This window comes from Saccharothrix sp. NRRL B-16348 (genome assembly GCF_001280085.1).
Taxonomy (GTDB): domain Bacteria; phylum Actinomycetota; class Actinomycetes; order Mycobacteriales; family Pseudonocardiaceae; genus Actinosynnema.
The window spans coordinates 1-57,671 of record NZ_LGED01000243.1; the positions used below are offsets into that span (position 1 = coordinate 1).

Sequence of the window (57,671 nt, forward strand, 5' to 3'; positions counted from 1 at the left end):
GAAGCCGGGCAGGCTTGGCGGACGCTCTTCCCGCCAGGCCTGCCCGGCTTTGGCCTGCCTGGGGTGCCCGTAAGGGCCCCATGTCAAATCGAGCCGAACCGCACCACCGCGCCCTACAAACCGCCCTACAACCCCAAAAAATTATCCCGCACGTACTCGACATGCCCGAGGTAATACCCCTCGTGCCCCTCTTCCCTCTGCCGCCAGAACTCGGGCCTCTCCCGAATCATCGCGACCATGTCCTCCAACCTCGCCAACACCCGCAACCCCAACCCCTCCACCGGCAACCCATACGCCTCACAAAACAACTCCGCCCGCCGCCGCTGATCCTCCACCGTCCCGAACTCCGGCGAAAACGGCACCAAGCAATACGCCGTATACGCCACATCCCACCACCGCGGCCCCGGCCGCGCCCCGTCAAAATCAAACACCCCAACCGGCATCCCATCCCGGAACACCATGTTGTACGGCGCGAGGTCGTTGTGACAGATCACCTCAACCGGCGCGATCGCCGGAAACTGCCACCCCTCCAACAACACCCCACCGCCCAGCAACCCCTCACCGTCCACCAACCCCACCAACCCCACCGACCCGTCGTGCAACCGCCGCACCATCCGAGCGACCGCCACCAGCACCTCGTCCGAACGCAACCAACCAGGCAACGGCGGGTGGCCGACCTCACCCTCCAGGTACGACAACACCTCCCGCCCACGCTCGTCCACCCCGTGCACGGCCGGCGAAATGCCAAGCGGCGCAAGGTGTTCCAGCAGCCGGTGCACGTTGGGCGTCCACGGACCGGTCGGCCGTCGTACCGTCGCCCCGACCCGCACGACCTCGTTGAGCCCGCCTCCGGTGAGCGCTTCTTCCGTCACGCATGACATCCTTCACCTGCGCGGATCCGCCAGACGAGAGGTTTTCCCCCAGTGGCCGAGAGCAGCAACCGCCCTGTGCTGGTAGTCGACTTCGGCGCGCAGTACGCGCAGCTGATCGCCCGGCGAGTCCGGGAGGCGCAGGTCTACTCGGAAGTCGTCCCGCACACCACACCCGTGGCGGAGCTGCTCGAACGCGACCCGGCCGCCATCGTGCTGTCCGGCGGTCCGTCGAGCGTGTACGAGCCCGGCGCGCCGCAGGTCGACCCGAAGCTGTTCGACATGAACGTCCCCGTGTTCGGCATCTGCTACGGCTTCCAGGCCATGGCGGGCGCCCTCGGCGGCACGGTCGAGCACACCGGCACCCGCGAGTACGGCCGCACCGAACTCGGCGTGCAGCAAGCCGGCGGCCTGCTGCACGAGGAGCTGCCCGCCAACCACCCGGTGTGGATGAGCCACGGCGACTGCGTCACCAAGGCACCCGAGGGCTTCACGGTCACCGCGACCAGCGAGGGCGCCCCGGTGGCCGCGTTCGAGGACACCGAGCGTCGTTTCGCGGGCGTCCAGTACCACCCGGAGGTCGGCCACTCGCCGCACGGCCAGGAGGTGCTGCGCCGGTTCCTGCACGAGATCGCGGGCATCCGGCCGCAGTGGACGACGTCCTCGATCGTGGACGAGCAGGTGGCGCTGATCCGCGCGCAGGTCGGCGACGGCAAGGCCATCTGCGGCCTGTCCGGCGGCGTCGACTCCGCCGTGGCCGCCGCTCTCGTCCAGCGTGCCATCGGTGACCGCCTGACCTGCGTCTTCGTCGACCACGGTCTGCTGCGCGCGGGTGAGCGCGCCCAGGTCGAGCGCGACTTCGTGGCCGCGACCGGCGTCAACCTGGTCACCGTCGACGCCCGCGAGCGGTTCCTCGACGCGCTCAAGGGCGTCACCGACCCCGAGCAGAAGCGCAAGATCATCGGGCGCGAGTTCATCCGGGTGTTCGAGCAGGCCGAGCGCGACCTCAAGGCCGAGGGCGACTACCAGTTCCTCGTCCAGGGCACGCTCTACCCGGACGTGGTCGAGTCCGGCGGCGGCTCGGGCGCGGCCAACATCAAGAGCCACCACAACGTCGGCGGGCTCCCCGAGGACCTCCAGTTCACCCTGGTCGAGCCGCTCCGCGCGCTCTTCAAGGACGAGGTCCGCCGCGTCGGCACCGAACTGGGGCTGCCGGAGACGATCGTGCAGCGCCAGCCGTTCCCCGGTCCCGGCCTCGGCATCCGGATCATCGGCGAGGTCAACCAGGAGCGCCTGGACATCCTGCGCAAGGCCGACGCGATCGCCCGCGAGGAGCTGACCAGCGCCGGCCTGGACCGCCAGATCTGGCAGTGCCCGGTCGTCCTCCTGGCCGACGTGCGCAGCGTGGGGGTGCAGGGCGACGGCCGCACGTACGGCCACCCGGTGGTCTTGCGGCCGGTGTCCAGCGAGGACGCCATGACCGCCGACTGGACGCGCCTGCCGTACGACGTGCTGGAGCGCATCTCGACCCGCATCACCAACGAGGTGAGCGAGGTCAACCGGGTGGTCCTGGACGTGACGAGCAAGCCGCCGGGCACGATCGAGTGGGAGTAAGAGCCGCACAACGAAGAAGGCCCGTCCTCCCCAGGACGGGCCTTCTCCCTTTCCACTTCCCCTACCCCGAACCCCCGCTCCCCCCTCCCCCCCCGAACCCCAGCTACCTGCGGCGTCGGGCAGATCCCGCCAGCAACCCCAGCCCGATCACCATCGCCCCTCCGGCCAACGCCCACCTCAGGTCGAGGAAGTCCGGCCACGCCGCACCGTCGGAGAGCATGTAGGCGGCTGCGACCAGGGCCGCGACCCCGAACACCAGCCCCACCACGTCGACCCCGCGCTTCTCGATCGAATCCTGGTCAGCCACGACTCACCTCCACCGCTCCGAGATCGCTGCGCACGTCGAGCACGATCTTCAATCCACCGGGCCCGTCGGCTCCGTAATCCGTGACCTGCTCGTGCCTGCCCTCACCGTCGGACTCCCGGTCGAGGCAGCGCACCGAGCCCAGGTCGGTCCGGCAGTCCACGGTCACGTCCGCGTTCGCGGGGACCATGACCTTGATGCTGCCCAACCCGACCTCGACGCCCGTGTCCACCGTCCGGGACTCGTCGTTCGGCAACCCGGTCAGGTCGAGCTCGACCTCGCCGACGCTCGCCGTGTACTGGTCCCGGACGTCCTCGAACGTCGTCGGCCTGGCCCTCGTGCTGCCCATCTGCTTCGCGTCGACGTCGAAGTCCACCGACGTCAACAGCACCCCCACCACCGACAGCGGCACGACGAGCCACATCAGCCCACGTCCACCGCCACCGCGCAGCGCGCCGAGCACCATGCCCCCGCCCAGCACCGCGACCAGCAGGCCGATGATGTGCTGCGCGTGGAACCAGTCGGAGTACGCCGACGTCACCAGCGACCCGGCCAGCACGACCAGCGCCGCGCCGAACGTCGCCACACCCACCCGCGACCTGCGCCGACGTGCCACCACCGGTGCGGGCGTGGCGCCGACCGGTTCCGGCGCGCCCCCCGGCTCGGGCAGGTCCCACGCGAACGGGGCCGCGCCCAGCGGGTCCCACGCCGGTGGCGTCACCTGCCCGGTCGTGTGCTCGTCCGTCGACACCTTGCCCCCCACGCCTTCACCGACCCCGACACCGACACCCACGCCGTCACCCACGCCGAAGGCCACCGCCGGCTCCGGCCGGTTGAGCTGCCCGCGACCGCGGTGCAGCAGGTAGATGGCACCCACGGACAGCAGCACGCCGCCGACCATGGTGAAGCCGCCGTCCACGAAGAACCCGGTCGCCGGGATCACCGCGAGCCCGAGCAGCACCGTCAACGCCGTCGGCGTCGAGCTGCGCCCACGCCCGATCAGCGACTCCGCGGCCGACACCTCGTCGTCGTCCTGCGCCAGCCACAACCAGCCGAGCAGGTAGATGAGCACTCCGGCGCCGTTGCACAACGCCATGGCCACGAACGCCACCCGGACGATCACCGGGTCGATCTGGTACCGCTTGGCGATACCGGCGGCGACACCGGCGATCTTGCGACCGTCGTGAGGCCGCCTGGGCCGCGTGGCCCAGAAGTCCTTCAGCGTCTCTTCGACGCTGGCTGCGCTGATGCTCCCGCTCACAACGACAAGCTTGCTCAACACGAGCCGTCCGCACATCGGGGGGCCACCCTGAACCGCGCATCGGGTGGAACCCTGATGACCGGCCAGGACCCGCGTGTGACCATCAACGGGTGAGTGTGGAGACGAAGGCCGTCGAGCCGGTGCGCCGCAGGCGGACCGGCCGGGTGGTCGCGGGCGTGGCCGGTGGTGTCGCCGACCACCTCGGCATCGAGGTGTTCTGGGTGCGGGCGGCGTTCGCCGCGCTGACCGCGCTCAACGGCGTCGGCGTGATCGCGTACGGCCTGCTGTGGCTGTTCGTGCCGCAACGCGCGGCCGGCGAGCCGGAGGAGTCCTCGAACCCGAGGGAACGCCAGCAGGCGCTCGGCCTGGTCGCCCTCGGCATCGCCGCGGCCGTGCTCGCGGGCCTGTTCTCCGGCCCGGTCAGCGGCTGGATCGCCGGGCCGCTCGCGGTGGCCCTGGTGGGCGCGGCCGTGGTCTGGCGCGAGGCGGACGAGGCGCAGCGCCGCCGCTGGCGGGCCGGCGCGAAGTCCGGGATCTTCGGCGGCACGGGCCGCAGCACGATCGTGCGCGTCCTCGCCGGTGTGGCGCTCGTCGCGATCGGCATCGGCGTCCTGCTCGTCAACAGCTACGGCATCGACCAGCTCCGCTTCGCGCTGCTCGCCGTGGTCGCGACCCTCGGTGGTGTGGCGGTGCTCACCGTGCCGCTGTGGATCAAGCTGATCAACGACCTGGGCGAGGAGCGGCGGGTCCGCATCCGCACCGAGGAGCGCGCCGAGATCGCCGCCCACCTGCACGACTCCGTGCTCCAGACCCTCGCCCTGATCCAGAAGCAGGCCGAGCAGCCGCGTGAGGTCAAGCGCCTGGCGCGCGGCCAGGAGCGGCAGCTGCGGGAGTGGCTGTACGGGCGGGTCGTGGAGGAGAACAGCCAGCCGACCACCATGTCCGCCGCGATCGGCAAGGCCGCGGGCGAGGTCGAGGACAGCTTCGCGCTGGCCGTGCAGCAGGTCGTGGTCGGCGACTGCGAGCTGGACCCGAACCTCTACGCGCTCGTCCAGGCCGCCCGCGAGGCGATGGTCAACGCGGCCAAGCACGCGGGCGTCGGCGAGATCAGCGTGTACGGCGAAGTGGAACCGGAACGGGTGACGGTGTTCGTCCGCGACCGGGGCAAGGGCTTCGACCCGCAGACCGTGCCGGAGGACCGGCATGGCCTCGCGGACTCGATTGGGGGGAGGATGGACCGGCACGGCGGCGAAGTCCGGATCCGCACCCGGCTGGGTGAGGGCACGGAGGTGCAGCTGATGATGCCGAGGAAAACCGCAGACAAGCGAGAGACGGGGGCCAGGACATGACCGTTCGGGTGTTCCTGGTGGACGACCACGCGTTGTTCCGCGCCGGGGTGCGGGCCGAGCTGGACTCGATCACCGACGAGATCGAGGTCGTCGGCGAGGCCGGTTCGGTCGGCGAGGCGGTCGCGGGCATCGGGCACCACCGCCCGGACGTGGTGCTGCTCGACGTGCACATGCCGGACGGCGGTGGCGCCGAGGTGCTGCGACAGGTCCGCACGGCGCTGCCGGAGGTGGTGTTCCTGGCGCTGTCGGTGTCCGACGCGGCCGAGGACGTCATCGCGGTCATCCGCGCCGGTGCGCGCGGGTACGTGACGAAGACCATCTCCAGCCAGGAGCTGGTGCGCGCGGTCGTGCGGGTATCGGAGGGCGACGCGGTGTTCAGCCCGCGGCTGGCCGGGTTCGTGCTGGACGCGTTCGCCGACCGCCCCGGCGCGGCGCCGATCAGCGACCCCGAACTGGACCTGCTGACCCCGCGCGAACGGGACGTGCTGCGGCTGCTGGCGCGCGGGTACGCGTACAAGGAGATCGCGTCGGAGCTGTTCATCTCGGTGAAGACGGTCGAGACGCACGTGTCGAGCGTGCTGCGCAAGACGCAGCTGTCGAACCGGTACGAGCTGTCGCGCTGGGCTTCCGACCGCAGGTTGGTCTGAACACCGGCGCTGAACATCGGCGCTGGACACCGGCTCGACCGGGAGCTACTCCAGCTCCTGGGACGAGAAGATCTGCAGCCTGCCCTGGTCGGGCCACACGCCGAGTTCGTAGCGCCCGTACGACGCCGCGCCGCCGTGCGTGAAGTTCACGTGCACCCGCACGGCGTACCTGGCGGAGCTCACCTCGACGACCTGGATGCTCTCGACCCACACGTCGTCGTACTGGCCCCAGAACGCCTGGTACTCCTCGAACGGCCGCTGGAACGGCACGGCCAGGTTCGCGTAGGCCGTCGCCGTGTCCTCGGGCAGCGCCTCGTAGTGCCTGCGCACCAGTTCCGCCGCGTCCTCCGCCGTGAGGCCCAGTGTCGTCGTGGTCGTCGGGGTGGCGTCCCCGAACGACCAGGGCTGGAGCGCGGCCACCCCGACCGCCCCCGCGGTGAGCAGCAGCACGACCGCCGCCACCACGGGCGCCAGCCACCGCTTCCGCGGCTTGCCCGCCGGCGCGTCACCCGACTCGGTGTCGACCTGCGCACCCGACTCGCTCCGGGCCTCGACCCGCGGACCGGGCGCAGCCCGTTCGGGGCCTGCCGTCGTCGGTTCGGCCTTCCCTGATCGTGCCGTCGTGTGTTCGGCCGTCCGGTGCCGCGCCGCCTCGGGTTGTGCCTTCGCCGGCTCGGCCGTCCCCGGTTCAGCCGGCCCTGGTTCGATCGGCAGGGATTCGACCGGCAGGGGTCCGGTCAGCAACTCGACCGCCTCCGCCGCCGTGGGCCGCTCAGCCGGGTCGGCGGCGAGCAACCTCGTCAGCACCCCCGTCAACGGCCCGGAACGCGTCGGTGGCTCGATCAGCCCTGCCGCGGCCCGGTACAGCAGCCCGAAGCTGTTGTCGCTCACCCCGTGCGGCGACTGCCCCTCGGTCGCCGCGTACAGCGTCGCGCCCAGCGAGAACACGTCCGACGCCTGGTCCGGCTGCTCACCCCTCGCCACCTCGGGCGCGAGGTAGGCCGGGGTGCCGGTGATCATGCCGCTGTCGGTCAGCGTGCCGTCCCCCACAGCACGTGAGATGCCGAAATCGGTGAGCTTGACCGTGCCGCCGTGTCCGATGAGCACGTTCGACGGCTTGACGTCCCGGTGCACGATGCCCGCCGCGTGCGCCGCGGCCAGCGCGGCGGCCACCCGACCGCCGATCCTGGCCGCCTCGTCCGGGCTCAGCCTGCCCCGCTCGGCCAGCAGCCCGGCCAGGCTGCGCGAGGGCAGGTACTCCATGACCAGCCAAGGCCGGCCGTCCTCCACCACCACGTCGAACACGGAGATCGCGTCGGGGTGCTGCAGCCGGGCCGCGTTGCGCGCCTCGCGCATCGCCCTCGCCCTGGCCACCTCGCCCTCGTCGGCCGTCAGGTCGGGCCACCGGAGCTGCTTGACCGCCACCTCGCGGTCCAGCAACTCGTCCCGCGCCCGCCAGACGACGCCCATGGCGCCGCTGCCGACCCGCTCGGCCAGCGCGTACCGCCCGCCGACCGTCCCCGTCGCTGTCCCCCCGGCCTCCGCCACGCCAGCAGGTTAGGCGATGACGTGGCCCGCGATGGTGTCAGTTGGTCGAGACCAGCTTGGCCAGTTCGCGGTCGAAGTCGATCCACAGGTCCTCTTCGCCGGGCTGGACCACGTCGTAAGTGAGGTCCAGGAACTCGGCGATGTCCTCGGCGTCGGCCGACAGGATCGCGAACCCGGTCGGCGCGTTGAGCTCCACCAGGACCCGCTCCGGGTCGTCGGCGGCCGGCCGGACCAGGATGTCGCCCTCGCCGGACGAGGTCAGCAGGCCGTCGGCGAGCAGGTCGCGGGCGAAGATCCACTCGACCTTGCCCTGGCCGGTGTGGAACAGCACGGCTACCGCGTACGGGTCCTCGGGTTCGTAGTGGAGTTCGGCCTCCACCGGCGCCGGGGCCACGCCCGGGACGAGGAGGTGGAACGTCGTGGTGATGGTGATGCTGTCGTTGCTCATGTCCTGTGGGTTCCCTTCCGAAGTCGTCCCTCTCATGTGAGGAGACGTCCGAGAGGGCGAATCAGGACGCGTATCGCCTGAACACCACGCGATCGGGGGAGACCTGCGTCTCAAGTCCACCCGTTTGCCCAGGACGGGTGTCTCAGTAGGCCACGGGCCCCGCCATACCGACGGGTAACACTGCGTTATCGCAGGTCACTTGAGCGTAGCGACCTTGGTCCCGACGAGCTCCCCGGTCTCTCCGGCGGCCGGCGCGGGTGCCGTCGGCGACGCCGTCGCGGGCTGCCTGCGGGTCAGCGCGACGCCGACGAGGACCACGACCATGCCCAGCACGACGCGGAGGTTGAGCGCCTCGCCGAGGAACAGCGCGCCCAGCAGCACCGACACCACGGGCAGCAGGTAGCCCACCATCGTGGCGTTGGTCGCGCCCTCGTCCTCGATGACGCGGTAGTTCAGCACGAACGCCACGCCCGTTCCGAACACGCCCAGGATCGCCACGGCGACCAGCGGCTGCCAGGACAGCTGCACCGGCTGCAACCCTGCCACCGGCACCGCCAGCGCCGTCATGCCCGCCGCGGCCACCAGCTGGGTCGAGGAGATCTGCATCGGCGTCAGGCCGCGCCCGGACACCTTGTGGCCGATGTAGGCGTAGCTGACCGCGTACGACGCCGCGGCGGCCAGGCACGCGAGCGCGCCCCAGCTCGCCAGGCCCGCCCGCTGCCACGGGGCGAAGATGATCAGCACGCCGGCGAAGCCGAGCGCCAGGCCGGCGAACCGGGCCGGGTTGCGCTGCCGTTCCGTGCCCAGCGCCAACCCGATGCCCAGCGCGAACAGCGGCGTGGTGGCGTTGAGCACACCGGCCACACCGGAGTCCACGGTCTGCTCACCGAGTGCGAACAGGGCGAACGGCACCGCGCTGCCGAAGAGGGCGGCGAAGCCGAGGTGCAGCCAGGACGTCCGGTCCCGCGGCAGCCGCTGCTTGCTCCAGTACACGAGCGCGACCAGCACCAACGCGCCGAGCGCGGTGCGGGTGAGGGTGATCTGGATCGGCGAGAGGCCGGTCAGTGCGATCTTGATCCACAGGAAGCTGGACCCCCAGAGCAGGGCCAGGACACCCATCCTGATCAGCGTGCCAGGCTTGTTCACGACCACACTTTGCGGGATCGCGAAGTATCAGCACAAGTGAATAGAACTGCACGATCTTTAAGCTGAGCTGTACGGTTGCGTCATGTTGGACGTGCGACGAATGCAGGTGCTCCGGGCCGTGGTGACCACCGGCTCCATCACCGCCGCGGCGGTGAACCTCGGGTACACGCCCTCGGCCGTCAGCCAGCAGGTGTCGGCCCTGGAGAAGCAGGCGGGACTGCCGCTGCTCGACCGGGTCGGGCGTGGCGTGCGCCCGACGGTGGCGGGCCGGCTGCTCACCGAGCACGCCGCGCACATCACCGACCGGCTGGTCGAGGCGGAGGCGGCGCTCGCCGACCTGCGCGCGGGCCGCACCGGGCGGCTGCGGGTGCGCTACTTCGCCACCGCGGGCGCCGCGCTCGTGCCGCCCGCCGTCGCCCTGTTCCGGGCCAAGCACGCCGACGTCCAGCTCGACCTCAAGCTGACCGAGCCGGACGACCCGATGGTGGAGGTGGCGGCCGGTCGCGCCGACGTGGCCATCGTCGTGCACCACCGGGACAGCGAGCCGCCGCGCGGCGTGCACCTCGTGCACCTGCTCGACGACCCGTACCTGGCCGTGCTGCCGCGCGGCCACGAGCTGGCCCGCAAGCGCGTGGTCGACCTCGCCGACCTGGCCGAGCAGCAGTGGGTGGACGCCGTGACGCCGCCCGGGCCGTGCCGCGACATCGTGCTCAACGCCTGCGCGGGTACCGGGTTCGCGCCCAACATCGTGGTGGAGGCCGACGACTACCCGACCGCGCAGGGGTTCGTCGCGGCCGGGCTCGGGGTCACCATCGTGCCGAAGCTCAGCCTCGGGGTCGTGCACCCCGGCGTGGTGGTCCGCAAGCTGCGCCACCCGGAGCCGACCAGGACCATCTGCGCCGCGATCCGGGAGGAGGGCGTCGCCTCGCCCGCCGTGGTCAGCCTGCTGGACGCGCTGAAGGCGTCGTCGGGCCGGCCTACGGCTGGCTGAGCCGCTGCTCGCCGTCGATGTAGATGCCCTGGTTCTCCCACTTCAGGATGATCAGCTTGCGCTCGGTGCTGACCGTGTTGTCCTTCATGTGGTAGGCGAGGTCGACCTCGTAGGCGTACGGCGAGTTCATCCGCACGCCCTTGAGCTCGACCGACTTCACCGGGTTCCACGTGCCCTGGTAGCCGCTCGGGCCGCCGGTCGTGGCCTGCATCCTGGCGGTCAACCGGCCGTAGCCCTCGTCCACGTTCTCCGGCAGCAGGCCGAAGTAGTCGCGGACCGCCTGCTCCTGCTGCTCGGCCGTCGGCTCGGCGGTGATCTTGGCGGTCGGCGTGGACGGCTTCTTCGACGGCGTCGTCGACGCCTCGCCGCCCGCTTCCTGCACCGCGGTCGTCGTGGTGGAACCGGCCTGGTTGCCGCCCGGCTCGTCGCCGCTGGACAGCACGCTCGCCAGCAGGATGCCGACGACCGCCGCGCCCGCGATGGCGAGCGCGGTGAGCACCGTGGAGCGCTTGCTCTTCATCGGACCGCCGGCCGGTCTCGACGCGCCGGTCGGACGGGCGGGCGGCGCGTTGTGGCTCGCCTGCCGCTGCGGTGCGGGCTGCGGCGTCGGCGCGGGCGCGACCCTGGTCGCGGAGTGCGGCGGGTTGTGCTGCGCGGCGGGGTTCTGCTGCTGCGCGGGCGGGTTGTGCTGGCCGGCCGGGGTCAGCGCGCGGGTCGGCTGGGCCTGCACGGGCGCGCCCTGCCACGACGGCGGGTGGCTCTGCGGCATCGCCACCGGGAACTCCGGCGCGGCCCGACCCGCCGCCACCGCGGCCAGCGCCTCGCGGGCCTCGGCCATGGTCGGCCGGTCCTCCGGCTCGGCGCGCAGCAGGCGCATCAGCAGCGCGGTCAGCGGACCCGCCTGCTTCGGCGGCACCACCTTGCCCGACGCGACCTGGTGCAGCAGGGCGATGGTGTTCTCGTTCAGGCCGAACGGCGGCGCGCCCTCGATCGCCGCGTACAGCGTCGAGCCGAGGGAGAACACGTCCGAGGGCGGGCCGGGGTCGTACCCCTTGGCCACCTCGGGCGCGAGGTAGGCGGGCGTGCCCGCGAGCATCCCGGTCGCGGTGACCGTGACGTCGCCGGTGGCCCGGGAGATGCCGAAGTCGGTGATCTTCACCGTGCCGTCGTTGCCGAGCAGGATGTTGCCCGGCTTGATGTCGCGGTGCACGATGCCGGCGTTGTGCGCGGCGGCGAGCGCGGAGGCGACCTGCGAGCCGATCGACGCCACGTCGCGCGGCGGCAGCGTGCCGCGTTCCGACAGCGCCGTCGACAGGCTCTTGGACGGCAGGTACTCCATCACCAGCCAGGGCTGGCCGTCGTCCTCCGCCACGTCGTACACCGCGATCGCGTGCGGGTGCTGCAGGCGTGCCGCGATCCGGCCCTCGCGCATGGCGCGGCGCTTCGCCTCGTCCGTGTCGGCCTCGGCCAGGCCGGGCTGGAGCAGCAGCTGCTTGACCGCGACGGTGCGGTGCAGCCGCTCGTCGTGCGCTTCCCAGACGATGCCCATCGCACCGCTGCCGATCCGCCGGCCAAGTCGGTAGCGGCCGGCAACCAGGCGGCCATCGTCGCTCACGGCGTGCTCCCAGTAGCTGCTAGGGCTTCATTCAGTGGCGAACGACAAGACGCCACTAGGACAAGAACGTTGCGTCACCCGATCGGGTTCGGCACCACCTTACGAGGTTCACGTTCCCCCCGGTCCCACAGTGGGGGGTGACGAGCCCGTCGTGGTGGTTGTCGTCGTAGTGGTCGTGGTCGTCGTGGTGGTCGTCGTGGTGGTCGGCGGCGTGGTCGTCGTGGTGGTCGTGGTGGTGGTCGGCTCGGTCGTCGTGGTCGGCTCGACCGTGACCGTCTGCGTCTCCACGGTGGTCGTCGGCAACGGCGTGGTCGTCGTCGTGGTCGGCTTCGCCGAGGACGAGCTCGTCTCGCCCACCTGCGGCGCGACCGGGTCCTTCTCGCCGAACCAGTCCAGCGCCACCGCCAGGAAGCCGAGCAGCAGGATGGCGGCCAGCACGACCGCCGCGATCACCAGCGGCCGGTTGTTGGGCCGCTGAGGCGGCGCGGCCACCGGCGTGGCACCGCCCGTCGACCGCGGGCCGGGCCGCACCACGCGGGTCCGGTCGGCGTCCAGGACGGCCGTGGCGCCCGCCGGCACCGGCGCGAACCCCGGCGAGCTGGCCGGCAGCAGGCCGGTCAGGCTGGGGTTGCGGCCGTGCGCGACGGCGCTGAGCATGTCGCGCGCCTGCGCCATGGTCGGCCGGTCGGCGGGGTCGTAGTTGAGCAGCCGCAGCAGCACGTCGGTCAGCGGGTGGTCGACCGTCGGCGGGTTGATCCGTCCCGCCGCGACGGCGTGCAGCACGCCCAGGGTGTTCTCCGACAGCCCGAACGGCGGCTCGCCCTCGGCCGCCGCGTACAGCGTCGAGCCGAGCGAGAAGACGTCCGACGCGGCGCTCGGGTCCTGGCCGCGCGCGATCTCCGGCGCCAGGTAGGCGGGCGTGCCCGCGATCAACCCGGTCTTGGTGACCGTGACGTCGTCGCTGGCCCGGGAGATGCCGAAGTCGGTGATCTTGACCAGGCCGTTGTCGGCGAGCAGCACGTTGCCGGGCTTGACGTCCCGGTGCACGATCCCGGCGGCGTGCGCGGCGGCCAGCGCGGCGGCGGCCTGCATGCCGATCTGGGCTACCTCGATCGGGTCGAGCGGGCCGTGCTCGGCCATCGTGTCGGCCAGGCTGTAGGACGGCAGGTACTCCATGACCAGGCACGGAGCACCGTTCTCCTCCACCACGTCGTAGACGGCGATGGCGTTGGGGTGGTGCAGCTTGGCGGCGATGCGGCCCTCGCGCATGGCGCGCTGGATCGCCTCGTCCTGCTCGCGCTCGTCCAGGCTGGGCGCCAGCAGCAGCTGCTTGATCGCCACGACGCGGCCGAGGCGCTCGTCGTGGGCGCGCCACACGACGCCCATCGCACCGCTGCCGATCCGGTCGAGGAACCGGTAGCGCTCGGCGATGACGCGACCGTCGTTGCTCACCGGACCACCTCGCTGGGGCGCTGCGTGACCGCGGCAAGGGCAGCAGGTCTCACGCTCGGGCTCCTCGTCGTGCGGATCGGTGCGCGGAACAGGCTAGGCCACCGCTCGCCCGCAGAGCCTACCCCGGCCGTGACTACGCCTTTCGAGCCGTTGCGCAGGTCACGTGAGCCGAGAGGTGACCGGGAAGGGATACCCGATACCGGGCCGTAAGGACACCCGTTCGCACGAAGATCGCCAGTTTTGCGGCCGAACGGCGTAGTCGCCTCACATCTCGCCCATTCGGGTGCACGAGTCACGCGTCCAGGCGACACCGGAGACGTCTTCGAACGTCGACTCGCGGTCGCTCTCGACCCGGCCCGGCCGCCCGCGCACCGCGAACCCGCCGCTCGGCGTGCCCGAGCGGCGGGATCGCGGAACGTCGGTGCGGAGGTCAGTTGGCCGGAGCGAAGAAGTCGAACCCGCCGATCGGGTTCAGGATCCCGCCGAGGTCGAGGTCCAAGCCGAGGTCGATGCCCGAGTTGCCGTCGGACGGCGGGGTGCTCGGGTTGGTCGAGGACGGCGGCGTGGAGCTCGACGGCGGCTGCGAGCTGTCGCTGGGCGCGGGCGTCGTCGAGCTCGGCGGCGGGGGAGTCGTCGTCTCCGGGCTGCTGGAGCTCGGCGGCGGCGTGGTCGTGCTCGACGGGGCCTGCTGCGTCTGCTGCTGCGTCGTCGTGGTCGTCTGCTGCGTGGCGGGACGCGGCGCGCGCTGGGTCGTCGTCTCCGGCGCCTGCTCGGGCGTCGTCGTGGTGGTCTCGGCCTGGGCGGCCTGCTGCGCCTGCTGCTGGGCGGCGGCGGCGCCGAGGTCCTTGGTGAGCGTGTTGGTGGCGCGGGCCGCCGGGCGGGCGTCGAAGCGCACCTCCGCCAGCGGGCGCTCGTCCGGGGACGACATCAGGTTGGTCGCGGTGAACGCGACGGTGCCGGCGAGCACCACGCCGCCGCTGGCCATCGCGACGAGCTTCGGCACGGAGAACCCGCCGCCGCCGCGCTCCTCTTCACCGGCGCGCCCCTCGCGGCGCAGCAGCTCGGTGATGTGCAGCTCGCGGCCGGAGAGGTTCGTGACGTTCGACGCACCGGCCGCGGCCGAGAGGGCGGCCACCGAGAAGCGCACGGTCTCTTCGTCGTCGTCGGTCCGCGCGGTGGGGCGACGACTCGCTCTGTCGTCGTCGGCCAGGTTGCCGGCCCGGTCGTCAACAGTCCTGCGGCTCGCTCCGTCAGCCATCCGACGGCTCGCTCCGCCGTCAACGGTCCTGCGGCTCGCTCCGCCGTCAGCGGTCCGGTTGCCGGCTCCACCGTCGATGATCCGCGGGATCGGCTGCGTCTCCGCCTCGCGCCTGGCGAGCAGGTCGGCGACCGACAGCTTGGCCGTCGAGCCATCCTGTCGACGGCGTTTGTCGTCGTTCGACACCGCTGGACACCTTTCCCGGGGGAGTGCGTTGCGCTACTGACCGGGACCATGGATACCGAATCGTGACCGTCTACGTAACCCCTTTGAGTGAAGTTTCCTACGGATTCAAGGGTTGTTTGAACGCTGAGTGAACACTCAGGGCTTGATCGCTACGCAGAGTCAGCTGCGTTGGGCCGATAGGACCTCGGTCGCGACGATGCGCGGAACGCTCGTGTCGGTCAACCGGAAAAGCTGCTCGACGCGCATCCACCGCCCCGTGCGCTCCTGCAGCGACACCACCGCGAGCACCGCGCCGTCCGGCCGGAGCGAGGTCGACTCGATCGTGATCGCCTGCACGTGGCCCCAGGACTCGACGAAGTCGCGCGAGCTGCCGCCGAGCAGGTCCGGCGACAGCAGCCGGGCCGCCTCCCGCGGCTTGGCGGGCAGCAGCTCGAAGAACCGCCGCACGATGTCGACCTGCGGTTCCGGGCCGACGTCGACCTGCGGCGGCGGCACCATCACCGGTGACTCCAGCGGCGCGTCGGTGGGCGTCGGCGCGGCCAGGCGCGCCTGTGCCGGCACCTGCGCGGGCCGTCCGACGCCCAGCTCCGCCGACAGCAGGTCCGGTCGCAACGCGGACGCCCCGCTGATCGCCGCGGGCGGTGCGACGTACGGCTCGTCGGGGCCGGCGGGGCGGTTGCCCGCGAAGATCGCGGTGGCGGCGATCGAGGCGGACAGCACGAGCGCCCCGGTGGCCACGCCGGCGAGCTTCGCGGCACGGGTGGGACGTCTCCCTGGGGTGGCCGTGTCGTTCTCCTCACGCAGCAGATCGGTGATCAGGCCATGGGTGGCGGCCTGCTCGCGGGTCCGGATCCGCACCGGCGTCGGCTGCTTCCTGATCAGCTCCGCCACCGTGACCGAACCCGCGCGGTTGTGCCTGCGACCGCTCGTCGTAGGGCGCTGCACTGGCGACTCCCTCGGTCGTGTCGTCGCCAAGACTCGTACCGTGGGGGACCAGCGGGAATCCAGCTCAGCCCGGGAGTTCACTCATTCGTGGCGGCCAGTGGTCAACTGCCGTACCTCTAACGGGCGAAGGACTACGGAGCGACGCCCACCCCCGGTGGGTTTCAGGAGCCGTCCGCGGGCCGTTCGCCGTCTATCAGTGGCACGCCGGTGGTGGTGAACACCAGCTCCCGCTTCTCCGTGGTCCGGGACCCGTCCTTGCGGATCACGTCCAACGTGCTCACCGTGATGCCCCGCACCGCGTCCACGGTGATCTCTCGCACCTCGATCAGCGACACGTCCGCGAACTCCTGCTCCAGCGCCAGCACCTCGCCCGCCACCCGGAACGTGTCCGAGACCAGCGTCAGCGCGTCGTCGGAGTTCGCCGCCACCTCTTCGTAGAACAGCTCGGTGTTCACCGCGATCGTCTCGGCGTCCACGATCGGCGCCGACTCGGCGGGGACCGTGGTGACGTGCGGGGACGTCTCCGGAGCGCCGGCGGTGTCGACCGCCGCGGCGCTGCCCGCCGGTGCGGGTCGCTCGCCGCTCGCGGCGACCAGGCCGTTCGCCACGGCCTCGGCGGTGGGCACGCGGCGTGCCGTGGTGGAGGGCGGTGGAGGCGGTGCGGTCGGGAAACCGGTCAGCAGCGGCACGTCGGTCGGGTAGCCGGGCAACCCGATGCGCTCGGCCGGGCCGTTCGTGCCGACCAGGTTGGCCGCCGCGACGGCCAGCCCCACCAGGACGCCGGCCGACGACAGCACGGAGAACCAGGCGGCCCGCTTCCACGTCCGGGGCGGCGTCACCGAGGCGGGCACCAGGCCGATGTTGAACTTGCGCAGGCCCATCGCGTCCGTGTCGACGAACGGGTCCGGCGGGGGCGGTGGTGGCGCGGGCGCCGGTCGCACGGCCGCGCGTTCGAGCGGTGTGTGCTCCAACTCCCCGCCCATGGGCAGCCAGATCGCCGCCCCGTCCTCCAGCCGATGCCGACCCGACCGTTCCGGTTCCCCGATGTCCATGCTGTGCAGACCCCTCCCGCCCCCCGACCTGACGGCCCTCGCGGTTCACCTGTGGGTTCGAGCTCACCTGTGGGTTCAAGTGGGGCGGGGAATGGGGGTGGGACGCCGAGGACCCCGCCGCTACCTCAGAGTAAGGGCAGGGTGCACGGAGAGCAGCGCTGATCAGCCTTGTGGGGCCCAGCGACACACGTAAGAGTGAATTCTTAGCTCCCGCTGTCCAGCTTCTTCCTGGTGCCCTGGAGCGCGTTGGTGGCGGCCAGGCCGGCGCCGCCCGCGATCAGCGCGCCGATGATGTCGCCCGACGTGGAGGCGCCCGACGTGATCAGCAGGCCGACGAGCGCGATGATCGTCGTCACCCCGGCGACGGTCCACCGGCTGCGCACGTACTGGGCGATGGGCGCGCCGGCGGCGCGCTTGGACTTGGCGGCGGAACCGAGCATCGCGAGGTAACCGTCGTGCGCCAACGCGGCGAGCACACCGATGATCGCGATGAGGCCCGTGATGAGACCGATGACCATGACACCAGTGTGCCCGTCGGCAAACCCGCTGGACCATCCGTGATCGCCCTGATATCTCCCAGGGGTGGAGGTCTTCTGGCACGACGCCTGTCTCGAGCACGACACCGGCACCGGGCTGTGGGAGCTGCCCGGCCGGTGGGAGTGGCTCGACGTGGCCGAACCGCACCCGGAGAACGCGGCCCGGCTGCGCACGTTCCGGCACGCCTTGGCGCACGGGCCGGTCGCACCGCACCTCACCTGGTCGGCCGGTCGGTTCGCCGACGACGAGGAGCTCGCCCGCGTCCACGCGCCGTCCTACCTGGCCGGGCTCCGGGCCGCGTGCGAGCGGGGCGCCGCCGTCGAGGTGAACACCGTCGTCGGCCCCGGCTCGTGGGACGCGATCCGCGCCGCCGCCGGCACCGCGCTGGCGGCGTACGAGGCGGTCGCGGCCGGCCGGACGCGCCTGGCGTACGCGCTGGTCCGCCCGCCCGGCCACCACGCCCAGCCGACCATGGCGGACGGGTACTGCCTGGTCAACAACGCCGCGCTGGTCGCCGAGACCGCGCGCCGCGCGGGCCGCCGGGTCGCCGTCCTCGACTGGGACGTCCACCACGGCAACGGCACGCAGGAGGTGTTCCGCGACACCGACGACGTGCTCACGGTGTCCGTGCACATGCGGCACGGGCCGTGGGGCGCCAACCACGCCCAGACCGGCGCGCCCGCCGAGTCGGGCGCCTCGAACATCAACGTCGAGCTGTCGCTCGGCGCGGGCGACGGCGCGTACCGGCGGGCGTTGGCGGAGATCGCGTTCCCGGCGCTGGCCGAGTTCGGCGCGGACTTCCTGGTCTGCGCGTCCGGGTTCGACGGTTCCGCGTTCGACCCGAACGGCAGGCACAACCTCACCGCCGCCGGCTACCGCGACATCGGGCGGGCGGTGTCGGGGCTCGGCCTGCCGACCGTGCTCACGCAGGAGGGCGGCTACCTGCGTGGCTACTCGGCGCTGTGCCTGCACGCGCTGGCGGAGGGCCTGCTCGGCCTCGACCTGCTGGACGACCCGCTCGCCTACGTGCCGGACGACACCCAGCTGGCGGACGTGGACCTGGCCCGAGCCAGGTCCACGCTCACCGACTGGACGTTCGCCCGCTGACCGGCGCGGCCCCGCACGGCTACCTGCCGAGGTGGCCGCGACCCAGCTTGAGCAGGATCATCGCCAGGTCCCGGCCCTCCGGGCCGAGGTCCTTGTACCGGTTGATCACGTCGATCTCCCGGTTGTGCACGATCCGCGTGCCGCCCGCGGCCATCCGCGCCGCGCCGATGATCTTGGAGATCTCGACCCGCCGCTTGACCAACCGCAGCAGCTCGGCGTCCAGGTGGTCGATCTCCTGGCGCAACGCGTCGATGTCCGGTGCGGCTTCGGTGCTGTTCATCGTGACGACCTCTCGACTCTGGTTGGAGTCCCAGCCCTGGCAGCAGCGAAGCCCCGGGGTCCGAGGACTCCGGGGCTTCGTGGTGGCTTGTCGGCGCTAGCGGTCCACGGGAGCCGGAGTCCGGTTCCCGTAAAAAAACTCGAAGTGGGCCATGCGCACCGCCTCATCATGCCACAGCCACGGACTGTCGGGGGCACCCGGTAACGTGGACAGGCGATGAGCGCCTTGTTCGACTTGCCTGCAAGTCCCCCCTCCTCCCGGTCCGCGCGGCTGCTCGAAGACCTCAACCCGTCGCAGCGACGGGCGGTCGAGCACGCGGGCGCCCCGTTGCTGGTCGTGGCGGGTGCGGGCTCGGGCAAGACGCGCGTGCTCACCCGCCGCATCGCCTACCTCCTCGCCGAGCGCAAGGTCCACCCCGGCGAGGTCATGGCGATCACCTTCACCAACAAGGCCGCCGCCGAGATGAAGGAACGCGTGGCCGACCTGGTCGGCGCGCGGGCCCGCTCGATGTGGGTGTCCACGTTCCACTCGATGTGCGTCCGGGTCATGCGCCGCGAGGCCAAGACCCTCGGCATGTCGTCCAACTTCTCGATCTACGACTCCGACGACACCCGCCGGCTGATCACGCTGGTGGCGCGCGACCTCGACCTGGACCCCAAGCGCTACCCGGCACGCACGCTGGCGATCCACATCTCGAACCTGAAGAACGAGCTGGTCGACGCCGCCACCGCCAAGGAGCGGGCGACCAACGACCTGGAGCGCCGCGTCGCCGAGGTCTACGAGAGCTACCAGCGCCGGCTCGGCGACTCGAACTCGCTCGACTTCGACGACCTGATCATGCGGACCGTCGAGCTGCTGCAGAACCACCCGGACGTGGCCGAGCACTACCACCGCCGGTTCCGGCACGTCCTGGTCGACGAGTACCAGGACACCAACCACGCGCAGTACACGCTGGTCCGCGAGCTGATCGGGACAGGCAAGGACGGCGTGCCGCCGGGCGAGCTGTGCGTGGTGGGCGACGCCGACCAGTCGATCTACGCCTTCCGCGGCGCGACGATCCGCAACATCGTGGAGTTCGAGCGCGACTACCCGCAGGCCACCACGATCCTGCTGGAGCAGAACTACCGCTCCACCCAGACGATCCTGAGCGCGGCGAACGCGGTCATCTCGCGCAACCCGAACCGCCGGGACAAGCGCCTGTGGAGCGACCTGGGCGACGGCGGGAAGATCGTCGGCTACGTCGCGGACAACGAGCACGACGAGGCGGCGTTCGTCGCGCGCGAGATCGACCACCTGGTGGACAGCGGCGAGGCGAACAACGGCGAGATCGCCGTGTTCTACCGGACCAACAACCAGTCGCGCGTGTTCGAGGAGATCTTCATCCGCCTCGGCCTGCCCTACAAGGTGGTCGGCGGCGTCCGGTTCTACGAGCGGCGCGAGGTGCGCGACGCGCTGGCGTACCTGCGGGCGTTGTCCAACCCCGACGACACGGTGTCGTTGCGGCGCATCCTGAACGTGCCCAAGCGCGGCATCGGCGAGCGCGCGGAGGCGTGCGTGTCGCTGTACGCCGAACGCGAGCGGATCGGCTTCGCGGCGGCGTTGCGCGACGCGGTGACCGGCAAGGTGCCGATGCTCAACCCGCGGTCCCGCAACGCGATCGCCGGGTTCGTCGAGCTGATGGACGAGCTGGGCGAGCTGGTCGAGCGCGGCGACGACGTGGCGGACATCCTGGAAGCGGTGCTGGAGAAGACCGCCTACCGGGCCGAGCTGGAGGCCAGCGAGGACCCGCAGGACCACACCCGCGTCGAGAACCTGAACGAGCTGGTCACCGTGGCCCGCGAGTTCACGGACCTCGGCTCGGCCGTGCCGGTGCCGGAAGAGGACGAGGGGCTGCCCGCCGAAGGCTCCCTGGCGGCGTTCCTGGAGCGGGTGTCGCTGGTCGCGGACGCCGACTCGGTGCCGGACGCGGAGTCCGACGGCGTGGTCACGCTGATGACGCTGCACACCGCCAAGGGCTTGGAGTACCCGGTGGTGTTCTGCACCGGCTGGGAGGACGGCGTCTTCCCGCACATGCGGGCACTGGGCGACCCGACCGAGCTGGCCGAGGAACGGCGCCTGGCGTACGTGGGCATCACGCGCGCGCAGCAGCGGCTGTACCTGTCGCGGGCGCTGGTGCGCTCGGCGTGGGGCCAGCCGTCGGCGAACCCGGCGTCGCGGTTCCTGGACGAGATCCCGGCCGACCTGCTCGACTGGCGGCGGGTGGAGCCCAGGCGCTCCGCGCCGTCCGCGCCGACGTCGTGGGGCGGTGGCCGCGGGTCGGGCACGCCGCGCCCGGCGCCGACGAACGCGGGCTGGAAGGACACGCCCGCGCTGAAGCTGGACGTGGGCGACCGGGTGAGCCACGACAAGTACGGGCTCGGCCGCGTGGTGGCCGTGGACGGCTCGGGGCCCCGTGCGACGGCCACGATCGACTTCGGCGGCGCGGGGACGGTGCGGCTGATGCTCATCGGCGGCGTGCCCCTCGTGAAGCTCTGAGGCGCTCTCAGCCGTAGTTCGCCGCCTTACGTATAGATAGGTGCACCGGTCGACTCCGGCGAGTCGACCGGTGTTCACCTGAACGTGGCCGAATTCCCGTGCAACCCGAATCCCGGACGTGCGTCTATAGGGGTGTCACAAGCGGGATGGCCGGGTCATTCGGGGTGAACCGGCCAGAGGGAGCCGCTTGGCGGCAGCAGGGGGGCCTACGGGGGTAGGTAGTGAGGGCGGGAGCCGCGTCGGGGCGGTGACCGCACGAGAGGGATCACCTTCGGGGGGCGGTTCCGCACAGTGGAGGGGCCGGGCTGCTCAGCAGCCCGGCCCCACCTTTTACGCTTGTGACGAGCCTGTCGGCTCAGACGCTGATGCCCTTGGAGTTCAGCCAGCCCAGCGGGTTGATCTTCTTGCCGTCCGCGTTCCAGACCTCGAAGTGCAGGTGCGGACCGGTGGAGAAGCCGCGGTTGCCCATGCGCGCGATCTGCTCGCCCGCCAGGACCCGCTGGCCCTTGCGCACCGAGTAGGTGTCCACGTGGCCGTAGACGGTCACGGAGCCGTCGGCGTGCTCGACCTTGACCCACAGGCCAAAACCGCTTGCCGGACCGGCCTCGATCACGACACCATCCGCGGCGGACAGGATCGGCGTGCCGATGGGGCCGGCGATGTCGATGCCGTAGTGCATCTCGCCCCAGCGGCCGCCGTAGCCGGAGGTGAACTCGCCTGCGGCGGGGCGGGCGAACTTGGGTCGCCGTGCCTCGGCCTCTTCGGCCTCGCGGGTTTCGGTGATGTGCTGGCTCTTGACGAGCTTCTGCGCCTCGGCCGCCGGGTCGACCGTCTTGGCGACGGGCAGGACTTGCGGTGAGGCGGGGCCGGTGCCACCGACGCCGAAGGCTGCCGCGCCGTCGGCGGCGGCGTTCGCGAGGGGGGTGACCTCGTCGGCCTGCGACGGCGAGTCGGAGCCGAGCGCGTGGAGCGTCTGCCCTGCGCCTGCGGCGGCGAAAGCGCCGACGGCGACCGCGGCGACCACGATCCGTCCGCGCAGCGCCGAGGGCGGAGGCGGAAGCCGGTGCGTGCTCACTGCGCGCGTCGAAGCACGGTCTACCGCTTCTTCGAGCACAGCAGAACTCGTATGGCCGCCGGGGGAGCGGTGTTGAGACAAAACCTGGCCTTCCGTCTTCGGGGAGTCCGGTCGGACTACCAGGCGGGGGATCCCGGTTGAGCCGGTCGGGGTACCGGCTCGTCGTCCTGCTTGTGACCAGACCGTGACAACGGACCGGGGGAAGATAACGGCGCGGAGCCCCTAAGGGCAATCCCCGAAGCCGAGGATGACCGTTTAGCGGTCAGTGGGACATCCGCGCGTATGACCGGTGACTCACGGTCATGAGTGACCTACGAAAACCCCTCATGTACAGGCGCGATGGGGTGATCCCCTCCATCATCCAAACGTGTGATGGCGGTCACAACGAGGTGAAGGGTGCGTGTGTCGACCGGTAGTGAAAGGTGACCTGAATCACGTATCCGGTGCTCCTCCACGACCAACGCCGGGTGCTCCAACCGGGCGTTCCGCTGCGGGACGATCACCTGGTCCATCTCGCTCCACACCACGACGAACCTGGTGCGGCAGGGGCGGGACGGTTCGGCCAGTTCGGCCAAGAGGTCCGAACCCGGCCTCAACTGCCTGGTCAGCGACGTGGGCAGGAGGTAGGCGGCCAAGGTGCCGCGGTGCGGGGTCCCGAGGGTGACCAGCGTGCGCACGCGCGCGTCCCCGTCCAGGCGCTGCACGTAATAACGGGCGATCAGGCCGCCGAGCGAGTGGCCGACCACGTGCACCCGGTCGGATCCGGTCTGCTCGCAGATCCGCTCGACGTGCTCCCCCAGCAGCGCCGCCGACCGCCGGACGTCCCCCGTCAACGCGGTCAGCACGCTGTAGTTCACCGCGTGCACCACTCCGAAGCCACGCCTTCGCAGTGCCCCCGACAGCACTGCGAAGGCGGACCGGTTGTCCCCGATGCCATGCACCAACACGATCGGGGTGCCCGCGGCGTCCATGGCCGAAACCACGAGGCCGCGCCGCCGGGGCGACAGGCGGTCGGTGCGGTAGGCGCGGAGGTGCCCCTCGGGCTTCACCCGTTCTTCCAGGGCACCCCACGGGTAGAGCACGGTGTGCGCGGCCAGCCAGGCGGCCTCGACGGCGACGCCACGCACGCCGCCGGGGGAGGCGACGGCCCGGAGCACGCCACCCGCGAGACCGATGGCCTCACCCGCCAGCCCGAGCCCGGCGTCCACGCCGGCCCCGACCCGGCCCGCCCAGGTCTCCAGGAGCCGCCGCGCCGCGTCACTCATAGGGCTGAACGTAGGTGATAAGCCCACCAACCAGGAGTACCCGACGTCCGATGTCCACAACCCCCACCGGTCCCGACCCGACGCCGCCCGGTGGCCCTGCCCAGGGGACGCCCGGCGGTGGTCCCGGTCCGGCGACACCTGGCGGTCCCGACCAGGGGACCCCCGGCGGATCTGCCCCGAGGGCCCCTGGTGGTCCCGGCCCGGCGGCGCTCGGCAGGTCCGACCTGGCCGCCGGTGGTGCTGCCACGGGGAGGCCCGACGGGTCCGACCTGGCGGGCAGTGGCGCTGCCCCGGCGACGCCTGGTGGATCCGACCCGGCCCCCGGTGGCGCCGACCCCGCCGCCCGTCGCCGTCGGCTCCGTTTTGCTAGCGTCCGACCGGTGATCCGAACCGCTGAACCGGTCTCACCGACCCGCACGAGACTCCGGACGGCGGTTGGGGTGGCCGCGGCGGGCGCGCTCCTCACCGCGGTGGCTCCGGCTGTCGGCGTGGTCGACGGCTCCGCGCCGCCCGCGTTCACCGCCTGGCCGCTGCTGGCGCTGCTCGCCCTCCTCCCCACGGCCCTGGCCGCGCTCTTCCTCGCCCGCGGGCAGGAGCTCACCGCCGCGGCGGCCCTCGTCGCGCCCGCCGTGTTCGCCGTCGGCCGGCTGCTCGGCGACCTGCAGCTGCTCGTCGACCCGATCGACGCGGCCCGACCCGAGCTGATGCGCCCGGCGAGCCTCGACCCGCCCGGACCCGCGGCCGGCCTGTGGCTGCTCCTGGCCGGGCACGTGCTGCTCATCGCCGCGGGCGCGTTGGCCACCCTCGGCGCGGAACCCGACGTGCGCAGCGAACGCGCGAGCTTCGCCCTGCCCGCCACGGCGGGCATCGTCGCGGGCATCGGCCTGTTCACCGCGCCGTTCACCTCGACCGACGCGCTGATCCCGGCGCGCGGGACGTTCGACTCGCCGACGCTGCCGATGCTGGGCGGCCTCGTCGTCACCCTGGCCGCGCCCGCGCTCGCCGTCCTCGCCGCCAGCGCCACCACCCACGAGGCGCGCAAGGGCGGGCTGCTCGGCCTCGCCGCCGTCCTGCTCGCCTTCGCGGCGCCACCGCTCGTCACGGCCGTCGCGGTGGACGCCGTCGGCCCGGCGGTCGGCCCGTTCCTGGTCCTCGCCGCCGCCGTCGCGCTCGCCTGGCCCCAGCGGGCCGTCAAGGACGAGGACGCGGAGCACGACGTCGAACTGCCCGGCCAACGCCGCCTGCACGTCATCGCGGGCGTGCTGGGGCTGGTCGCCGCCGCGACGGCCGCCGTCGGCGCGTCGACCGACCACCTGGTCCTGCCCGACGGCTTCCCGCCGCCCGCGGACTACGCCGCGCGCCTGCTCTGGCCGGCCGCGATCGCCACCGGCGTCCTCGCCGCCGCGCTGCTGGCCAAGGCCGCCGTCCGCCCCGCTTTCACGGTCGCCGTCGCCACCATCCCGCTGAGCGCGGCCGGCGCGCTCGACGCCGTCTTCACCGCGACGCAGGTCGACGTCGTCCAGCCGGGCGTCGGCGTCTGGTTCACCGCGGGCGCGGTGGTCGCCGCGGCGGCCGCCGCCGTCACCGCGGCCCTCGCCGGCGCGGTCGAGCGGGACGAGGTGGGCACGACCACGACCGAACCGCCGCTGCCGCTGATCGCCGCCACCCTGATCGCCGCGCTGCTCGCCGTCGGCGCGTTCAGCCTTCCCGTGCTGCGGGCGCCGGACTACGTGCCGATCGGCGCGTTCGGGTTGCGCGTCGGCTCGTTCGGCCTGCTCGTGGCGTTGATCACGGTCGTGGTCGCGGCGGTGGTCGCGCTCAGGGCCCGGCCGAGCCGCGGTGCGGCGCTCCTGCTCGGCGCGGCCGTCGTCACGGCCGTCCGCGCCTGGGAGTACCCGCTCACCGCGGCCCGCGCCGCCGAGGCCGCCCCTGGTCCGGGGCTCTGGCTGGCCGCCGCCGCGACGGCCGCGTTCGTCGTCGCGGCCGCGTTGCGGACGGCGCGCTGAATCGGTCATCCGAGGCCGCGTGGTGATCGACCTCACCACGTCTATGACGGACTTCACGGGCGTGGGGTGCGGTGGAGTCCGGGCAGGTCGATAGTGTCTTGCGAAGCCGCGTCGAGCCGGTCCCCCCACGGCTGTGCCGGCGTTCCAGGTGATGCCTGGTACGTGTGGGCAACCAGGCCCCAGCCTGGAGCGCCGGGACCTCAGAGGACCGCACGACAGGACGCGGTGTCCGACACCGACGTCGCAGGAGACCCGAGTGGACCTGTACGAGTACCAGGCGAAGGACCTCTTCGCCGCCCACGACGTCCCGGTACTTCCGGGCGACGTGGCGACCACCCCCGCCGAGGCCAAGGCCATCGCCGAGCGCTTCGGCCAGACCGTCGTGGTCAAGGCCCAGGTCAAGACGGGCGGCCGCGGCAAGGCCGGTGGCGTCAAGCTCGCCGAGACCCCGGACGAGACCGAGGTCAAGGCCGAGGCGATCCTCGGCCTGGACATCAAGGGGCACATCGTTCACCGCGTGCTGGTGACGCCCGCGTCCGACATCGCCGAGGAGTACTACTTCTCCTTCCTCCTCGACCGCGCCAACCGCACCTTCCTGGCCATGGCCAGCGTCGAGGGCGGCATGGACATCGAAGAGGTCGCCGCGACCAAGCCCGAGGCCCTGGCCAAGGTGCCGGTCGACGCGATCACCGGTGTGGACCGCGCGAAGGCCGACGAGATCGTGGCCGCCGCCAAGTTCCCCGCCGAGGTGGCCGACCAGGTCGCCGACGTCATCGTGAAGCTCTGGGAGACGTTCGTCTCCGAGGACGCCACGCTGGTGGAGGTCAACCCGCTGGTCCGCGACCCCGAGGGCAAGATCGTCGCGCTCGACGGCAAGGTCACCCTCGACGAGAACGCCTCCTTCCGCCACCCCGCCCACGAGGCGCTGGTCGACAAGCAGGCGGAGGACCCGCTGGAGGCCAAGGCCAAGGCGAAGGGCCTCAACTACGTCAAGCTGGACGGCCAGGTCGGCATCATCGGCAACGGCGCCGGTCTCGTGATGTCCACCCTCGACGTGGTGGCGTACGCGGGCGAGAAGCACAAGGGCGTCAAGCCCGCGAACTTCCTCGACATCGGCGGCGGCGCGTCGGCCGAGGTCATGGCCAACGGCCTGGACATCATCCTGCACGACCCGGACGTGCGTTCGGTGTTCGTGAACGTCTTCGGCGGCATCACCGCGTGCGACGCGGTCGCCAACGGCATCGTGGCCGCCCTGGGCATCCTGGGCGACGAGGCCAAGAAGCCGCTCGTGGTCCGCCTGGACGGCAACAACGTGGAGGAGGGCCGCCGGATCCTCGCCGAGGCCAACCACCCGCTGGTCACCGTGGTGGACACTATGGACAACGCGGCCGACAAGGCCGCCGAGCTCGCGGCTGCGGGGGTCTGACGATGGCTATCTTCATCACCAAGGACAGCAAGGTCATCGTCCAGGGCATGACCGGCGCCGAGGGCACCAAGCACACCAAGCGGATGCTGGCCTCCGGCACGAACATCGTCGGCGGCGTGAACCCGCGCAAGGCCGGCGAGAAGGTCGACTTCGACGGCACCGTGCTCCCGGTGTTCGGCTCGGTGGCCGAGGCCATGGAGGCGACCGGCGCCGACGTGACCGTGATCTTCGTGCCGCCGGCGTTCGCCAAGGCGGCCGTGATCGAGGCGATCGACGCGGGCATCGGCCTGGCCGTCGTGATCACCGAGGGCATCCCGGTGCACGACACCGCCGCGTTCTGGGCGCACGCCGTGGCGACCGGCAACAAGACCCGGATCATCGGCCCGAACTGCCCCGGCCTGATCAGCCCCGGGCAGTCCAACGCGGGCATCATCCCGGCCAACATCTCCGGCGCGGGCAAGATCGGTCTGGTGTCGAAGTCCGGCACGCTGACCTACCAGATGATGTACGAGCTGCGTGACTTCGGCTTCTCCACCGCCATCGGCATCGGCGGCGACCCGATCATCGGCACCACCCACATCGACGCGCTGGCGGCCTTCGAGGCCGACCCGGACACCGCGGCGATCGTGATGATCGGCGAGATCGGCGGCGACGCCGAGGAGCGGGCCGCGGCCTACGTCAAGGAGAACGTCACCAAGCCGGTCGTCGGCTACGTGGCGGGCTTCACCGCGCCCGAGGGCAAGACGATGGGCCACGCGGGCGCGATCGTGTCCGGCTCGGCCGGCACCGCGCAGGCGAAGAAGGAAGCCCTGGAGGCGGCGGGCGTCAAGGTCGGCAAGACGCCGAGCGAGACGGCCGCGCTGATGCGGGAGATCATGCAGTCCATCGGCTGACACTGGGCCGTTCGTGCGTGAGACTGAGGGCCACTTCCCCCGGGAGGTGGCCCTCAGTGCGTTCCGGGACGAGTCAATGCGCACATTGGGGGGAACCACGGAGGTCCGGTCGCCGTCGGAGAGTGCGCATCGGCTAGCGTTCTGTCGACCCGAAATCAGTTCCGCAGGTGGAGGAGACCGCATCATGTCCCAGCCGTACGGCGCCCCTCAGCAGCAGCCGGGTCCGGCGCAGCCGGCGGTGGGTGTGAACCTGAACCTCATCCTTCCGCTGGTCGCCGCCGGTCTGGCGCTGATCGCGTTCCTGCTCGCATTCGCCGACGACGTCCAGTTCGACAGCTACCTGATCGCGGCGGGCATCCTCGCCGGCCTCTCCGTGCTGCCGCAGGCGCCGAAGGGCCTGTTGTACGCGGCGGTGCCGCTCGGGTTGGTCACCACGCTGGGTCAGCTCCAGGAGCTGATCAGCACCGAGGCCGACGTCCAGGGCATGCAGATCGTGATGCTGATCGTGTCGCTGCTGCTGTCGGCGGCCGTCGTGATGAGCCTGCTGATGGAGATCGGCATCGTGAAGCTCCAGCCGAAGACCGCGAACGTCTACGGCCAGCCCGGTGGCTGGGGCCCGCAGTCCGGCGCGTTCCCGCAGCAGGGGCAGCCGCAGCAGTTCGGCCCGCCGTCCGGCCAGTTCGGCCAGCCGGCGCCGCCGCCGCAGGCCCAGCAGCAGCCCGGCCAGCCGCAGCCGACGTCGTACATGCCGCAGCCGGGCCAGTTCGGCCAGCCCGGCCAGCAGCCCGGCCAGGGCACGCCGCCCGGTGGGTTCGGCGGGCCGCAGCAGGGCTGAGCACGTCGTGGGAGGGGTGGCGCCGGAACTTCGGCGCCACCCCTCTTCGCGTGTCCGGCGAGCCTCGGCCGAACGGCTCACCGCTACTGGGACAGTGGGAGGATGTCGGTGCAGCAAACGACCTCGCACGGCGTCGTGACGGACTCCGTCCGGCCGCCCGAGTTCTCCCGCGCCGAACGGGTGCGCGTGCTCACGATGACCGCCGCCGGATCGGTGGTCATCGGCTACGCGGGCGTCGCCGCGCTGCTCGCGCTGATCTCCTCGACGGCCGCGCACGCGTCGTTCTCGACGACCGGCGTGCTCACCGCCGCCGCGCCGGGCTGGTTGGTCGCGCACCACGTGCCGCTGCGCTTCGACGGCGGGCAGCTCGGCCTGCTGCCGCTGCTGCCGACGGCGCTGGTGATGCTGCTGGTGTACCGGGCGGCGGCGGGCGCGGCGGACCGGTTGGGGCTGTTCGAGCCGTTGCAGGCGCGGTCGGTGGTGTTCAGCATCGCCGGCGCGCACGCCGTGGTGGGCAGCGTGATCGCGTTCCTGATGGGTGACGAGGGTCCGGTCCGGGCCACGCCCGCGGTGGCGTTCTTCGGGTGCGCGGTGGTGTCCGGGCTGGCGGCGGTCGCGGGTGTCGCGCAGCGCTGCGGCCTGGTGGAGGTCGTGTTCGAGCGGATCGACCCGGTGGCGCGGCGCGGGCTGCGCGCGGGCGCGCTGGCGCTGTTCGCGCTGACCGCGGCGGGCGCGCTGGTGCTGGCGCTCGGGCTGGTGCTCTCGTGGTCGACCACCGCGGTGCTGTTCGACCAGACCGGCGGCACCATCGGCACCGGCCTCGGCATCTGGCTGCTGTGCCTGGCGTACCTGCCGAACGCGGTGGTCGGCGCGCTGTCGTACGTGGTGGGCGCGGGGTTCTCGATCGGCACGGCGGTGGTGGGCCCGCTGGAGTTGGTCGGCGGCCCGGTGCCCTCGGTGCCGCTGCTGGCCGCGTTGCCCGAGCAGCAGGCGGCCTACCTGTCGCTGGTGCTCGTGCTGCCGGGCGTGATCGGCGTGGTGGTCGGGCTCTCGCTGCGCGACGCCGCCGAGACGCCGCGGGCGCGGGTGCGGGCGGTGCTGGTCGCGGCGGTCACCGCGGGCGTCGGCGCGCTGGTGCTGGCGGCGGTGGCCGGTGGCACGTTGGGCGGCGGGGTGTTCAACCCGGTCACCATCCCGGCCGGGCTGCTGGCCGTGCTCACGTTCGGCTGGGTGACCGTGCCGGGCGCCGTGGTGGCCTGGTTCTCCGGTCCTCGGCCGCCACGCGTGGTGGCCCCCGAGCCGGTCGCCGAGGAAGAGCCCGACGAGGCCCCTGACGAGGACGACTACGACGACGAGGACGACGAAGTCGAGTACGACGAGGAAGCCGAAGAGTACGAGGACGAGGTCGAAGAAGAAGAGGACGAGGAAGACGACGAGGAGTTCGACCACGACCTGGACGAGTACGACGACCTCGAGGAGTTCGACGACGAGCCGGGCGAGGACGACGAGCCCGATGACGAGGCCGACGCCGACTCCGATGACGACCCCGAGTCAGATGACGACGCCGAAGACCCCGAAGACGCTGATCCGGACCTGGCCGACAAGCCCCGTTAGGCAACGCCTAGGCTGCTCTTGAGCTGCTGTGACAGTCCCCAGCAAGGAGAGCACGCTGAGCGCCGCGACCACACTCCGGCTTCCCGTCCCCGCCAGGGTCGTCGTCCTCGTCTCCGGTTCCGGCACCCTGTTGCAGGCGTTGCTGGACGCGGCGGCCGACCCCGGATACCCGGTCGAGGTGGTCGCCGTCGGCGCGGACCGCACCGGCATCGAGGGCCTGAGCCGTGCCGAGCGCGCCGGCGTGCCCGGTTTCGCGGTGAAGCTGCGCGACCACGCCGACCGCGACGCGTGGGACACCGCGCTGGCCGACGCCGTCGAGGCGCACCGACCCGACCTGGTGGTCTCCGCCGGGTTCATGAAGATCCTCGGACCCGCCTTCCTGGCCCGCTTCGGCGGCCGGATGGTCAACACCCACCCCGCGCTGCTGCCCGCCTTCCCCGGCGCGCACGGCGTCCGCGACGCCGTCGACTACGGCGTGAAGGTGACCGGCGCGACCGTGCACCTGGTGGACGGCGGTGTGGACACCGGGCCGATCCTGGCCCAGGAGGCGGTCGTCGTCGCCGATGACGACGACGTCGAAAGCCTGCACGAGCGCATCAAGGTGGTGGAGCGGCGGCTGCTGGTCGACGTGGTCGCCCGCCTGGCCCGCGAGGGCTGCACCGTGAACGGACGAAAGGTGAGCATCCCGTGACCACTCCTGCCGAGAGGCGACCGGTTCGTCGGGCCCTGATCGGGGTTTCCGACAAGTCGGGGCTGCTGGAACTGGCCACCGGCCTGCACGCGGCCGGAGTCGAGATCGTCTCCACCGGCGGCACGGCGCGCACGCTGGCCGACGCGGGCGTGCCGGTCACACCGGTCGAGGAACTCACCGGGTTCCCGGAGGCGCTGGACGGCCGGGTGAAGACACTGCACCCCCGCGTGCACGCGGGCCTGCTCGCCGACACCCGTCGTGAAGAGCACCTGGCGAAGCTGCGCGAGCTGGGCATCGAGCCGTTCGACCTGCTCGTGGTGAACCTGTACCCGTTCACGCAGACCGTGGCGTCGGGCGCGTCGGCGGACGAGTGCGTGGAGCAGATCGACATCGGCGGGCCGGCCATGGTCCGCGCGTCGGCGAAGAACCACGCCAGCGTCGCCGTCGTCGTGGACCCGTCGCGGTACTCGTGGGTGTTGGAGCAGGTCAAGGCCGGTGGCTTCACGCTGCCCGACCGGCAGCGGCTGGCCGTGGACGCGTTCCGGCACACCGCGTCCTACGACGTGGCCGTGGCCTCGTGGCTGGGCAGCGCGGTCGCGGCGGACGACGAGGGCTCCGGCTTCCCCGGCTGGGTCGGCGCGACGTGGAACCGCAAGCAGGTGCTGCGGTACGGCGAGAACCCGCACCAGCGGGCGGCGCTGTACACGCAGGGCGACGGGCGTTCCGGGCTGGCGACGGCGGAGCAGCTGCACGGCAAGGAGATGTCCTACAACAACTTCGTCGACGCCGACGCGGCGTGGCGGGCGGCGTGGGACCACGAGCTGCCGTGCGTGGCGATCATCAAGCACGCCAACCCGTGCGGCATCGCGGTGTCCCGGGTGGACGGTCCGGGCGCGATCGCCGAGGCGCACCGCAAGGCGCACGCGTGCGACCCGGTTAGCGCGTTCGGCGGCGTGATCGCGGCGAACCGCGAGGTGACCGTGGAGCTGGCCGAGCAGGTGGCGGAGATCTTCACCGAGGTCGTCATCGCGCCCTCGTACGCCGACGGCGCGGTGGACGTGCTGACGCGGAAGAAGAACGTGCGCATCCTGGTCGCGCCGTCGCCCGAGCGCGGCGGGGTCGAGCTGCGTGCCGTGTCCGGTGGGCTGCTCCTGCAGACGTCGGACACCATCGAGGCCGAGGGCGACGACCCGGCCAAGTGGACGTTGGCGTGCGGCACGCCGTTGGACGAGGACGGCCTGGCCGACCTGGCGTTCGTCTGGCGGGCGTGCCGGGCGGTGAAGTCGAACGCGATCCTGCTGGCGTCCGGCGGCGCGACCGTCGGCGCGGGCATGGGCCAGGTCAACCGGGTCGACGCGGCCCGGCTGGCGGTGGCGCGTGCCGGTGACCGCGCGCGGGGCGCGGTGGCCGCGTCGGACGCGTTCTTCCCGTTCCCGGACGGGCTGGAGGTGCTGCTGGAGGCCGGTGTGCGCGCGGTCGTGCAGCCGGGTGGGTCGGTGCGTGACGCCGAGGTGATCGCGGCGGCGGAAGCGGCCGGTGCGACCGTGTACCTGACTGGCACGCGGCACTTCGCGCACTAGGTCTGGGTCGATCGGGGGCTCTTCGCCGCGTGCGAGGAGCCCCCTTCGGCGTTATTCGGAGGTCAGTTCCTCGGCCGCCTTGAGGGCCACGGCCTCGGCGTCCGCGATGGGGAACTCCGTGTCGGTGAAGAAGCCCTTGTCGCGGCCCTGGTAGCGGATGTTCCACACCACCGTGCCCTTGCGCACCAACAGGTTCACCTCGGTGAGGTCGGTCGGCGAGGACGGGATGAGGATCATCGCCTCGTCGCCGACGTCGAGGGTCTTGGCCTGCTCGCCGGTGGCGTACGAGGTGAAGCTCGTGTAGTTGTCGTGCGCCTGGTCGAGGTTGCGGTCCTGCTTGTCGGAGAACGTGGTGAAGTCGTAGACGAGGAAGCTGAGGCGGCGCGGGTTCCGGCCGTCCTTGCCCTTGGTCTGCTCCCACGCGCAGTGGGTCTGCTTCATGCCCTTCTTGGCGTCGGTCGGCGCCTGGATGAGGCGGAAGCTGCTGACGTGGGCCTGTGACTTCAGGTCGGCGCTCAGCTCGCACCCGGCGATGGGGTCCGTGCCGGGGCCGCCGCCGGGCTCGTCGATGTAGTTGAGGTACATCGAGCCGACGACACCGCCCACGACGAGCACGACGACGCCGATCACGATCCCGATGACCAGGCCGGTCCGCTTCTTGCGCGGCGGAGGAGGCGGGCCGTACCCGCCGGGCGGCGGGAAGCCACCGGGAGGTCCTGGTTGCGGCTGGTAGCCGGGTGGCGGCCCGTACCCGCCCGCGGTGGGCTGTTGGCCGTAGCCGGGCTGCTGGGGCCAGTTCTGCGGCTGCTGCGGGTTCTGCGGGTGCTGAGGTGCGTTCACGGTTCCCCCCGTGGTGCGGTCGGTGCGCGCGGAGCAGTCTGCCGGCCACCCGATCGTGGACGCTGCCGGCATTGACAGCGGGTGGCTGTCTCGGGATAAGATCACGGTGTCGTTCGAACAGATGTTCGACAGACAGGTCGCCGAACTTCCCACGGCGATCCGCGCACAGGGGTGCGCGCGGATCAGTGGGAGGAGGGCGGGTGTCCAGGTCGGCAACGGCGACGCTGACCGCGCTCGGGGTAGGCGCGGCGGGCGAGCTGACCACGGCACCGGCCCGGACCCTGCCGGTTCGCGGGGAACTGGCAGGGCTCCTCCCGTGGGGCGGCCTCAGGCGGGGCAGCACGGTGTCGGTGCGCGGGTCGACATCGTTGCTGCTCGCGCTGATGGCCACGGCGACAGCGGAAGGATGCTGGGCGGCCGTGGTCGGCCTGCCGGGGTGCGGGGCACTCGCGGCGGCCGAGTTGGGCGTGGCCGTCCATCGACTCGCTCTGGTCCCTCGACCTGGCAGGGACCAGAGCGAGGTCGAGAAGACCGTGGCGGCCCTGCTGGACGGGTTCGACCTGGTCGCACTGGCCACGCCGGTCACACCGGCGACTTCGCGCAAGCTCTCGGCACGGGCCCGTCACCGCAAGGCGGTCCTGCTGCCCTTCGCGGTCTCGTGGCCGGGCGCCGACGTGGAGCTGACGGCGACCTCCGGCCGGTGGACCGGCCTGGAAGCGGGTCACGGCCTGCTGACCGCCCGGACCGTCAGCGTCGAGGCGACGGGCCGAGGCGCCGCCGCACGGCCGCGGCGGACGAGCCTGGCGCTGCCCGGAACCGCCGACGAGCCACCCGCACGTCCCGCCCTGGTCCCCCTGCCCACCACCAACCCACCGGTCACGGGCTCACCGCTTCCTGCCACCGACCTGGCACATCCGTCCGGTCGCGCGTCTCCGACCACGGGCCCACTTCCGGTCACCGGCCCGACCTTCCCGTCCACCGCCGAGGCGGTGTGAGCCGTGCCCGTCCCCGTCGAAGAGGTGAATCCCCTGTACACACTTGCCGTCTGGTGCCCTGACTGGCCGGTGGTCGCGGCTTCCGCCGAGGCCGCCCTCCCGCCGCACGTGCCCGCCGCAGTCGTCGGATCGGGTGAAGTCGTCGCCTGTTCGGCGGTCGCGCGCGCCGAGGGGGTGCGGCGCGGGATGCGTCGGCGCGCGGCCCAGGGGCAGTGTCCCGAGCTGGCCGTCTTCGAGTACGACGAGGTGCGCGACGCCCGCCTCTTCGAGCCGGTCGCGGCGGCGGTGGAGGAGCTCGCGCCCGGGATCGAGGTGGTCCGGCCGGGGCTGGTGGTCGTCGCCGCCCAAGGGCCGGTCGGGTACTTCAAGTCCGCCGAGTCCGCCGCCGAGCGCCTGGTCGACCACATCGCGGTGCACGCAGGCGTCGAGGCGCAGGTCGGGTTCGCCGACGGGCTGTTCGCGTCGACCCTGGCCGCGCACCGCGGGCTGATCGTGCCGCCGGGCCGGACCCGGGAGTTCCTGGCGCCGCTGGGCATCCACGAGCTCGACCAACCCGCCGAACGCCGGGAGGACCGGGCCGCGCTGGTCGACCTGCTCCGCCGCCTCGGCCTGCGCACCCTGGGCGCGTTCGCCGCCGTGCCCGAGCGCGACGTCGCCACCCGCTTCGGCCGCGCCGCCGTGCTGGCCCACCGGCTGGCCGCCGGGCTGGAGGAACGTCCCCGGTCACGCCGCCGCCCACCGCCCGAGCTGTCGGTCACCCGGGAACTCGACCCGCCGATCGACCGGGTCGACGCGGCGGCGTTCGCGGCCAAGGGCCTCGCCGAACGCCTGCACGTGGGCCTCGCCGACCGGGGCTTGGCCTGCACCCGCCTCGGCATCCGGGCCACCACCGAGAACGGCGAGGAGCTGCACCGGCTGTGGCGCTGCGCCGAGCCGCTCACCCCGCAGGGCATCGCCGACCGCGTCCGCTGGCAGCTCGACGGCTGGCTCACCCGCGCCCGGCTCACCTCCGGCATCCACCTGCTGCGCCTCGACCCCGAAGAGGTGGTCGACGCCACCGCGCTGCAACTGGGCCTGTGGCCGGGCGCGGGACAGGACCAGGGCGAGGCGGCCGAACGCGCGGCGCGCGCGATGGTGCACGTCCAGGGCCTGCTCGGGCCGGACGCCGTGCTCACGCCCGTGCTCGGCGGTGGGCGCGGGCCGGTCGAGCGGGTGCGGCTGGTGCCGTGGGGCGACGAGCGCACCCCGGCGGCGGACCCGGACCAGCCGTGGCCGGGGCAGCTGCCGGGACCGTCGCCCGCGACGGTGTTCACCGAACCCGAACCGGTCGCGCTGCTGGACTCCTCGGGCGCGGACGTCGTGGTCACCGGCTACGCCGAGCTGGTCGTGCGGCCGCACCGGATCGTGCACGGCGGCCGGGCGCGGCAGGTCGTGGCGTGGTCGGGGCCGTGGCCGGTGGACGAGCGCTGGTGGGACGCGGAGACCGCGATGCGCGGTGCACGACTGCAAGTGCTGGGAACCGCGGCGGACGGCGAGGAACTCGCGTTCCTGCTGATCCGCACGGGCGGCAAGTGGGCGGTGGAAGGGGTGTACGACTGATGAGCGGTGACTTCTCCGAACCGGATCGCCGAGGTCTGGCCGAGTGGCTGGCCGACCACGCCGTGCCGGAGCAGCGCGGCGGACCGGCCTACGTGGTGAGCTTCGGCTGGCTGCCGGCCCGGCTGCCACCGGCGGCGCCGTCGATCCCGGCGCCCCGGCGGGCACTCGACGACCAGCTCCGCCGGGACGACTCGCGCTGATGGGCTGGAACAACCCGCCGGTCCGGTGGTCGGAGCTGGAACGCGCGCTGTCGGGCAAGCCACCGGTGCCCGACGGCGGCGACGGCCCGGCGTGGACGCGCCACCGTGACCGCTACGAGGCGCCATCCGACTTCGCGGTCAAGGTGGACGACCTCGGGTCGACCCGCGCCCGCGTGCCGTACGTCGAGCTGCACTGCCACTCCAACTTCAGCTTCCTCGACGGCGCCAGCCACCCCGAGGAGCTGGTGGAGGCGGCGCAGCAGCTCGGGCTGGACGGGGTGGCGTTGACCGACCACGACGGCATGTACGGCGTGGTGCGGTTCGCCGAGGCCGCCAAGGAACTCGGCGTACGCACGGTGTTCGGCACGGAGCTGAGCCTCGGGTTGTCCGCGCCGCAGAACGGCGAGCCGGACCCGGAGGGCGAGCACCTGCTCCTGCTGGCCACCAACCGCGACGGCTACCACGCGTTGTGCCGCACGATCACCACCGGTCAGCTCGCGGACGGCAGCGAGAAGGGACGGCCGGTGTACCAGGTGGAGGAGGTCGTCGCGGACACCCGGGACGACTGCGTCGTGCTCACCGGCTGCCGCAAGGGCGCGGTGCGGCGGGCGTTGGCGCGGGAAGGGCCGGAGGCGGCGTTCGCGCAGCTGCGGAGGCTGGTCGACCTGTACGGGGCGGACCGGGTGTTCGTGGAGCTGACCGACCACGGCTACCCCGAGGACGGGCCGCGCAACGACCTGCTGTGGGGCATGGCGCACGACCTGGGGCTGCCGACCGTGGCGACGAACGCCGTGCACTACGCGGTGCCCGCACGGGGTCGGCTGGCGGCGACGATGGCGGCGGTGCGGGCGCGGCGCAGCCTGGACGAGATGGCGGGCTGGCTGCCGCCCGGCCGCACGGCGTGCCTGCGGTCGGGGGAGGAGATGGCCCGCCGGTTCGCCCGGTTCCCCGGCGCGGTGCACCGTTCGGCCGTGCTCGGGCTGCAGTGCCAGTTCGACCTCAAGCTGATCGCGCCGGAACTGCCGCCGTTCGACGTGCCGCCGGGGCACGACGAGAACAGCTACCTGCGTGAGCTGACCTACGACGGCGCGGCCCGCCGGTACCGCTCGATCGGCGAGAACCCCAGGGCGTACCAGCAGATCGAGCACGAGTTGAAGGTCATCGAGGACCTGAAGTTCCCCGGCTACTTCCTCGTCGTGCACGACATCGTCTCGTTCTGCCGGCGCAACGACATCCTCTGCCAGGGCCGGGGGTCGGCCGCGAACTCCGCGGTCTGCTACGCCCTGGGCATCACCAACGTCGACGCCGTCCGCTTCGACCTCCTCTTCGAACGATTCCTGGCGCCTGCCCGCGACGGCCCTCCCGACATCGACCTCGACATCGAGTCCGACCGCCGTGAGGAGGCCATCCAGTACGTCTACCGCAAGTACGGCAGACGGCACGCCGCCCAGGTCGCCAACGTCATCAGCTACCGCGGCCGGTCGGCGATCCGGGACGTGGCGCGGGCGCTCGGCTACTCGGTCGGCCAGCAGGACGCGTGGAGCAAGCAGATCGACCGCTGGGGCCCGTTGCGGTCCACAGTGGACGAAGGCGGCATCCCGGGTCCGGTGCTGGAGCTCGCCGCCGAGCTGGAGAACTTCCCGCGGCACCTGGGCATCCACTCCGGCGGCATGGTCATCTGCGACCGTCCGGTCAGCGAGGTGTGCCCGGTCGAGAAGGGCCGGATGACCGACCGCACGGTGTTGCAGTGGGACAAGGACGACTGCGCCTCCATCGGGTTGGTCAAGTTCGACCTGCTCGGCCTGGGCATGCTCTCGGCGTTGCACTACGCCATCGACCTGGTGCGCGAGCACGAGGGCGTCGAGGTCGACATCGGCAACCTCGACCTGGACGACCAGCGCGTCTACGAGATGTTGCAGCGCGCCGACTCGGTGGGCGTGTTCCAGGTGGAGAGCCGCGCCCAGATGGCGACCCTGCCCCGGCTCAAGCCGCGGACGTTCTACGACCTGGTGGTGGAGGTCGCGCTGATCCGCCCCGGCCCGATCCAGGGCGGCTCGGTGCACCCCTACATCCGCCGCCGCAACGGCAAGGAGCAGTGGGACTACGACCACCCCCTGTTGGCGGGCGCGCTCAAGAAGACCCTCGGCGTGCCGCTGTTCCAGGAGCAGCTCATGCAGATCGCCGTCGACGTGGCCGACTTCACCCCCGCTGAAGCCGACGAACTGCGGCGTGCCATGGGCGCGAAACGTTCGACGCACCGCATGGAACGTCTGCGGGAGCGCTTCTACGAGGGCGCCAAGGCCAACGGCATCGGTCACGAGCTGGCGGAGAAGATCTACGCGAAGCTGTTGGCGTTCGCCAACTTCGGCTTCCCGGAGAGCCACGCGCTCAGCTTCGCGCACCTCGTGTTCGTCAGCGCCTGGTTCAAGCTCTACCACCCTGCCGCGTTCTGCGCGGCGTTGCTGCGCGCTCAGCCCATGGGCTTCTACTCCCCTCAGTCGTTGGTCGCGGACGCCCGTCGTCACGGCGTGCGCGTGCTGGGTCCGGACGTGAACGCCAGCCTCCCGCACGCCACCCTCGAGCTGGTGGACGGCGAGCAGGCCGTGCGCATCGGCCTGGGCGGCATCCGGACGATCGGCCAGAAGGTCGCCGAAGACGTTGTCGCACAACGGGAGCCGGGCCCGTTCCGGGACATGGCGGACTTCGGTGCTCGCGTACGGCTGACCACGACCCAGGTGGAGGCCATGGCCACGGCGGGCGCGTTCGGCTGCTTCGGCCTGGACCGACGTGCCGCGCTGTGGTCGGCGGGAGCCGTGGCGAGGATCCGACCCGACCGCCTGCCGGGAACCGTGGTCGGCACCGAGGCCCCCGCCCTGCCCGGCATGGACGAGGTAGAGCTGGCGGTCGCCGACGTCTGGGCGATGGGCTTGTCCCCGGACAGCTTCCCCACCGAATTCGTCCGCGACCGGCTGACCGCCCTGGGCGCCCTGCCCACCGCCGACTTGGCCAAGGTCCCCAACGGCACCAGGGTGCTGATCGGCGGCGCGGTAACCCACCGACAACGCCCCGGCACCGCAGGCGGCGTCACCTTCCTCAACATCGAAGACGAGACCGGAATGGTCAACGTCGTCTGCACCACGGGCCTGTGGGCCCGCTACCGCAAAATCGCCCGAACGAGCCCCGCTTTGCTGGTCCGAGGAGTGGTCGAGTCCGCAGAAGGCGTGATCAGCATTCGCGCGGAGCGGCTGCAACAACTGGACCTGCGCATCCCCTCCCGATCCCGAGACTTCCGCTGACCCCACCACCCCACTGCCATGGGATCGCCAGCGGACGCTGGTGACGCCCACCGGTGTCAAGCCACGCCGGTGCCGCGGGAAAGCCCACGGCCACACTCACCGCCACCGCCCACCCTGGTGCCGCCTCGCCGCCGCGCACCACAAACGCATACATACCGCCACCCAACGGACCCGGAAACCGCCGAGGCCCCTTATCCAGCGGAACCCGCAACGGACCCGGAACCAGTCGCCGGTCACTCACCCAATGGCCGCACAACGGACCCGCAACCGCCGCATGGTCACCGCCCCAACCGGCCGCACAACGGACCCGCAGCCGATGCACCTAGGCCCGATTTGACATGGGTTCGGGTGCCTTAGGCTGGTCGAAGCCGGGCAGGCTTGGCGGACGCTCTTCCCGCCAGGCCTGCCCGGCTTTGGCCTGCCCGTAAGGGCCCCATGTCAAATCGAGCCGGACCCGAGCGGATAGTGGACAGAAGTGTCGCCCACGCCCAACCAGCACAGCGCCCAACAGCGATGACGACCCGCCGTGCCTTTCCCAGTTGCCGCCCCAGGCCTCAGGAAGTCTCCGCCCTGCTGTACGTCGTGAACACGACACCCGTGTCGAAGATTCTGGTCGACGCCTTGCCGAACCGCGCAGTCGGGAAGTCGCCGGCGAAAAGGGGGATGCCCTTGCCCAACACGATCGGGTGGATTTTGAGGATCAGTTCATCGATCTCGGGCAGCAGGGTGGCGGCCAACCTGCCCCCACCGCACAGCCAGATGCCCAGGTCGCCCGACTCTTCCTTCAGCTCACGCACCTTGGCCAGTGGGTCCGCCACTACCTGCACGTCATCGGGGGTGGTGCTCAGCCTCGTCGACACCACGTACTGGCGTAGATGTGGATAGGGACTCGGCAGACCACCTGGCACTTGATAGGTGGCGCGGCCCATGAGGATCGTGTCGAAGTGCTGGTTCGGCGCGTCGACGCCCATGGTGTCGCGGATCTGCGCCGGCAGCGTGTCGGGGTACTCCTCGACAATCGCGGTCATGTGGTCGCCTTCGAACAGGAAATCGCCGAAACCGCCCTTCGGGTCGGCGATGAAGCCGTCGAGCGAGGTCGCGACGAAGTAGGTCAGGGTTCGCATGGTGGATCTCCTTGGATTCTCGGACGGGGTTCCAGCAACCCGCTGCACCAACCACTCCGACTGTAGTACTATGGCTGGAGTGGTTGTCAAGGAGGGATCTTGGTACGTAACCCGAACAGGCGTACAGCGCTGGTCGACGCGGCGATCGAGGTGTTGGCGAGAGAGGGTGCCCGAGGTCTGACGTTCCGTGCCGTGGACGAGGAGGCGGGGGTGCCCAACGGCACCGCGTCGAACTACTTCGCCAATCGCGACGACTTGCTGCGGCAGGTCGGCGAGCGTGTCCACGTCCGAGTGACCCCGGACGCGCAGCGACTGGCCAAGACGATGGAGGCACCACCGGACAAGAGCCTCGTGGTGCGCCTGCTGCAGGAACTGCTGGAACGCCTCCAAGTCGACCGCACGGGCTACCTGGCCCTGCTGGAGCTGAGACTGGAGGCCACCAGACGTCCCGAACTCCGGGCCGCGCTGACGAAGACGATCAGCGAGAACCTGGAGCAGAACGTCCGGTTCCACCTGGACGCGGGCCTACCCGGCGACCGCACCACGGTGGTGTCGCTCTACCTGGCGATGAGCGGGCTGATGGTGGAGCACCTGACCCTGCCCGACGTGCTGCCGGAACACGAGATGACGGAGGTGATCACAGCACTGGTCGAGCGGACCTAGCCCACCCGACCAGCCCCACCCGACCAACCCCACCCGACCCAGGTCACCGGTCCAGCGGGCCGCCGATGATCGTCATCGCCACGAAGATCACGGCGAACCCGAGACCGGAGTACAGCAGCGCGTCCACGCTCCGCCCCCGGATCGCGATCAGCCCTGCCTGCTCGTCGGTCACCAGCACCCGCAGCAGCGCCGCGATCAGCAGCGCGATGCCGATCAGCACCGCACCCTGCCGCCAGTGGTACTGGACGATTCGCACGAGACCGAGCCCGACGACCACGAGCACCAGCGCGAACGGCAGGTGCTTGCCCGCCGCGGACCGCCAGCGCTGCTCCGGCAACAACTCCACCGCTTCCCGCCTCAGGCCGTGCGCTCGGCTGCCTCGACCGTGTTGGTCAGCAGCATCGCAATGGTCATCGGACCCGCGCCACCCGGGATCGGCGCGAGGAAACCCGCCACCTCGGCCACGGACGGGTGCACGTCGCCCACCAGCCCGGCCTCGGTGCGCGTGATGCCGACGTCGACCACGGCCGCGCCGGGCTTCACCATGTCCGCGGTGATCAGGCCGGGGCTGCCGGCGCCCGCGACGACGATGTCCGCCCGCCGCACCTCGGCGGCCAGGTCCTTGGTGCCGGTGTGGCACAACGTCACGGTGGCGTTCTCGGAACGCCTGGTCAGCAGCAACCCGATCGGGCGGCCGACCGTCACGCCCCGACCCACGACGGTGACGTTCGCGCCTGACAGCGGCACGTCGTAGCGGCGCAGGAGTTCCACCACGCCACGCGGCGTGGCGGGCAGCGGGGCCTCGTCGCCGAGCACCAGCTTGCCCAGGTTCACGGGGTGCAGCCCGTCACCGTCCTTGCGCGGGTCGATGCGCTCCAGGATCGGGTTCGGGTCGAGGTGCTTGGGCAGCGGCAACTGCACGATGTACGCGGTGCACGCGGGGTCGGCGTTCAGCTCGTCGATGACCTCTTCGAGCTGCGCCTGCGTGGTGTCCGCGGGCAGGTCGCGGCGGATCGAGGTGATGCCGACCTTCTCGCACGCCAGGTGCTTGCCCCGCACGTACGAGTGCGAGCCCGGGTCGTCACCGACCAGCACGGTGGCCAGCCCCGGCGTCACCCCCCGCTCGCGCAACGCGCCGACCCGCGCCCGCAGGTCTTCGAAGATCGCGTCCCGGGTGGCCCTGCCGTTGAGGATCGTCGCAGTCACGTGCCTCATCCTCTCATCACCGCCGGCCGGGCAACGCGGCGACCACCACGGCGAGCAGCGTCAACGCCGTGCCGACCAGCGCGAGCACGGACACGTGCTCACCTGCGGCGGGAGCGACGACGTCCACCGCGAGCGCGCCGACGAGCTGGCCGGCGACCTGGCACAGACCGACGAGCAGCACACCGAGCCACCGCACCGCCAGCACGGCCGAGCCGATGGTCACGACGCCGAGCGCGCCACCCGCGTAGAACCACGGTTCGGTCGGCGCGGCCGTGGGCAGCCCGCGGATCGCCACGTCGACCGCGCACACGACCAGCAGCACCGCGGTCCCGGTGCCGAAGTTGACCAGCGTGGTGACGCGCGTGCTCCGCGCCGCCTCGCGCACCAGCCCGTTCACCGCCTGCTGCCAGCCGAGCCCGAACCCGCCCAACGCGGGCAGCAGCGCCAGCCACAACGCCGACGGGTCACCGGCCTCGTCCGACACGGCCACCGCGACCGCCACCACGGCCAACGCCGCACCGGCCACGCGCGGCCACGTCAACGCCACCCGACCGGCCGGCCCGATCCCGGCCCGGTCCACCAGCAGGCTGCTCACCGCCTGCGCGCCCACCGCCGCCACGGTGAACACCGCCACGCCGAGCGCCGCGACCGTCAACCCCTGCGTGGACACGAAGAACGCGCCGCACGCCCCGCCGACGCACTGCCACCAACGGATCCGCCCGTCCCGCAGCGACGACCACAGCCGGCCCAGCCCGGCCCGCCCGGACGCCGTCGTCGGCACGCCGAGCAGCAACAACGCGAACCCGCCGCCGAACGACACCAGCGCGGCCAGGAACCCGTCGCCGAACACGTGCCCCAACTCGCCGTTCAACCGTCCCTGCACGGCCAAGAACGCCCCACCCACGAACGCGAGCAGCGCGCCGATCAGCCGAGCCCGATCACCCAACCGGCACTGCCTTCCGCTCGCGCACCCGGCTCGCCAGGAACGCGCCGATCAACGCCGCCGCCGTGCTCGCACCGGCCGCCGCGGCGGGCCCGAAGTGGTCCAGCAACGACCCGGCCACCGGCAGCGCCAACGCCGAGCCCGCCGTGGTGAACGTGCCCATCCAGCCGAACGCCTCGGCCTTGCGGTCGTCCGGCGCGAGCCCGCTGATCCGCTGGTTGTTGGCCGCGATGGCGGGCGCGATCGCCATGCCGCCCACCCCCAGCACCGCACCGATCAACCACGCCGACGACGGGTCGAGCACGGGCGGCAGCACCAGCACCAGCGGCGCCACGCCCAACGCCATCAACAGCATCCGCCGGGTGAACCGGGCCTGCCCGACGAGCCCGCCCGCGATCAACCCGCCGACCACCGACCCGACGCCCCACACCGCCGTCAGCACACCGGCCATCGCGGGTCTGCCCAGGTCACGCGCCCACGCGATGATCACCATGTCGACGGACACCAGGGACGCCACCAGGAACAGCGCCGTCAACAACGCCAACGCCAGCGAACGGTCGCGCAGCAGCGTCCGCCCGCCGCGCCTGGCCTCACGCGCCACCGGCCGGTCCAGCCCCGCCCGCCGCAGCGCGGCGCCGAAGCCGAGCGCGCCGAGCACCGCCAGCGCACCGCACAGCCAGAGCGCGACCTGCGCGTTCCACACCGCCACCACGGTGGCCGCCAACGCCGGCCCGACGATGTACATGACCTCCTGCATGGACGCCTCGACGGTGAACACCGCCGACTGCGCGGGCCCCGTCGCCAGGCGCGGGAAGCTCGCCCGGCTCATCGCCGTCACCGGCGGCGTGGACAGCCCGGTCAGGAACGCCACCACCACCGCCAACGGCCACGCCGAGCCGGGCGTGACGGCGGGCAGCACGCCCAGCACCGCGATGCCCACGCCGTAACCCGAAGCCGTGACCAGCAGCAACCGCCCGGCCGGGCTCCGGTCCGCGGCACGGCCACGCAGCGGCCCCGCGACACCCATGCCCAACGTCAACGCCCCGCCGACCACGCCCGCCAACGCGTACGACCCGGTCCACCCGGCGATCAGGAACGACACCGCCAGCGGCGTCGCGGGCAGGTGGATGCGGCCGACCATCGACCACAGCAGCAGCCACGGCAGGTGCGGTATCGCGGCGAGTTCACGGTACGGACGGAGCACGGTGTGACACTCTGCCCGGCCGCACCGACAATCCGGTGCCGAATATCCGCGGGAACCCGTGGGCCTCGGTTAGCGTCAGCACCTCTGGAGAGCGCAGACGAGGGGACCGCTGTGACCGATCCGACCGGACGACGCGCCGAGCTGGAGGCGCGGAACGCGGCCATGCGCGAGCAGGTCGACTCCCTCTTGGGGGAGCTGCGGAAGAAGACCGACGAGCTGCGCGAGACGCAGGCGCAGGCCATGGCGATCACGGCGACCGCGGTGTCCAAGGACGGCGCCGTGCGCGCCACCGTCGACTCCGCGGGCGCGTTGACCTCCCTGGAGTTCTCCGCGAACGCGTTCGAGCGCACCACCCCGGACAAGTTGGCGCGACTCACCGCCGAGACCGTGCAGCAGGCCGTGGCCAAGGCCAGGACCGAGCTGAACGAGGTGCTGGCGCACGCGCAGGAGGGGCCCAGCATCGACCTGTCGGAGATGCTGCCCGGCGTGCCGTCGCTGGCCGACCTCATCCCGCAGCCGCCCGTCGTGCCGCAGCCGTCGACGCGGCCGCGTCGTCCCGCGCCGCCGTCGGACGATGACGACGGCAGCAGCATCATGGACAGGAGTGGCTGGTGACCGGGTTCGATGTCAGCGTGTCCGGCCTGCGCCGAGGCGCGGGTCAGTTCGGTGCGGCGGGTGACTCGCTCGGCGGCGTGCTGCAGGCGTTGAGCTCGGCGTTGCAGGCCGAGGGCCAGTGCTGGGGCGGTGACGAGTCCGGGCAGGCGTTCGCCAAGCAGTACGTGCCGAACTCGCAGGCGACGTTGGAGGCCTTCGGCAACCTCGCCCAGGCCCTGGCCGACATCCGCACCGGCGTCGAGCAGACCGCCGATGCCTACGAGGGATCCGACCAGGGCAACGCGACCGGGATCTCCCGGACTTACTGAGGGGCACTGCGGTGGGCATCGAGATCCCGAGCGAAGTCACCTGGCTCTTCCCGATCGTGGTCGGGCAGAGCTGGCCGGAGGGTGACGAGACGGCGCTTCGGCGGATGGCCGACGCCTACCGCACGGCCGCGCAAGGCGTGAAGTCGGTCATCGACGAGGGCAACGGCGCGGCGTCCAGCGTGTACGCGAGCCAGACCGGCGAGGCCGTCAAGGCGTTCGAGGAGTACTGGAAGAAGTTCTCCGACGGTGACGACTCCTACCTGCCGAAGCTGCAGAAGATCTGCGAGCAGTTGGCGGAGAGCTGCGACAACACCGCGTTGGAGGTGGAGTACACCAAGCTGTCGATCATCGCGTCGCTGATCGCGCTGGCGATCGAGATCGCGGCGCTGATCGCCGCGGCGTTCGGCACGTTCGGCGCGACCACCGCGGGCATCCCGATCGCGCAGCAGGCGACGCGGCTGATCGTGCAGTTCACGTTCCGGCAGCTGATCATCGCGATCCTCAAGGAGGTCGCGATCTCGGTCGGCATCGACGCGGCCATCCAGGCGATCCAGGTGGCGCGCGGCGACCGCGAGTCGTGGGACTGGGGCAAGACCACCGAGGCGGCGGTGTCGGGCGCGGTGTCCGGGCTGGTCGGCGGTGTGTCGGGCGGGCTGAAGTTCGAGGGCGGCGGGCTGGCCGGGCAGGTGGCGGTCGGCGCGACGCGCGGTGCGGTCGAGGGCGCGGTGTCCACGGTGGGCACGGCGGCCGTGATGGGGCAGGACATCTCGGCGCGGGACGTGCTGATGGGCGCGTCGGCCGGTGCGGTGTCCGGTGGGATCGGTGGGGCGAAGGACGGGATCTCCGTCGAGCCGCCGCGGATCAACGCCGGCGGACCGGACGGCGGGCCGCCGAACCTCGGGCCCACGCCGGGCGGCGTTCCCGGTGGTGCGCCCGGCGGTGCGCCGAGTGGGCCGCCGGTGAACCGTGACGGCTTGAACCGGCCGCCTGCCGGGACGACCGCGACGTCGTCCGTGGCCGCGCCGCCCGCGCCCGGTCCGAGGGTGAGCGCGCCGCCTTCGGTGAGCGGTGATTCTTCTCCCGGTGGTGCTCCGGCGCCTTCGGCGTTCGGCGGTGCTCCGGGCGGGACGTCCGGGCGGGGCGGCGCGTCGGTGCCGACGTCGCCCGGTGGTGGTGGGACTGGACCTTCCATCGGCAGCCGGCTCGGCGGGACGGCTCCCAGCGGTCCGACGCCGGGTGGTTCGGCCGGCGGCTCGACTGGTGGTTCGGCTGGTGGTCCGGCTCCCAGCGCGGCGCCGAGTTCGACTCCGGGTGCCGCCGGTGCGCGGATGCCGGTCGGTGGGCAGGCTTTCGCGCCGGGCACGGCTGGTGGGTCGGCGTTCACGCCGGGCACGGCTGGTGGTGCGCCGAACGGTGCGAGCGCGGCTCCGGCCGCGACGCCTCCGGGTGCGTCTGCCGCGTCTGGTCTCCGGCCGGGTGGGGCGATGCCCGGTGGTCCCGCGGCTGGTGGGGCTGTGCCGGGTGGTTCTTCGTTCGGTGGGGCCGGTGGGCCGGTTCACAGCGGGACGGCCGGTGGTGCGACGCCTGGTGCGGGTATGCCGGGGGTTGGTGCGCCGGGTAGCGGTGCGCCGGGCGGTGCCACGCCTGGCGGGTCGGCGTTCGGCGGTTCGACGCCGGGTGGTGCCACGCCGGGTGGTGCGGTTCCTGGTGGGGCTGTCCCCGGTGGTGCGACGCCTGGCGGGTCGTTGCCCGGTGGCTCGACGGCGGGCGGTCCGACGCCTGGCGGTGGGATGCCCGGTGGTGTGACCGCCGGTGGGCCTGTGCCGGGCGGTGCCACGCCTGGTGGGTCGGTGTCCGGCGGTGCGGTGCCGGGTGGTGCGACTGCCGGCGGGCCTTTGCCTGGTGGAGCTGTGCCGGGTGGTGCGACGCCCGGTGGGCCGGTGCCCGGCGGTTCGGTTCCGGGTGGGCCGGTTGCCGGTGGGCCGACGCCTGGCGCGATTCCAGGTGGGGCTGTGCCCGGTAGCGCGGTGCCTGGTGGGTCGATGCCCGGTGGTGGCGTTCCTGGTGGTCCCGCTGCTGGTGGGTCGGTGCCGGGTGGTGCCCCTGTTGGTGGGGCGATGACCGGCGGGCCTGTTGCCGGCGGTGTGATCGCGGGCGGGATGCCGCTTGGCGGGGCGATGCCCGGTGGGGCTGCTCCGGGCGGGTCGGTGCCTGGTGGGCCCGCGTCGGGTGGGTCGGTGCCTGCGGGTGGGCCTACGCCTGGATCCGCGCCTTCGAGCTCTGCGCCTTCAGGTTCCGCGCCTTCGACTTCCGCTCCTGCGGGGTCTGCGCCTTCGAGTTCTGCGCCGTCCGGGTCCGCTCCTTCGGGTGCTGCGCCGGCAGGCGGTAGTGGCGGGCCGGCGGCTGGTGCTGCTCCTGCGGCGGGGGCTGGGACTCCTGCGGCCGGGGCTCCGATGGCGGGTGCGGCCGGTGGTGTCGCGCCTCCCGCTGGTGGTGCGCCTGGTGGTGGGCGTGGGTCTGCTGCGCCTGCGGCCAGTGGCTTCGCGGCCGATCCCTCCGCTCCTCCCGCGTCTTCCGGTGCCGCTTCCGGCCGGGAGCAGAACGTGCGCGGGACCGACGCCGTCAGCGCGAGTTCCCTGACCGGGATGCCGGTTCACCCGTCGCCCGCGACCAGTCCCGTCTCCATGCCTGAACAGCGTGGGCCCGCGTCGACCGCGCCGCCGCAAACGTCCGCGCCGCAGCCCGGTGGTTTCGGACCGCAACCTGGTGGACCCGCGCCCGCCGGTCCGCAGACCGGGGCTGGGACTCCTTCCCGGCCGGAGGCTTCGGCACCGGCTCCGGCGCGTGGTCCGGAACCGGCGGCACGTTCGGCCCAGCCGCAGACAGCACCGCCGTCGACCGCTCCGCCGACCACACCTCAGCCGCCGACGACTCCGAGCCGCACCGACGGGCCCGCTCCCGCCGCCCGCGGCACGGACGGCCCGACGCCGTCCACCGACAGCCCCGCGCCGTCCACAGACGCGCCGAAGTCGGACAGCGCACCGGTCGACACCACGCCGGCCGACACCACAGGCACCACGGACACCCCCGACAGCACCAACACCACGCCTGACGCTGACAGCGCCGAGACGCCGAGCGACCTGGTCGGCGAGTCCGGCGACGAGCACACCCCGGCGTCCAGCCACGAGTGGCCCGCCGAGACCGACGCCAAGACCGAAACCGGGCCCGACAGCGACACCAAGACCGAGCCCGACGCCGGCGCGGACCCGTTCCCCGAGAAGAACGTCTGGAACCAGCCCGCGGGCGTCGTCCCCGGCTTCTCCCAGGACGGCCCGTACATCCCCGTCCACGAGAGCACCGGCCCCACGGACCAGTCCGTCGGCACGTACGACCAACGCGTCGCCTCACTCATCGAGCCGACCTACCAGCCCTACGGCCCGTACGGCGACTTCCAGTCGTTCCGCGACGCCCACTCCAAGCCCGACGGCAGCATCGACTGGCCGCCGAACCAGGGCGCGGACGGCCCGCGGGTCGTCGTGGAACTGCCCGCGGGCACCGTGCTCGACCGCTTCGGCAGCCCCAACGGCGACTTCCTCTCCCCGCTGCGCCCGGACGGCCAGGCCTACGGGTTCGGCGAGCGCGCGATCATGCCGGACAGCCTCGGCAAGGGCTACCACGTCTACGTCCTGGACGCCCCGCTCACCGTCGAGCTGGCCCCGGTCGCGCCCGCCTTCGACCAGAACGGCGGCGCGCGCCAGCTCCAGCCCGTCCTCGACGGCGCGCTCGCCGACCCGTCCACGGGCAAGATGAGCGTCCAACGCCTGATCGACCTGGGCGTCCTGCACGAGGTCGACGTGCCACCGGCCGACGGTCGCGTGCTGCCGCCCGACTTCGGCACGTTCGACAGCGACGGCAACGTCCGCACCCCCGACCCGGTGACGGTGGCCGACGCGCAGAACGGCGCGTTCGACAACCACACCCCGGCCGACCCGCCCGCGACCCTCATCCCGAACCCGGACCTCGGGCCGGTCGCGCACCAGGGGCCGATCCCGATCGGCGAGGTGTCCCAGCGCGTCGACCAGGCGATCCGCAACAGCCAGGTCACCGACTCGGGCGTCGCGCTGCACACCGAGGACCGCCTGCGCGACCTGTCGAGCCGCATCCCGGCCAACGGCGACCACGTCGTCCTCGACATCCACACGGACGGCGACGGCGTCCGCATCGGCGACACGCACTACACCCGCGCCGAGCTGGTCCAGCTGATCAACAACCACCCGGACCTCGCCGACCGGCCGATCATGTTCGTCGGCTGCGACGCGGCCACGGGCGGCGACAACAGCCTGGCCGCGCACGTCGCCCGCGAGACGGGCCAGCGGGTCATCGCGCCGGACAACCTGGCCTGGTCCGACCGGGACGGCAATGTCTACGCCGGCTCGCCGAACGAGGCGGGCACCGGCCCGAAGCTCCCGCCCGACGGCGGCTGGCACGCGTTCGAGCCCGACGGCACGCACGCCCCGACCGGCGAGAACGGCATGCCGCCCGGCCACGAGCCCAAGGGCGACCTGGCGACCGACGGCCAGGAGCACCGGGGCCGGCTCGACATCGAGCCGCAGGTCCAGCAGCCGTGGACGGCGCCCGAGACGACGCACGAGCAGCAGGTCCGGCTGCGCGACGACCAGTCGTTCTTCCACAGCGGCCAGGACCTGCCGCGGGACACCCGGATCGCGATCCAGGGCGAGGACGGCAACGTCCGCACCGTCGTGCACGTGGACGCGGACGGCAACGTCCACGTCGATGCCATCGCCCCGAACACCCGCCACGGCGACAACCCGGAGGTCCGGCACCCCGCGCCGAACGCCCACTACCGCGTCGAGCTGGGCCACCGGCACGACGTGTTCGTGGCCAACGCCGACGGCACCCGCCAGACCACCCAGGACACCCTCAAGATCGGCGACCGGACCGTCACCGTCGACCGCGCGGTGATCATCGAGCCGATCCCCGAGCCCGCGAACGGTCGCCAGACGATCGACCGCGACCACCCGCTGGCGCCGCGGCCGGACGAGGCGTTCACCGCGCGCACCGACCTCCCGCCGAACACGCGGATGGAGGTCCACGACACCGAGGGCACGTACCGCGGCACGGTGCAGACCGACGCGGACGGCAAGCCGAGGTGGGTGGCCGCGCCCGACTACCTGTCGACCGACGTCCGCAACCCCGAGGTCCAGCACCCCTCGCAGGGCACGAACTACAACATCGACCGCGGCCCGCTGCACCAGGAGTTCACCACCGACGCGGAGGGCCACCCGCAGCACGCGGTCGAGCGCACCGAGCCGACCACGACGAGGCAGGCGCCGGTCACCGACCTCAGGCAGGGCGAGCCGTTCAGCCGGCCCGGCCAGGTGCACGACCCCAGCACCGAGTACCTGGTCACCGACGAGCACGGCCAGCGCCGCGGCCGGTTCCTCACCGACGAGTCGGGTCACGTGGTGTTCGAGGACACCCACTCGGGCCAGCGCAGCCGGGTCAACGCCGAGATCACCCAGGCGCCGTCGCACGCTCAGGTGACGTCCGACGGCTTCTACGGCCTCGGCAAGGCCGAGAACCCCGTGCCGACCTGGCCGACGCCCGCCAACGGCGAGGTGAGGCTGGCGATGCAGCGCACCAAGACCGACGACGGCTACGTGTACTCGGTGAACGTCGTCAGCGGCGACACCAGCGGCTGGACGCCGGAGCAGCGCACCGCGGTGACGAGACCGTTCGGCAACGCCGACCCGTTCGCCGGTCGCGCCGACCTGCCGCCGGGAACCCGGTTCGTGCTGGACGACCACAAGAAGCAGGGCTACGGCACGTTCCAGACCGACCAGGGCGGCGCGGCCTCGCACGTGCACACGTTCCGGCCGTTCAGCCCGGACCTGAACAACCCGCTGCCCAACGCGGTGCTGGTCGCCGACAACGACGCGTGGCGCGGTCGCACGAACGGCGACGGCGAGACGGTCGCGACGACCGGCCGGCCCGACCTGAAGTCCGGTGGCGCGATCCGGCGCGACGGCAGCGCCCAGGGCGACGTCGGCACCCACGGCGAGGTCGACGCGGACGGCAGGAAGCTGTCCGACGGCGGGCACCACCAGGGCAACGAGACCGGCGGCCCCGGCGAGGCGGCGAACCAGTCGAGCCAGCAGCGCGACCAGAACCAGGGCAACGAGCGCCCGGCGTTCGTCACCGCCGAGACGTGGCACCGGATGGAGCGGGACCGCGCGAAGTTCATAAAGTCCGGCGGTACCGTCGAGATGATCGACACGTTTGCCCTGCGCGACCCGCTGCAACGCCACCCGCACACCTACCAGACGCGGTGGCGTGTGACGCTCGCCGACGGCACGACCGAGATCTACGTCAGGAGCTACCCGAATGAGCACAACGCAGCCCTCTGGCCGGCCGAGTTCTGAGCAGCGCCACGACGAGCTGCTCCAGCACATCGGCGGCATGCTGCTGGACGCTGCTCCGGACGGCTTCCGGCGGATCGACCTGCTGGTGCGGATGACCGTGGCCGTGCAGGACGCGACGCTGAAGGTCTACATGCCCGACCGCACCACCCCCGAGGTGATGCCGCCGGAAGGGCTGAACGCCGCGTTTCAGGAGATGCGGCAGGTGCTGTACCAGCCGGGCCGCGGCACGTGGTTCTCCGCGCGCTGCGTGGTGAACGCGCCGGTCCGCATCGACATCACCTACAACTTCGACCACGACCCGCGGTTCGAGCCACCCGTGCCCGCCGCGGACTTCGCCCGTGACCTCCAGGCGTTCCCCCGCGACGAGGCCTTCATCCCCGACTGGCTGCGCGCGAAGCTGGTCGAGGCGGCCGCCGGCGCCAAGGAAGCAAGTACCGAGGAGCAGAACGCATGACCGCACCGCAGTTGGACGTCGAGGACCAGAACGCGATCCTCGGCTCCGTCACCACCCTGCTGGTGCAGCGCCTGCCCGGCGACTGGGAGCAGCTGTTCGTCGACTTCCGCATGACGGGCCGCCACCTGGAGACGCAGGTCTCCGGGCTGACCATGTACGGCTCGTCGTTCGACTGGGAGCTGCCGCCGGAGGCGCTGCCGTTCTTCGTGCAGCTGCGCGACGGCATGGCGCGGCCGGGGCACGGCACGTGGTTCACGCTGAAGTTCCACCTCGTGCACCCCGACACGTACTCGGCCGAGTTCGACCGGGACGCCGAGCCGGACTGGACGCAGCCGCCCGCGCCGGAGCACTACGCCGAGGAGCTGGAGCTCTACCCGCGCGACGACGACGCGATCCCGGCGTGGCTGCGGGAACGCGCGGGCCTCGGTCCGGCGCGGAGCGCGGTGATCGCCGCGCCGCTGTTCGACGGGCCCGACCCGGCGGCGCACGACCGGCCGGCGGTGCACCCGCAGGAGCTGGACGACGTGCTGGCCTACCTGGAGAACGCGCCGGTCGTGCTGGCCGCGCGCTCCTACGGCCCGGACGCGCTCAAGCCGGACGCGACGCCGTCCGTGCCGCTGACCTTCCACACCGACGGCACGTGGGTGTGGCCCGGCGGGGTGGCGTACTACCTGCGCAACCACCACGTGCCGCCGGTGCCGCAGCTCGTGCAGCACATCCGGGACAACGCTTACGCCGTGCCGCCGGTCGACCCGGAGGCCGAGAAAGCGGCCGCCGCGGTGGCCACCGGGCAGGCCGAGGGCGCGCCGCTGCCCGAGCACGAGCCGCGCGTGATCACCGAGGTCGACCGGCGCGCGCTCGACCACCTGAAGGAGCGGCTGGACCACTTCGGGGTCGACGCGTCCGAGTACGGGATCGTCGAGCCGAAGCCCGACGCGTTCGTCCTCGAACCCGCGCCCGGCCGGTCCGGCTGGCAGGTCCAGTTCTGGGACGCGAGCCGCGGCCCGCACGGTCGGCCGCGCGTCTACGAGCACGCGGTGGACGCGGCGAAGGTGCTGCTGGCGGAGCTGCTGTGGCGGGCCGACCTGGACCGCACGCGTGCGGCGGCGGACACGGGCGCGCTCGTGCTGCCGGTCGCGGACATCCAGCCGATGCCCGACGAGCCGCCGTTGTCGTTGTTCCGCGATCGGGAGAACGTGGTCATCCCGGTCGGTGCCGAACTCGACCGGTTCGGCGCGGAGCTGGGCAACCTCGTCTACGCGTCCGGGACCATGTTCGGCCACCGATCGTTGCCACCGGATTGGCTGAACCGTCGCTACCACGTGTACCGGGTGCAGAAGCCGGTGCCCGCGCTGAAGGGCGTCGCGGTGCCGTGGTTCGGGCAGGCCGGCGGTGGCACGGGGTACTTCCTGGCCTCCTCGGTGCGTGATCTGCTGGCCGACGGGAGCCTGGTCGAGGTGGCCGCGGCGGCGATCCAGCAACCGCCACCGGGCGTCTAGGCACGGTCGCGTGGCGTCATTACTCCGTTCGGCTCAGCGGGGTCCCGTGCGGGCACGGGGAGTCGCGGGGGAAGATGTTGCACGTGTCCGAGCTGAAGCCGCTGAACCCGACCGAGCAGGATGCGCTGGTCAAGCAGATCGGCCTGACGCTGATGCGGGCCGCGCCGGAGGAGTGGCGGCACGTGACCGCGGAGTACCGCGCGACCGGCCGGTACTTCGAGCTGGCCGCCGAGGTGCGCACCGCCGACGGCGCCCTGCGCGCCTGGTCGCCGCCCCAGGAGGTGGCCGGGCTGTTCTCGCGGCTGCGCGCGGGCATGTACCGGGACGGCCGGGGCAGCTGGTCCAACGCCCGCTACCAGCTGGACCACCCGTCCAGCTACAACCTGGACTTCGACCGCGCCGAGCCGTCCTGGACCACCCCACCGCCGCCGCAGGCGTACCTGGACGAGATGCGGTTCTTCCCGCGCACCGACGAGAACGTGCCGGACTGGCTGCGCCGCCGGCTCCAGCAGGCGCCGCCGCCCCCACCCCCACCCGCTGACCAGGCGCCGCCGCGCGCGTTCCGCACGGCCAGGGTGTTCGACGGCGCCGGTCCCGGTGGTCGACCGTCGGTGAGCCGGCCGCCGGTCGCCGAGACCGACCACGACCTGCTGCTGAGCTACCTGGACCGGGCGCCGGTCGCGGTGATCGGGCGCGGTTTCGACGCCGACGTGCTCAACCCGGACGCGCCGCCGGTGGTGCCGGTGGCGTTCCAGACCGACGGCCACTGGATCTGGCCCGCCGCGGTCGGCTACTACCTGCGCGCCTACGGCGTGCCGCCGGAGCCGGAGCTGGTCGAGCGGGCCAAGGCGCTGGACTTCGTGCTGCCCGAGGTGACCGAGGAGGCCCGGGTCGCCGCCGCGGCGAACCTGGGCGCGCCCGCCGCGCCGCAGGGCACCGAGCTGCCGGTGCCCGAACCCGCGCCCGCGCCGGTCGAGCCGCCCGTCGAGGTGGGCGCCACCGTGGCCGCGCCGCTGCCCGACCTCCTGGTCGACGAGCGGCCCGCCGAGGACGCGGCTGGGCCGGTGGACGTCGAGGAGACCGCGAACCTCACCGAGCTGAAGCCGGACGTGATCGAGTACGCGCAGGACGGCCCGCCGTACCGGGTGCGGTTCGACGAGGACGGCCCGGTGATCGACGACCGGTACCGGCGCGAGTCCTACGTGGACGGGATGGACCTGTTCGCGCCCGGCGCCTACGAGCGCGAGCCCGCCGACGCCCCGCGCGAGCTGAACGACACCCAGACCTGGAACCCGTTCACCGACGAGGAGCCGGAGACCGAGCCCGCGGAAAAGACCACCGAGGTCGAGGCGGTCACCGACGAGCCCGCGCACGACCAGGCACCGCACGACCAGCCGCACGGGTCGGGCTACGACCAGCCCTCGTACGACCAGGCGCAGCACGAGCCGACGTACCACGAGCCGGCGTTCGACCCGCAGCAGGCCGAGCACGAGCCGCGGCCGGTCGAGGAGCAGGCCGCCGAGGTCGACGCGCGGCACTCCGCCGACGAGACCGACGAGGCCGAGGTCACCGCCGAGTTCGAGGTCGACCAGGCCCGCCTGTACACGCCGGAGCACACCGACGAGCAGGGCTTCGCCGACCGCGTCGAGTCCCGGTTCGAGGAACCCGCCGAGCAGGCGTTCCGCGACCCGGACGAGCCGCTGTTCGCCGAGCAGTCCGCCGACGACCGCCACGAAGACGGTCACGACGACCGGCACGACGACCACGACCGGCACGAAGATCACGACGACCGGCACGAGGAGCCCGAGGCCCGGTTCGCCGAACCCGAAGCCCACGCCGAACCGGCCGAGCAGCCCCAGTTCGCCGAGCAGCCCCAGTTCGCCGAGCAGCCCCAGTTCGCCGAGCAGCCCCAGTTCGCCGAGCAGCCGCAGTTCGCCGAGCAGGTGCCGCCGCCGTTCGCGGACCAGGCGACCGAGTTCGCCGAGGCCGTGCAGCCGTTCGACGACGTGACCCCGGCGCCCGCCCCCGTGCCGAGCCTGACGCCGCCACCACCGCCCCCGCCGGTCCAGCCGCCGCCGGTCGAGCCGCGCCAGGTCACGCCGGACGAGGAGCGGGAGCTGTCCGCCATCCGCCGCGCGCTGGACGACCTCGACGTGCCGCCCGCCGCCTACCGGTTCGGCGAGCCCGCCGACCGCGCCTGGCTGCTGCGCACCGAGGGCCCGGACTGGGAGGTGTCGTGGTTCGACCACGGGCCGACCAACCCGGTCCGCTTCGACCGGCTGGAGGACGCCGCCGCGTACCTGACCGGCAAGCTGGTGCTGACCAGTCGGCGGGTGCCGCGCCCGATGCCGCCGCCACCGCCGCCGCAGCGCCCCCGCCCGCCGATGAACAACGGGTTCCGCGAGGAGCCGCCGCGCCGTCCCGCGCCGCCGCAGCGCCCGCCGGTCGAACCGCCGGTCCAGGCTCAGCAGGGCGCGGCGCAGCCGGCGGGTGCCACGACGTCCACCCAGGAGCCGAAGCCCCAGCGGTCGTGGCCGATCAACCCGATGAACGGCGAGCCGCCGCTCACCCTGTTCCGGCACAAGACGATGATCGAGCTGCCCGCGGGCGTGGAGGTGGACCGCTTCGGCGAGGGCGAGGGCAACCTGGTCTACGCGGCGGGCACCCCGTTCGCGCAGCGCTCGCTGGTGCCGTCGTGGATCAACCGCCCGTACCACGTGTACCGGCTGCGCCGCCCGGTCGAGGTGCTGACCGGCGTGGCCGTGCCGTGGTTCGAGCAGCCGGGCGGCGGCACGGCCTACCTGATGCCGAAGACGATCGACGACATGATCGCCGACGGCGTGCTGGTCGAGGTCGCGGGCCAGGAGCCCCCGAGCCACTAGCCCACGCGCAACCCGTGCGCCGCGGCGAAGGCGACGGCCGTGTCCAGGTCCACCCGGGCGCCACGCAGGGTGGCCTGGACGAGCCCGTCGGCGTCCAGCCGCGCGCCGCGCAGGTCCGTGCCCTCCAGCTTGCACCCGCGCAGCCGCGCGCCGGTCAGGTCGGCGTCACGCAGGTCAGCCTCGCGGAGGTCGGCTTCCTGCAGGTTGGCCTCCCGCAACCGCAACCCGCGCAGTGACGCCTTCCGCAGCACGGCGCCGGACAGCCCGACGAGCGTGAGATCCGTCTCGGTCAACGTGATCGGCCGCAGCGCGCAGTCCACGAACATGGACCCGAGCCACGAGCACGACGTGAACTCGGCGGAACCCAGCACGGCGCGGGTGAACCGGCAGGAGCGGAACGCGGTGGCGTTGTGGGTGGACTCGCCCAGGTCGGTCCGGTCGAACGTGCAGTCGGTGAACGTGCACCCCGAGGTCGCCAGCCCGCGCAGGTCGGCCTCGGTGAAGTCGCACCGGACGAACGACCTGCCTGCCCACTCCTGCCCGTACAAGACCGCGTCGGTGTAGTCCTCGCCGATGATGTCCACTGTCACACCTTGTCATCGTTCGCCAGTTGGTAACCTCCGACCTGCCGGGCAACCCGCCCGGTGCGCGGTCCCGGAGTAGAGACCGCCGCTGACAGGTCGTCAGCCTGCCTAGTGGTCGTGCCCGAGGACTGAAGCCACAACATTCGGGAAGGCACATGACCCGCACGCCCGTGAACGTCACCGTCACCGGTGCGGCCGGCCAGATCGGCTACGCACTGCTGTTCCGCATCGCCTCCGGCCACCTCCTCGGCCCCGACGTCCCGGTGCGCCTGCGCCTGCTGGAGATC

46 protein-coding genes and 2 pseudogenes (1 of these 48 running past the window's edge) are annotated in these 57,671 nt (G+C 72.3%); 26 read left to right on the plus strand and 22 right to left on the minus strand.

Features of this window, described 5'->3' with window-relative positions:
• Positions 1-125: 125 nt before the first annotated feature.
• Positions 126-872 carry an aminoglycoside phosphotransferase family protein gene (locus ADK67_RS38745; RefSeq protein WP_197289822.1) on the minus strand — a complete coding sequence of 249 codons (747 nt, stop codon included), beginning with the start codon at positions 870-872 and terminating at the stop codon, positions 126-128.
• Positions 873-923: 51 nt separating this feature from the next.
• Between ADK67_RS38745 and guaA the strand changes: the two genes are divergently transcribed.
• A complete protein-coding gene (guaA, locus tag ADK67_RS38750; RefSeq protein ID WP_053721565.1) occupies positions 924-2,483 on the plus strand; it encodes a glutamine-hydrolyzing GMP synthase in 1,560 nt (519 codons plus the stop codon).
• A gap of 103 nt (positions 2,484-2,586) precedes the next feature.
• Here guaA and ADK67_RS38755 read toward each other — a convergent pair whose 3' ends face one another.
• Positions 2,587-2,790, minus strand: coding sequence for a hypothetical protein (locus ADK67_RS38755; protein ID WP_053721566.1), 204 nt, complete (start codon positions 2,788-2,790; stop codon positions 2,587-2,589).
• Positions 2,783-4,048, minus strand: a complete 1,266-nt coding sequence (locus ADK67_RS38760; protein ID WP_231648565.1) for a PspC domain-containing protein — start codon at positions 4,046-4,048, stop codon at positions 2,783-2,785. The genes ADK67_RS38755 and ADK67_RS38760 overlap by 8 nt, the downstream gene beginning before the upstream one ends.
• Positions 4,049-4,158: 110 nt before the next feature.
• Between ADK67_RS38760 and ADK67_RS38765 the strand changes: the two genes are divergently transcribed.
• Together ADK67_RS38765 and ADK67_RS38770 are read left to right on the plus strand one after the other, a co-directional pair.
• Positions 4,159-5,397, plus strand: a complete 1,239-nt coding sequence (locus ADK67_RS38765) for an ATP-binding protein (protein ID WP_231648566.1) — start codon at positions 4,159-4,161, stop codon at positions 5,395-5,397.
• Positions 5,394-6,044, plus strand: a complete 651-nt coding sequence (locus ADK67_RS38770; RefSeq protein ID WP_053721568.1) for a response regulator — start codon at positions 5,394-5,396, stop codon at positions 6,042-6,044. The genes ADK67_RS38765 and ADK67_RS38770 overlap by 4 nt, the downstream gene beginning before the upstream one ends.
• Before the next feature lie 45 nt (positions 6,045-6,089).
• Here ADK67_RS38770 and ADK67_RS53000 read toward each other — a convergent pair whose 3' ends face one another.
• From ADK67_RS53000 to ADK67_RS38785, 3 genes are all read right to left on the minus strand, one after another.
• On the minus strand, positions 6,090-7,592 hold the full coding sequence (locus ADK67_RS53000) for a serine/threonine-protein kinase (protein WP_053721569.1): 1,503 nt from the start codon (positions 7,590-7,592) through the stop codon (positions 6,090-6,092).
• Between the two features lie 37 nt (positions 7,593-7,629).
• Positions 7,630-8,040 carry an SsgA family sporulation/cell division regulator gene (locus ADK67_RS38780; RefSeq protein WP_053721570.1) on the minus strand — a complete coding sequence of 137 codons (411 nt, stop codon included), beginning with the start codon at positions 8,038-8,040 and terminating at the stop codon, positions 7,630-7,632.
• 195 nt (positions 8,041-8,235) lie between these two features.
• A complete protein-coding gene (locus tag ADK67_RS38785; RefSeq protein WP_053721571.1) occupies positions 8,236-9,192 on the minus strand; it encodes a DMT family transporter in 957 nt (318 codons plus the stop codon).
• A gap of 76 nt (positions 9,193-9,268) precedes the next feature.
• On the opposite strand from ADK67_RS38785, the gene ADK67_RS38790 reads away from it, so the two are divergent.
• Positions 9,269-10,177, plus strand: a complete 909-nt coding sequence (locus tag ADK67_RS38790) for a LysR family transcriptional regulator (RefSeq protein WP_053721572.1) — start codon at positions 9,269-9,271, stop codon at positions 10,175-10,177.
• Here ADK67_RS38790 and ADK67_RS38795 read toward each other — a convergent pair.
• The 6 genes from ADK67_RS38795 to ADK67_RS38820 form a co-directional block, all read right to left on the minus strand.
• Entirely contained in the window at positions 10,164-11,792 is a 1,629-nt protein-coding gene (locus ADK67_RS38795) for a serine/threonine-protein kinase (protein WP_053721573.1), read from the minus strand. The two genes, ADK67_RS38790 and ADK67_RS38795, sit on opposite strands and share 14 nt — an antisense overlap.
• A 108-nt stretch (positions 11,793-11,900) precedes the next feature.
• Positions 11,901-13,244: a serine/threonine-protein kinase gene (locus ADK67_RS38800; RefSeq protein ID WP_053721574.1), complete on the minus strand. Its 1,344-nt coding sequence runs from the start codon at positions 13,242-13,244 to the stop codon at positions 11,901-11,903.
• A gap of 430 nt (positions 13,245-13,674) precedes the next feature.
• On the minus strand, positions 13,675-14,502 hold the full coding sequence (locus ADK67_RS38805) for a hypothetical protein (RefSeq protein WP_157621359.1): 828 nt from the start codon (positions 14,500-14,502) through the stop codon (positions 13,675-13,677).
• A 345-nt stretch (positions 14,503-14,847) separates the two neighbouring features.
• Entirely contained in the window at positions 14,848-15,633 is a 786-nt protein-coding gene (locus ADK67_RS38810) for a hypothetical protein (protein WP_157621361.1), read from the minus strand.
• A gap of 161 nt (positions 15,634-15,794) precedes the next feature.
• Positions 15,795-16,685 carry a hypothetical protein gene (locus ADK67_RS38815; protein WP_053721577.1) on the minus strand — a complete coding sequence of 297 codons (891 nt, stop codon included), beginning with the start codon at positions 16,683-16,685 and terminating at the stop codon, positions 15,795-15,797.
• 203 nt (positions 16,686-16,888) lie between these two features.
• Positions 16,889-17,203 (minus strand): hypothetical protein, encoded by a 315-nt coding sequence (locus ADK67_RS38820; RefSeq protein ID WP_053721578.1) that lies wholly within the window; start codon positions 17,201-17,203, stop codon positions 16,889-16,891.
• Positions 17,204-17,267: 64 nt separating this feature from the next.
• On the opposite strand from ADK67_RS38820, the gene ADK67_RS38825 reads away from it, so the two are divergent.
• The gene (locus ADK67_RS38825; protein ID WP_053721579.1) at positions 17,268-18,329 is read left to right on the plus strand and encodes a histone deacetylase; all 1,062 of its coding nucleotides are present in this window, start codon (positions 17,268-17,270) and stop codon (positions 18,327-18,329) included.
• Positions 18,330-18,348: 19 nt separating this feature from the next.
• On the opposite strand, the pseudogene ADK67_RS38830 reads toward ADK67_RS38825, so the two are convergent.
• Positions 18,349-18,639, minus strand: a pseudogene (locus tag ADK67_RS38830) (chorismate mutase); the annotation flags it as partial.
• A gap of 186 nt (positions 18,640-18,825) precedes the next feature.
• Here ADK67_RS38830 and pcrA point away from each other — a divergent pair.
• Entirely contained in the window at positions 18,826-21,144 is a 2,319-nt protein-coding gene (gene pcrA, locus ADK67_RS38835; RefSeq protein ID WP_053721581.1) for a DNA helicase PcrA, read from the plus strand.
• A 355-nt stretch (positions 21,145-21,499) separates the two neighbouring features.
• Here pcrA and ADK67_RS38840 read toward each other — a convergent pair whose 3' ends face one another.
• Positions 21,500-22,219 carry a M23 family metallopeptidase gene (locus ADK67_RS38840; RefSeq protein WP_231648567.1) on the minus strand — a complete coding sequence of 240 codons (720 nt, stop codon included), beginning with the start codon at positions 22,217-22,219 and terminating at the stop codon, positions 21,500-21,502.
• Between the two features lie 311 nt (positions 22,220-22,530).
• Positions 22,531-23,484 (minus strand): alpha/beta fold hydrolase, encoded by a 954-nt coding sequence (locus tag ADK67_RS38845; protein WP_231648568.1) that lies wholly within the window; start codon positions 23,482-23,484, stop codon positions 22,531-22,533.
• Between the two features lie 380 nt (positions 23,485-23,864).
• Here ADK67_RS38845 and ADK67_RS38850 point away from each other — a divergent pair, with 380 nt between their 5' ends.
• The 7 genes from ADK67_RS38850 to purH all read left to right on the plus strand — a co-directional run bounded on the left by ADK67_RS38850 (position 23,865) and on the right by purH (position 32,529).
• A complete protein-coding gene (locus ADK67_RS38850) occupies positions 23,865-25,490 on the plus strand; it encodes a hypothetical protein (RefSeq protein ID WP_157621363.1) in 1,626 nt (541 codons plus the stop codon).
• 256 nt (positions 25,491-25,746) lie between these two features.
• Positions 25,747-26,916: an ADP-forming succinate--CoA ligase subunit beta gene (sucC, locus tag ADK67_RS38855; RefSeq protein WP_053721584.1), complete on the plus strand. Its 1,170-nt coding sequence runs from the start codon at positions 25,747-25,749 to the stop codon at positions 26,914-26,916.
• Between the two features lie 2 nt (positions 26,917-26,918).
• Positions 26,919-27,809, plus strand: a complete 891-nt coding sequence (sucD, locus tag ADK67_RS38860) for a succinate--CoA ligase subunit alpha (protein ID WP_053721585.1) — start codon at positions 26,919-26,921, stop codon at positions 27,807-27,809.
• Positions 27,810-27,993: 184 nt separating this feature from the next.
• Entirely contained in the window at positions 27,994-28,644 is a 651-nt protein-coding gene (locus tag ADK67_RS38865; RefSeq protein ID WP_053721586.1) for a DUF5336 domain-containing protein, read from the plus strand.
• A 102-nt stretch (positions 28,645-28,746) separates the two neighbouring features.
• Entirely contained in the window at positions 28,747-30,258 is a 1,512-nt protein-coding gene (locus ADK67_RS51660) for a cell division protein PerM (protein WP_053721587.1), read from the plus strand.
• Between the two features lie 28 nt (positions 30,259-30,286).
• On the plus strand, positions 30,287-30,949 hold the full coding sequence (gene purN, locus ADK67_RS38875) for a phosphoribosylglycinamide formyltransferase (RefSeq protein ID WP_231648569.1): 663 nt from the start codon (positions 30,287-30,289) through the stop codon (positions 30,947-30,949).
• Positions 30,946-32,529, plus strand: a complete 1,584-nt coding sequence (purH, locus tag ADK67_RS38880; protein WP_053721588.1) for a bifunctional phosphoribosylaminoimidazolecarboxamide formyltransferase/IMP cyclohydrolase — start codon at positions 30,946-30,948, stop codon at positions 32,527-32,529. Before purN ends, purH begins: the two co-directional genes overlap by 4 nt.
• A gap of 51 nt (positions 32,530-32,580) precedes the next feature.
• Here purH and ADK67_RS53005 read toward each other — a convergent pair whose 3' ends face one another.
• Complete coding sequence (locus ADK67_RS53005; RefSeq protein WP_197289824.1) at positions 32,581-33,369, minus strand: hypothetical protein; 789 nt, start codon at positions 33,367-33,369, stop codon at positions 32,581-32,583.
• 200 nt (positions 33,370-33,569) lie between these two features.
• Here ADK67_RS53005 and ADK67_RS38890 point away from each other — a divergent pair, with 200 nt between their 5' ends.
• The 4 genes from ADK67_RS38890 to ADK67_RS38905 are packed head-to-tail and all read left to right on the plus strand — an operon-like array spanning position 33,570 to position 39,459.
• The gene (locus tag ADK67_RS38890; protein ID WP_053721590.1) at positions 33,570-34,364 is read left to right on the plus strand and encodes a hypothetical protein; all 795 of its coding nucleotides are present in this window, start codon (positions 33,570-33,572) and stop codon (positions 34,362-34,364) included.
• A 24-nt stretch (positions 34,365-34,388) separates the two neighbouring features.
• Positions 34,389-35,963 (plus strand): Y-family DNA polymerase, encoded by a 1,575-nt coding sequence (locus tag ADK67_RS38895; protein WP_157621367.1) that lies wholly within the window; start codon positions 34,389-34,391, stop codon positions 35,961-35,963.
• The gene (locus ADK67_RS38900; protein ID WP_053721591.1) at positions 35,963-36,163 is read left to right on the plus strand and encodes a hypothetical protein; all 201 of its coding nucleotides are present in this window, start codon (positions 35,963-35,965) and stop codon (positions 36,161-36,163) included. Before ADK67_RS38895 ends, ADK67_RS38900 begins: the two co-directional genes overlap by 1 nt.
• Positions 36,163-39,459 carry an error-prone DNA polymerase gene (locus ADK67_RS38905; protein ID WP_053721592.1) on the plus strand — a complete coding sequence of 1,099 codons (3,297 nt, stop codon included), beginning with the start codon at positions 36,163-36,165 and terminating at the stop codon, positions 39,457-39,459. Before ADK67_RS38900 ends, ADK67_RS38905 begins: the two co-directional genes overlap by 1 nt.
• Positions 39,460-40,013: 554 nt before the next feature.
• On the opposite strand, the gene ADK67_RS38910 is transcribed toward ADK67_RS38905, so the two are convergent.
• Positions 40,014-40,583 (minus strand): dihydrofolate reductase family protein, encoded by a 570-nt coding sequence (locus ADK67_RS38910; RefSeq protein WP_053721593.1) that lies wholly within the window; start codon positions 40,581-40,583, stop codon positions 40,014-40,016.
• Positions 40,584-40,682: 99 nt separating this feature from the next.
• Here ADK67_RS38910 and ADK67_RS38915 point away from each other — a divergent pair, with 99 nt between their 5' ends.
• A complete protein-coding gene (locus tag ADK67_RS38915) occupies positions 40,683-41,246 on the plus strand; it encodes a TetR/AcrR family transcriptional regulator (RefSeq protein ID WP_053721594.1) in 564 nt (187 codons plus the stop codon).
• A 43-nt stretch (positions 41,247-41,289) separates the two neighbouring features.
• Here the strand turns inward: ADK67_RS38915 and ADK67_RS38920 are convergent, their stop codons facing one another.
• The 4 genes from ADK67_RS38920 to ADK67_RS38935 are packed head-to-tail and all read right to left on the minus strand — an operon-like array spanning position 41,290 to position 44,599.
• Entirely contained in the window at positions 41,290-41,583 is a 294-nt protein-coding gene (locus tag ADK67_RS38920; protein WP_082404469.1) for a DUF3017 domain-containing protein, read from the minus strand.
• 20 nt (positions 41,584-41,603) lie between these two features.
• Positions 41,604-42,452, minus strand: a complete 849-nt coding sequence (locus ADK67_RS38925) for a bifunctional methylenetetrahydrofolate dehydrogenase/methenyltetrahydrofolate cyclohydrolase (RefSeq protein WP_053721596.1) — start codon at positions 42,450-42,452, stop codon at positions 41,604-41,606.
• Between the two features lie 16 nt (positions 42,453-42,468).
• Entirely contained in the window at positions 42,469-43,398 is a 930-nt protein-coding gene (locus tag ADK67_RS38930) for a DMT family transporter (RefSeq protein WP_053721597.1), read from the minus strand.
• Positions 43,391-44,599: an MFS transporter gene (locus ADK67_RS38935; RefSeq protein WP_053721598.1), complete on the minus strand. Its 1,209-nt coding sequence runs from the start codon at positions 44,597-44,599 to the stop codon at positions 43,391-43,393. Before ADK67_RS38935 ends, ADK67_RS38930 begins: the two co-directional genes overlap by 8 nt.
• 111 nt (positions 44,600-44,710) lie before the next feature.
• On the opposite strand from ADK67_RS38935, the gene ADK67_RS38940 reads away from it, so the two are divergent.
• The 7 genes and pseudogenes from ADK67_RS38940 (at position 44,711) to ADK67_RS38975 (ending at position 56,800) form a co-directional block, all read left to right on the plus strand.
• The gene (locus ADK67_RS38940) at positions 44,711-45,214 is read left to right on the plus strand and encodes a YbaB/EbfC family nucleoid-associated protein (protein WP_053721599.1); all 504 of its coding nucleotides are present in this window, start codon (positions 44,711-44,713) and stop codon (positions 45,212-45,214) included.
• On the plus strand, positions 45,211-45,522 hold the full coding sequence (locus ADK67_RS38945) for a WXG100 family type VII secretion target (RefSeq protein ID WP_053721600.1): 312 nt from the start codon (positions 45,211-45,213) through the stop codon (positions 45,520-45,522). Before ADK67_RS38940 ends, ADK67_RS38945 begins: the two co-directional genes overlap by 4 nt.
• Before the next feature lie 56 nt (positions 45,523-45,578).
• Positions 45,579-45,923 (plus strand): annotated as a pseudogene (locus tag ADK67_RS55505) (WXG100-like domain-containing protein); the annotation flags it as partial.
• Positions 45,924-48,206: 2,283 nt separating this feature from the next.
• Positions 48,207-51,965, plus strand: a complete 3,759-nt coding sequence (locus ADK67_RS38960; RefSeq protein ID WP_197289825.1) for a glycohydrolase toxin TNT-related protein — start codon at positions 48,207-48,209, stop codon at positions 51,963-51,965.
• Positions 51,928-52,419: a hypothetical protein gene (locus ADK67_RS38965; RefSeq protein WP_053721604.1), complete on the plus strand. Its 492-nt coding sequence runs from the start codon at positions 51,928-51,930 to the stop codon at positions 52,417-52,419. Before ADK67_RS38960 ends, ADK67_RS38965 begins: the two co-directional genes overlap by 38 nt.
• Entirely contained in the window at positions 52,416-53,918 is a 1,503-nt protein-coding gene (locus ADK67_RS38970) for a TNT domain-containing protein (protein WP_053721605.1), read from the plus strand. Before ADK67_RS38965 ends, ADK67_RS38970 begins: the two co-directional genes overlap by 4 nt.
• 83 nt (positions 53,919-54,001) lie before the next feature.
• A complete protein-coding gene (locus ADK67_RS38975) occupies positions 54,002-56,800 on the plus strand; it encodes a TNT domain-containing protein (protein ID WP_157621365.1) in 2,799 nt (932 codons plus the stop codon).
• Here the strand turns inward: ADK67_RS38975 and ADK67_RS38980 are convergent.
• A complete protein-coding gene (locus tag ADK67_RS38980) occupies positions 56,797-57,384 on the minus strand; it encodes a pentapeptide repeat-containing protein (protein ID WP_053721607.1) in 588 nt (195 codons plus the stop codon). The two genes, ADK67_RS38975 and ADK67_RS38980, sit on opposite strands and share 4 nt — an antisense overlap.
• A gap of 155 nt (positions 57,385-57,539) precedes the next feature.
• On the opposite strand from ADK67_RS38980, the gene ADK67_RS38985 reads away from it, so the two are divergent.
• On the plus strand, positions 57,540-57,671 hold the start of the coding sequence (locus ADK67_RS38985; RefSeq protein WP_053721608.1) for a malate dehydrogenase. Its footprint extends 858 nt past the window's final position; the window shows 132 of its 990 coding nt (coding positions 1-132); it begins with the start codon at positions 57,540-57,542; its stop codon lies beyond the right edge, outside the window.

Bases quoted from the DNA above. Each gene is read 5' to 3' on its own strand.
- ADK67_RS38815 (WP_053721577.1), bottom strand. From the start codon at position 16,685: ATGGACATCGGGGAACCGGAACGGTCGGGTCGGCATCGGCTGGAGGAC.
- ADK67_RS51660 (WP_053721587.1), top strand. From the start codon at position 28,747: ATGTCGGTGCAGCAAACGACCTCGCACGGCGTCGTGACGGACTCCGTC.
- pcrA (WP_053721581.1), top strand. From the start codon at position 18,826: ATGAGCGCCTTGTTCGACTTGCCTGCAAGTCCCCCCTCCTCCCGGTCC.
- ADK67_RS38780 (WP_053721570.1), bottom strand. From the start codon at position 8,040: ATGAGCAACGACAGCATCACCATCACCACGACGTTCCACCTCCTCGTC.
- ADK67_RS38845 (WP_231648568.1), bottom strand. From the start codon at position 23,484: ATGAGTGACGCGGCGCGGCGGCTCCTGGAGACCTGGGCGGGCCGGGTC.
- ADK67_RS38790 (WP_053721572.1), top strand. From the start codon at position 9,269: ATGTTGGACGTGCGACGAATGCAGGTGCTCCGGGCCGTGGTGACCACC.
- ADK67_RS38820 (WP_053721578.1), bottom strand. From the start codon at position 17,203: ATGGTCATCGGTCTCATCACGGGCCTCATCGCGATCATCGGTGTGCTC.
- ADK67_RS38910 (WP_053721593.1), bottom strand. From the start codon at position 40,583: ATGCGAACCCTGACCTACTTCGTCGCGACCTCGCTCGACGGCTTCATC.
- ADK67_RS38770 (WP_053721568.1), top strand. From the start codon at position 5,394: ATGACCGTTCGGGTGTTCCTGGTGGACGACCACGCGTTGTTCCGCGCC.
- ADK67_RS38900 (WP_053721591.1), top strand. From the start codon at position 35,963: ATGAGCGGTGACTTCTCCGAACCGGATCGCCGAGGTCTGGCCGAGTGG.
- sucD (WP_053721585.1), top strand. From the start codon at position 26,919: ATGGCTATCTTCATCACCAAGGACAGCAAGGTCATCGTCCAGGGCATG.
- ADK67_RS38905 (WP_053721592.1), top strand. From the start codon at position 36,163: ATGGGCTGGAACAACCCGCCGGTCCGGTGGTCGGAGCTGGAACGCGCG.
- ADK67_RS38960 (WP_197289825.1), top strand. From the start codon at position 48,207: ATGCCTGAACAGCGTGGGCCCGCGTCGACCGCGCCGCCGCAAACGTCC.
- ADK67_RS38865 (WP_053721586.1), top strand. From the start codon at position 27,994: ATGTCCCAGCCGTACGGCGCCCCTCAGCAGCAGCCGGGTCCGGCGCAG.
- ADK67_RS38970 (WP_053721605.1), top strand. From the start codon at position 52,416: ATGACCGCACCGCAGTTGGACGTCGAGGACCAGAACGCGATCCTCGGC.
- ADK67_RS38805 (WP_157621359.1), bottom strand. From the start codon at position 14,502: ATGGCTGACGGAGCGAGCCGCAGGACTGTTGACGACCGGGCCGGCAAC.
- ADK67_RS38965 (WP_053721604.1), top strand. From the start codon at position 51,928: ATGAGCACAACGCAGCCCTCTGGCCGGCCGAGTTCTGAGCAGCGCCAC.